The 41,370-nt window shown below is 71.9% G+C and carries 31 protein-coding genes, 1 tRNA gene and 1 pseudogene (1 of these 33 running past the window's edge); 20 read left to right on the top strand and 13 right to left on the bottom strand.

Translation table 11 applies throughout. From position 1 onward, the window contains the following. Positions 1–249 precede the first annotated feature (249 nt). Positions 250–3,816, bottom strand: coding sequence for a transcription-repair coupling factor (mfd, locus tag ACWC9R_RS11450; RefSeq protein ID WP_450730639.1), 3,567 nt, complete (start codon positions 3,814–3,816; stop codon positions 250–252). A 207-nt stretch (positions 3,817–4,023) separates the two neighbouring features. Here mfd and ACWC9R_RS11445 point away from each other — a divergent pair, with 207 nt between their 5' ends. Further along, positions 4,024–5,625 carry an MFS transporter gene (locus tag ACWC9R_RS11445; protein WP_450730637.1) on the top strand — a complete coding sequence of 534 codons (1,602 nt, stop codon included), beginning with the start codon at positions 4,024–4,026 and terminating at the stop codon, positions 5,623–5,625. A gap of 33 nt (positions 5,626–5,658) precedes the next feature. On the opposite strand, the gene ACWC9R_RS11440 is transcribed toward ACWC9R_RS11445, so the two are convergent. From ACWC9R_RS11440 to ACWC9R_RS11425, 4 genes are all read right to left on the bottom strand, one after another. Continuing rightward, positions 5,659–6,597, bottom strand: coding sequence for a cellulose-binding protein (locus tag ACWC9R_RS11440; RefSeq protein ID WP_450730635.1), 939 nt, complete (start codon positions 6,595–6,597; stop codon positions 5,659–5,661). Between the two features lie 230 nt (positions 6,598–6,827). Continuing rightward, positions 6,828–7,763, bottom strand: coding sequence for an LCP family protein (locus tag ACWC9R_RS11435; RefSeq protein WP_450730649.1), 936 nt, complete (start codon positions 7,761–7,763; stop codon positions 6,828–6,830). Positions 7,764–8,003: 240 nt separating this feature from the next. Beyond that, a complete protein-coding gene (locus ACWC9R_RS11430) occupies positions 8,004–10,739 on the bottom strand; it encodes an SUKH-4 family immunity protein (protein WP_450730633.1) in 2,736 nt (911 codons plus the stop codon). 5 nt (positions 10,740–10,744) lie between these two features. Next, entirely contained in the window at positions 10,745–11,752 is a 1,008-nt protein-coding gene (locus ACWC9R_RS11425) for an SMI1/KNR4 family protein (protein WP_450730631.1), read from the bottom strand. Between the two features lie 319 nt (positions 11,753–12,071). Here ACWC9R_RS11425 and ACWC9R_RS11420 point away from each other — a divergent pair, with 319 nt between their 5' ends. Both ACWC9R_RS11420 and ACWC9R_RS11415 read left to right on the top strand, forming a co-directional pair. After that, complete coding sequence (locus ACWC9R_RS11420; protein WP_450730629.1) at positions 12,072–12,590, top strand: YwqJ-related putative deaminase; 519 nt, start codon at positions 12,072–12,074, stop codon at positions 12,588–12,590. Positions 12,591–12,598: 8 nt separating this feature from the next. Then, a complete protein-coding gene (locus tag ACWC9R_RS11415) occupies positions 12,599–13,162 on the top strand; it encodes an SUKH-3 domain-containing protein (RefSeq protein ID WP_450730628.1) in 564 nt (187 codons plus the stop codon). A gap of 34 nt (positions 13,163–13,196) precedes the next feature. Here the strand turns inward: ACWC9R_RS11415 and ACWC9R_RS11410 are convergent, their stop codons facing one another. Further along, positions 13,197–14,633, bottom strand: a complete 1,437-nt coding sequence (locus ACWC9R_RS11410) for a sensor histidine kinase (protein ID WP_450730626.1) — start codon at positions 14,631–14,633, stop codon at positions 13,197–13,199. A gap of 164 nt (positions 14,634–14,797) precedes the next feature. Between ACWC9R_RS11410 and ACWC9R_RS11405 the strand changes: the two are divergent. The 7 genes and pseudogenes from ACWC9R_RS11405 to ACWC9R_RS11375 all read left to right on the top strand — a co-directional run bounded on the left by ACWC9R_RS11405 (position 14,798) and on the right by ACWC9R_RS11375 (position 20,288). Next, positions 14,798–15,420 (top strand): annotated as a pseudogene (locus ACWC9R_RS11405) (hypothetical protein). A gap of 27 nt (positions 15,421–15,447) precedes the next feature. Then, positions 15,448–15,518: transfer RNA gene (locus ACWC9R_RS11400), tRNA-Gln, on the top strand. Between the two features lie 132 nt (positions 15,519–15,650). Beyond that, on the top strand, positions 15,651–17,108 hold the full coding sequence (gene glmU / locus ACWC9R_RS11395; protein ID WP_450730624.1) for a bifunctional UDP-N-acetylglucosamine diphosphorylase/glucosamine-1-phosphate N-acetyltransferase GlmU: 1,458 nt from the start codon (positions 15,651–15,653) through the stop codon (positions 17,106–17,108). Positions 17,109–17,181: 73 nt separating this feature from the next. Beyond that, entirely contained in the window at positions 17,182–18,156 is a 975-nt protein-coding gene (locus ACWC9R_RS11390) for a ribose-phosphate diphosphokinase (protein ID WP_362613350.1), read from the top strand. Between the two features lie 205 nt (positions 18,157–18,361). After that, positions 18,362–18,955 carry a 50S ribosomal protein L25/general stress protein Ctc gene (locus tag ACWC9R_RS11385; RefSeq protein WP_450730622.1) on the top strand — a complete coding sequence of 198 codons (594 nt, stop codon included), beginning with the start codon at positions 18,362–18,364 and terminating at the stop codon, positions 18,953–18,955. Between the two features lie 143 nt (positions 18,956–19,098). Then, positions 19,099–19,686, top strand: coding sequence for an aminoacyl-tRNA hydrolase (gene pth, locus ACWC9R_RS11380; protein ID WP_450730620.1), 588 nt, complete (start codon positions 19,099–19,101; stop codon positions 19,684–19,686). Positions 19,687–19,766: 80 nt separating this feature from the next. Next, positions 19,767–20,288, top strand: coding sequence for a hypothetical protein (locus ACWC9R_RS11375; protein ID WP_450730619.1), 522 nt, complete (start codon positions 19,767–19,769; stop codon positions 20,286–20,288). Positions 20,289–20,358: 70 nt separating this feature from the next. On the opposite strand, the gene ppc is transcribed toward ACWC9R_RS11375, so the two are convergent. Then, complete coding sequence (gene ppc, locus ACWC9R_RS11370) at positions 20,359–23,121, bottom strand: phosphoenolpyruvate carboxylase (protein ID WP_450730617.1); 2,763 nt, start codon at positions 23,119–23,121, stop codon at positions 20,359–20,361. 302 nt (positions 23,122–23,423) lie between these two features. On the opposite strand from ppc, the gene ACWC9R_RS11365 reads away from it, so the two are divergent. Beyond that, positions 23,424–24,437, top strand: a complete 1,014-nt coding sequence (locus ACWC9R_RS11365) for an acyl-CoA desaturase (RefSeq protein ID WP_450730615.1) — start codon at positions 23,424–23,426, stop codon at positions 24,435–24,437. A 21-nt stretch (positions 24,438–24,458) separates the two neighbouring features. After that, complete coding sequence (locus ACWC9R_RS11360) at positions 24,459–25,142, top strand: TetR/AcrR family transcriptional regulator (RefSeq protein ID WP_362609667.1); 684 nt, start codon at positions 24,459–24,461, stop codon at positions 25,140–25,142. A 339-nt stretch (positions 25,143–25,481) separates the two neighbouring features. On the opposite strand, the gene ACWC9R_RS11355 is transcribed toward ACWC9R_RS11360, so the two are convergent. After that, entirely contained in the window at positions 25,482–26,306 is an 825-nt protein-coding gene (locus ACWC9R_RS11355) for a trans-aconitate 2-methyltransferase (protein ID WP_450730613.1), read from the bottom strand. A gap of 164 nt (positions 26,307–26,470) precedes the next feature. Between ACWC9R_RS11355 and ACWC9R_RS11350 the strand changes: the two genes are divergently transcribed. From ACWC9R_RS11350 to ACWC9R_RS11340, 3 genes are all read left to right on the top strand, one after another. Beyond that, complete coding sequence (locus tag ACWC9R_RS11350) at positions 26,471–26,968, top strand: MarR family winged helix-turn-helix transcriptional regulator (RefSeq protein WP_362609685.1); 498 nt, start codon at positions 26,471–26,473, stop codon at positions 26,966–26,968. Between the two features lie 183 nt (positions 26,969–27,151). Next, positions 27,152–27,946 (top strand): SDR family NAD(P)-dependent oxidoreductase, encoded by a 795-nt coding sequence (locus tag ACWC9R_RS11345; RefSeq protein ID WP_450730610.1) that lies wholly within the window; start codon positions 27,152–27,154, stop codon positions 27,944–27,946. A 62-nt stretch (positions 27,947–28,008) separates the two neighbouring features. Beyond that, positions 28,009–30,006, top strand: coding sequence for a beta-galactosidase (locus tag ACWC9R_RS11340; protein ID WP_450730608.1), 1,998 nt, complete (start codon positions 28,009–28,011; stop codon positions 30,004–30,006). Between the two features lie 64 nt (positions 30,007–30,070). Here ACWC9R_RS11340 and ACWC9R_RS11335 read toward each other — a convergent pair whose 3' ends face one another. From ACWC9R_RS11335 to galT, 4 genes are all read right to left on the bottom strand, one after another. Beyond that, positions 30,071–30,856 carry a LuxR C-terminal-related transcriptional regulator gene (locus ACWC9R_RS11335; RefSeq protein WP_450730606.1) on the bottom strand — a complete coding sequence of 262 codons (786 nt, stop codon included), beginning with the start codon at positions 30,854–30,856 and terminating at the stop codon, positions 30,071–30,073. 270 nt (positions 30,857–31,126) lie between these two features. Further along, the gene (gene galK, locus ACWC9R_RS11330; protein WP_450730604.1) at positions 31,127–32,317 is read right to left on the bottom strand and encodes a galactokinase; all 1,191 of its coding nucleotides are present in this window, start codon (positions 32,315–32,317) and stop codon (positions 31,127–31,129) included. Continuing rightward, positions 32,317–33,291 carry a UDP-glucose 4-epimerase GalE gene (gene galE / locus ACWC9R_RS11325; RefSeq protein ID WP_450730602.1) on the bottom strand — a complete coding sequence of 325 codons (975 nt, stop codon included), beginning with the start codon at positions 33,289–33,291 and terminating at the stop codon, positions 32,317–32,319. Before galE ends, galK begins: the two co-directional genes overlap by 1 nt. Then, positions 33,288–34,349 carry a galactose-1-phosphate uridylyltransferase gene (gene galT, locus ACWC9R_RS11320; RefSeq protein ID WP_450730600.1) on the bottom strand — a complete coding sequence of 354 codons (1,062 nt, stop codon included), beginning with the start codon at positions 34,347–34,349 and terminating at the stop codon, positions 33,288–33,290. Before galT ends, galE begins: the two co-directional genes overlap by 4 nt. A 224-nt stretch (positions 34,350–34,573) precedes the next feature. Between galT and ACWC9R_RS11315 the strand changes: the two genes are divergently transcribed. Next, positions 34,574–36,244: a sodium:solute symporter family protein gene (locus ACWC9R_RS11315; RefSeq protein ID WP_450730598.1), complete on the top strand. Its 1,671-nt coding sequence runs from the start codon at positions 34,574–34,576 to the stop codon at positions 36,242–36,244. A 29-nt stretch (positions 36,245–36,273) separates the two neighbouring features. Further along, positions 36,274–36,582, top strand: a complete 309-nt coding sequence (locus ACWC9R_RS11310) for a hypothetical protein (protein ID WP_450730596.1) — start codon at positions 36,274–36,276, stop codon at positions 36,580–36,582. Between the two features lie 137 nt (positions 36,583–36,719). Here ACWC9R_RS11310 and ACWC9R_RS11305 read toward each other — a convergent pair whose 3' ends face one another. Further along, positions 36,720–37,493 (bottom strand): LuxR C-terminal-related transcriptional regulator, encoded by a 774-nt coding sequence (locus tag ACWC9R_RS11305; protein WP_450730594.1) that lies wholly within the window; start codon positions 37,491–37,493, stop codon positions 36,720–36,722. A 473-nt stretch (positions 37,494–37,966) separates the two neighbouring features. Here ACWC9R_RS11305 and ACWC9R_RS11300 point away from each other — a divergent pair, with 473 nt between their 5' ends. The 3 genes in view from ACWC9R_RS11300 to ACWC9R_RS11290 are tightly spaced (each overlapping or abutting the next) and all read left to right on the top strand, a layout consistent with a single transcriptional unit that may run on beyond the window. Beyond that, the gene (locus ACWC9R_RS11300) at positions 37,967–38,383 is read left to right on the top strand and encodes an SseB family protein (protein ID WP_450730592.1); all 417 of its coding nucleotides are present in this window, start codon (positions 37,967–37,969) and stop codon (positions 38,381–38,383) included. Further along, entirely contained in the window at positions 38,384–39,007 is a 624-nt protein-coding gene (locus tag ACWC9R_RS11295) for a hypothetical protein (protein WP_450730590.1), read from the top strand. Continuing rightward, positions 39,004–41,370 carry the beginning of a putative T7SS-secreted protein gene (locus ACWC9R_RS11290; protein WP_450730588.1) on the top strand. Its footprint extends 2,490 nt past the window's final position, so the window shows 2,367 of its 4,857 coding nt (coding positions 1–2,367); its start codon is at positions 39,004–39,006; the stop codon falls past the right edge of the window. Before ACWC9R_RS11295 ends, ACWC9R_RS11290 begins: the two co-directional genes overlap by 4 nt.

The raw sequence follows: 41,370 nt of genomic DNA, 5'->3' as shown, positions 1-41,370 counted from the left end.
CGGTGTTTGCGATCCGTTTCCCTACGAAACCGGGCGGGGGCCGCCATCCGGACGGGAGGGGGCGGGCCGGAGGGGCCTGTGTTGTGGACGTAAAGCGAAGCAGTCCACAACACAGGCCCCGGAGGACCGAACCCGGCACCACAACGAACAACCGCGGCCCCCGCCCAAACACCACCCCCGCCGAAGGCGAAAAGCAGGCACGGCGGGCCACCCGACAACGTGGGAAGCGGGGCTACGAGCCCAAAACGGCTAAGAGCCCAACACCGTAGAGAGGAACTCTCCTGTCCACGCGAGCAGCTCGCGCCCAACCACCGGCTTGCCGCCGATTTTGCCCGTCGTCGGCCGCGGCACAAGGATCTGCTGGGTGGCCGGCTTGAGCACCGTACGGGGGTAGAGCCGCTTGAGGCGCAGCTCCTGGGACTCGCGCAACTCCACGGGGCCGAAACGGACGTTGGCGCCCTGGAGGGTGATGTCGGAGACCCCGCACGCGCGGGCCAGCATCCGCAGGCCGGCGACCAGGAGGAGGTTCTCGACGGGCTCGGGCAGCTTGCCGTAGCGGTCGGTGAGTTCCTCGCGGACGGCCGCGATGTCCTCCTCCGAGGAGGCGGAGGCGATGGCGCGGTAGGCCTGGAGGCGCAGCCGCTCGCCGGGCGCGTAGTCGTGCGGGACGTGGGCGTCCACCGGGAGTTCGATCTTGACTTCGAGCGGGGGCTCCTCCTCCGTGCCGCCTTCGAGGGAGGCGCGGTAGTCGGCGACCGCCTCGCCCACCATCCGTACGTAGAGGTCGAATCCGACGCCGGCGATGTGGCCGGACTGTTCGCCGCCGAGGAGGTTGCCCGCGCCGCGGATCTCCAGGTCCTTCATGGCGACGTACATGCCGGCGCCCATCTCGGTGTGCTGGGCGATGGTCGCCAGCCGCTCGTGGGCGGTCTCGGTGAGCGGCTTCTCCGGCGGGTAGAGGAAGTAGGCGTAGCCGCGTTCCCGGCCGCGGCCCACCCGGCCGCGCAGCTGGTGGAGCTGGGAGAGGCCGAAGTTGTCGCCGCGCTCGACGATCAGGGTGTTGGCGTTGGAGATGTCGATGCCCGACTCGACGATCGTCGTCGAGACCAGGACGTCGAACTTCTTCTCCCAGAAGTCGACGACGACCTGCTCCAGCTGCGACTCGCCCATCTGGCCGTGGGCGGTCTGGATACGGGCCTCGGGGACGATCTCGCGGAGCCGGGCGGCGGCCTTGTCGATGGACTCCACCCGGTTGTGGATGTAGAAGACCTGGCCCTCGCGCAGGAGTTCACGGCGGATGGCGGCGCCGATCTGCTTCTGCTCGTAGGGGCCGACGAAGGTCAGGACCGGGTGGCGTTCCTCGGGGGGCGTGGTGATCGTCGACATCTCGCGGATGCCGGTGACCGCCATCTCCAGGGTGCGGGGGATGGGGGTGGCGGACATGGTGAGGACGTCGACGTTGGCGCGGAGCTTCTTCAGCTGCTCCTTGTGCTCGACGCCGAAGCGCTGCTCCTCGTCGACGATGACCAGGCCCAGGTCCTTGAACTTGGTCTCGGAGGAGAACAGCCGGTGGGTGCCGATGACGAGGTCGACGGAGCCGTCCCGCAGCCCTTCGAGGACGGCCTTGGCCTCGGTGTCGGTCTGGAAGCGGGACAGCGCCCGGACGTTGACCGGGAACTGGCCGTAGCGCTCGGTGAAGGTGCCGAAGTGCTGCTGGACGAGGAGCGTCGTGGGGACGAGGACGGCGACCTGCTTGCCGTCCTGGACGGCCTTGAAGGCGGCGCGGACCGCGATCTCGGTCTTGCCGTAGCCGACGTCGCCGCAGATCAGCCGGTCCATCGGGACCGACTTCTCCATGTCCTCCTTGACCTCGGCGATGGTGGTGAGCTGGTCGGGCGTCTCCGCGTACGGGAAGGCGTCCTCCAGTTCGCGCTGCCAGGGGGTGTCCGCGCCGAAGGTGTGGCCGGGCGCCGCCATCCGCGCGGAGTACAGCTTGATCAGGTCGGCGGCGATCTCCTTGACCGCCTTCTTGGCGCGCGCCTTGGTCTTGGTCCAGTCGGCGCCGCCGAGGCGGTGCAGCGTCGGGGCCTCGCCACCGACGTACTTGGTGACCTGCTCCAGCTGGTCGGTGGGGATGTAGAGGCGGTCGCCGGGCTGGCCGCGCTTGGCGGGGGCGTACTCGACGAGGAGGTACTCGCGGGTGGCGCCCTGGACGGTGCGCTGCACCATCTCGATGTAGCGGCCGACACCGTGCTGCTCGTGGACGATGAAGTCGCCCACCTCCAGGGTGAGCGGGTCGATGGTCTTGCGGCGGCGGGCCGGCATCCGGGCGCCGTCCTTGCCGGCCGCCTTCTGGCCGGAGAGGTCGGTCTCGGTGAGGACGGCGAGCCGCAGCGACGGGTCGATGAAGCCGTTGTCGAGGGAGCTGCAGGAGACGTGGACGACGGACGGGGAGAGCTCGGGGAGGTCCGCGTCCAGGCGGGCGGCGATGCCCTCACCGGCGAGGACCTCGACCGTGCGGGCCGCGGGGCCGTGCGCCTCGGTGAGGAAGACCGTGCGCCAGCCGTCCGCGAGCCACTGCTTGGTGTCGGACAGCGCCCGCTGGGTGTCCCCGCGGTAGGTGTCGGGGGCGTGCATGCCCAGCTTGAGGGTGTCGCCGCCGGGCTCCAGGTCCTCGTCGGCCGCGAAGGGGCTGACCGACCACCACGGCATCCCCAGCTCACGCGCCCGGTCCCGGACGTCCGCGATGCCCCACAGGGAGGCCGCGCCCACATCGATCGGGGCCGCCTTCCCGTCGGCCACCGGCCCGTCCGACATCGCGGCGGCCGCCCAGGACGCCTGGAGGAACTCCTGGCTGGTCGCCACCAGATCGGCGGCCCGGGTACGCACCCGCTCCGGGTCGCACACCACGGCCATGGAGCCCTTCGGCAGCACGTCCAGCAGCAGCTCCATGTCGTCCACCAGGACCGGAGCCAGCGACTCCATGCCCTCGACGGCGATCCCCTCGGCGATCTTGCCGAGGAGTTCGCCCAGCTCGGGATGGTCCTCGGCGAGCGCCGCCGCCCGCTCCCGCACCTCGTCGGTCAGCAGCAGCTCCCGGCACGGCGGCGCCCACAGCCCGTGCTCGGCGACCTCCAGGGACCGCTGGTCGGCGACCTTGAAGTAGCGGATCTCCTCGACGTCGTCGCCCCAGAACTCGACCCGCAGGGGGTGCTCCTCGGTGGGCGGGAAGACGTCCAGGATGCCGCCGCGGACCGCGAACTCGCCGCGCTTCTCGACCAGCTCGACCCGGGAGTAGGCGGCCGCCGCCAGACCGTCGACGATCTCTTCGAGGTCGGCGGTCTCGCCGGTGCGCAGACTGACCGGCTCCAGGTCGCCCAGCCCCTTGACCTGCGGCTGCAGCACCGAGCGGATGGGGGCGACGACGACCGAGACCGGGCCGGCGGTGGGGTCGTCCGGGCGCGGGTGGGCGAGCCGGCGCAGCACCGCGAGGCGCCGGCCGACGGTGTCCGAGCGCGGCGAGAGCCGCTCGTGCGGCAGCGTCTCCCAGGACGGGAACTCCACGACGGAGTTGTCCTCACCGGCCGGCATCAGGCTGCGCACGGCGGCGGCGAGGTCCTCGGCCTCCCGGCCGGTGGCGGTCACCGCGAGCACCGGGCGGCCGGCCTGCCGGGCGAGCGCGGCGATCGCGAAGGGGCGGGCGGCCGGCGGGCCGACCAGATCCACCCGGGGGCGGTGGCCGTCGGTCGCGGCCTGCACCGCTTCGGCGAGCGCCGGGTCCCGTACCACGGCGTCGAGCAGACCAGTCAGGCTCATGAAAAGGTTCCGTCCCAGCGAGGCGAACAACGCAGCAGCCCGACACGTCGCACGGGCCGGGGCTGCCAAGCGTACGCCCGCCCGCTGACAGGCCGGGCCGGAAGCCCGGGACGGCGCCCTCCCGCCCCCGTGACCACGGCGGCCCGGTTCCGCAGCCCCCGCCTCCATGGAAGGGTGCACCGTACAAGAACCTCAGGAGGGGGCACGGTGAGCGGAAGCACGCCACGGACCGGGGACAGCGGCACACTGCGGGCGGCCGGCCCGCCACCCGCGGGTGGGCCGCCGCGTCCCGTCGTCGCCGCCCTGATGCTCGGGATGGCGCTGGCCGCGCTCGACTCGACGATCCTCGCCACCGCCATCCCGCAGATCGTCGGCGACCTCGGCGGCTTCGCGGTCTTCTCCTGGCTGTTCTCCGGCTATCTGCTGGCCGTCACCGTGACCCTGCCGGTCTACGGCAAGCTCTCCGACACCTTCGGCCGCAAGCCCGTCCTGCTGACCGGCATCGCGCTCTTCCTCGCCGGGTCGCTGGCCTGCGCCGGCGCCTGGGACATGGGCTCACTGATCGCCTTCCGGGTGGTGCAGGGCCTGGGCGGCGGCGCCCTCCAGGGCACCATCCAGACCATCGCCGCCGACCTCTACCCGATGAAGGAACGCCCCAAGATCCAGGCCAGGATCTCCACCGTCTGGGCCGCCTCGGCGGTCGCCGGGCCCGCCCTGGGCGGGCTGCTCGCCACCTACGCCGACTGGCGGTGGATCTTCCTGGTCAATGTGCCGGTGGGCGGGGTCGCCCTCTGGCTGATCGGGCGGCACTTCACCGAGCCGCAGCGGGACCGTACGGGGCCCGCCGCCCGCCCCCGGGTGGACTGGCCCGGCGCGCTGGCGATCTTCGCCACCGGCGGGCTGCTGCTGACCGCCCTGGTCCAGGGCGGGGTGGCCTGGTCCTGGCTCTCCGCCCCGTCCCTGCTGCTGTTCGCCGGCAGCGCGGGGTGCGCGGCGCTCACCGTCCTCATCGAACGGCGGGCCGCGGAGCCGATCATTCCGGGCTGGGTCTGGCGCCGCCGCACCATCTCCGCCGTCAACCTCGCGCTGGGCGCCCTGGGCCTGCTGATGGTCGCCCCGACGGTGTTCCTGCCCACGTACGCGCAGTCGGTGCTGGGACTGAGTCCGACCGCCGCCGGGTTCGTGCTGTCCGTGATGACCCTGAGCTGGCCGGTCTCGGCCGCCCTCAGCAGCCATGTCTACAACCGGGTCGGCATCCGGACCTGCTCGATGCTCGGCATGGGCGCGGCCTGCCTGGTGCTGCTCTCCTTCCTGCTGCTGCCCTACCCCGGCGCGGCCTGGCAGCCCGCCCTGCTCATGCTGGCGCTCGGCGCGGCCCTCGGCCTCTCCCAGCTCCCGCTGATCATCGGCGTCCAGTCCTCCGTCGGCTACCAGGAGCGCGGCACCGCCACCGCCTCCATACTCTTCTGCCGTCAGGTCGGCCAGTCCCTCGGCGCCGCGCTCTTCGGCGCCCTCGCCAACGCCACCCTCAACGACCGCCTCGCGCAGGCCCCTTCGGACATCCGCCCCGGCCTGCCCGGCGACCTCGACGCGGTCTCGCGCGCGCTGGAACACGCCGGCGGCCTGACCGCGCAGGCCACCGACTACCTCCGCCGGGCCGTCGACACCACCGTCGACCACGTCTACGCGGGCGCCGCCGCGGCCGCCGGACTCGCGCTGCTCGCCCTGCTGCTGGCGCCGCGCCGCTTCCCGGTGCACACGGAAGCCGGCGGCACGGGCACCGGCGAGAGCGGGCCGGGCGGGACCTGAGCGGGCGGGCAACGCCCGTCGGCGCCCGTACGGTCAGCCCTTGGCGCCGCCGCCCGCGCGGGGCAGCTGGGTCTCCAGGGTGTCCTCCTCGTCGGGGCCGGCCGCACCGCCGGATTCCGGTCCGCCGCTCCCCGGCTCCGCGGCGTCGTCCTCGTCCGCCACCGGTGCCTTCCCGGTGAGCGCGGCCAGGCTGTTGCGCACATGGGTCATATGGGTGCGGACCTCGTCGCGCTCCGCGTCGTGCTCCCGCAGGACCCGCGCCGTGGTGCGCTCGATGCGCTCCACCTCGGCGTGCCCCTGCGCCAGCAGACCGGCGGCACGGTCCTCGGCGTCCTCCTGGCGGTGCCGGGCGGCCTCCTCGGCCTCCGCGTACAGCCGCTCACTGTCGGCGCGGGCGGCCTTCGCGCGCGCGTCCAGCTCCGCGACCAGCCGGTCCGTCTGCGCCTCCCGCTCCGCGATGTCCCGCCCGGCCCCGTCCCACTCCTCGGTCTGCCGCTGCTCCTGGTCGCGCAGCAGCTGCGCGGTGCGCCGGCGCACCTCGGCCAGCTCCGCGGCCGCCTCCTCCCGCAGCTTCTTGTCGTCCTCGGCGGCCACGGCCGCCAGTTCGGCGGCCTCGCCCCGCGCCGCCTCCCCCGTGCGCCGGGCCAGCGTCTCCGCCTCCCCGCGCCGCGCGTACGCCTCCTTGTCGGCCGCCTCCCTGACCTCGTCCGCGTAGGCCGCGGCCGCCTCCCGGATCTCCTCGTCCGCCTGCTGCGCCTCGGCCCGCAGCCGCGCCGCCTCGGACTCCGCGGTCGTCAGGATCAGCCGGGCCTCGCTGCCGAGCGAGACATACGTCTGCGGCGGCAACTGCGCCACATGGGCCTGCAGTTCCGCCAGCTCGGCCGCCATCTCGTTGGACAGGACCGTGAGCCGCGCGGCGCGCTCCCAGCAGGAGTCGCGGTCGACCGAGATTCCCTCGACACGGCGGTCCACGTCCTCCGGACGGTAGCCGCGCCCTCGTACGGTCTCGAACCCGTGAGGCGAAACCGATGCACTCATCCCTCAAGCCCCTCTCCGCCGCGCACGGCCGCCGGGCGACCCGCAGCCCTCCGCGCCGTTCGCATGGTTGTGTGCAGCACTGTGGCGTTACGCGCGCTTCCCTGGGGATCGGTGCGGCATCGCACCGTCGCGGCACTTCACCCCATCCACCCCACCAGGATGCGTTATTTGGTGCCAGAAGTCGGAATCGGCTCGTCGTGGCGCAGCGCCCGGAACAACTCCCCCGCCCCGTTCTCGTCCCACGGAAGCACCGAGCCGACACCACTGACCATCACCCCGGGCCGTTGCACCGGAACCGTCGTCGCCGTGCCGCCGCCCCCGGCGATCTGCTTCATCGACCAGCCCATATCCAGCAGCCGCGCCACATCCGCGCCGTCGTCCACCAGCAGCGCCGCCAGCGAGGCGTCCCGCACCCGCGTCAGCCGGTCCGGATCGAGCAGCACCGACGGGGCGGCCATCTCGTCCGCCACCGCACCCAGCAGCTGCCGCTGGCGCTTCACCCGTCCGAGGTCACCCTCCGGGTCGGCGTACCGCGCCCGGACGAACGCCAGCGCCTCGGCCCCGTTCATCCGATGACAGCCGGCCGCGAAGTCCGCGCCCGACTTCTCGTCCTTGAGCGGGGCGTCCAGACACAGCCGCACCCCGTCCAGCGCGTCCACGACCTGCACGAACCCCAGGAAGTTCACCTCGGCGTAGCGGTCGATCCGCAGCCCGGTCGCCTGCTCCACCGTTCGGGTGAGCAGCTTCGGCCCGCCGTCCGCGTACGCCTCGTTGATCTTCCGGCTGCCGTGGCCCGGTATCGGGACGTAGCTGTCGCGCGGCAGGCTGACCAGCGTGGGGCCGTGCTCCCCGGAGTGCAGCACCATGATCGTGTCGGTGTTCTGCACCTCGTTGTTGCCGACGTGCAGCTCCGCGCGCTGCTGCGGGGTCAGCGCGGTACGGCTGTCGGTGCCGACCAGCAGCCAGTTCGTGCCCTTGCCCGCGGCCGGCCGGCCCGGGTAGTCGGCCAGCGCGTCCACATGCTGCAACTGCCGCCCCGTCGAGACGTACAGCCAGGCCCCGCCCGCACACACCAGGGCGACCAGCACCAGCAGCACCACCAGGGTCCAGGTGAACCACGCCCAGCGGCGCCGGCGCCGCGGCCGGCGCGGCGGCCCGCCCGTCCGCCCGCGGTGCCACCACCGCGGGCGCCCTGCCCGGTACAGCGTCGTCGACGACGCCTGCGACAACGGGGGTATCGGACGGCCCATATACGCATGGTCGGCGTGCCCGGCCCGTTCCGCAGGTCGAGCGCCCCGCACCGGCCCGGCGGGCACCGCCCCCGGGCCGGTGACGCACCGCTACAGCAGCCCGTCCCACATCTGTTCGAGCAGCACCGACCACCAGGTCTCCGGCGACCCCAGCGCGGGCGGGTCCAGCGCGACCAGCTGCGCCTGGAAGTCGACGGTCCACCGGCCCGCCTGCTCGGGCGTCAGCCCGTACCGCAGCCGCCACATCCGCCCCAGCATCGCCAGACAGCGCGTGAACTCCGGCAGCCCCGAGTTCACGAACTGCGGCGTCGCCGGCTGGCCGCCGGGACCGGCCTCCATCGGCACCGCCACGATGTGCGCGGTCCCGTACTGCACACACAGCTGACGGCCGAAGTCGTTGCCCATCACCAGATACGAACCGGCGTCCGCGGCCGGCTGCACCATCCGCTCCGCCGCCAGCTCCGCCAGCGTCGGCACCGGACGGTGCGGCTGCGCCTGCGCCCAGAAGAACGGCCCGAAGTCGACCGGCAGCCCGGCCCACACCAGCATCTGCGCCACCACGTCGGGCACCCCCTGCCGGGAGACCGCCCGCTGGTCGAACCGGAACAGGGCCTGCGGACCGAACGCCTGCTCCAGCTCCTGCCCGATCACCTGCGGGGGCGCCGGCGGCACCGGCTGCACCTGCGACGGGTGCGGCAACGGCACCCGCACCGGCGCCGGCCGCGCCGGACCGTCCGCGACCTGGTGCAACTCACCCTGGTGCTCGACCAGATGCCGGACGCCCTGCTGGCGCGAGGCGTGGTCGCGGCCGTACGCGGCGGTGTGGCTGATCCGCACCTGCGGCCAGTTGTCCCGGATCATCCGGGCGCAGTAGCCGCCCGGCAGATCACAGCACTCCAGCTCGGTGTGCAGCTCCAGCACCTGCTGCGGCGGGATGTTCATCGCCCGCAGCTCGTGCAGCAGCTGCCACTCCGGATGTGGCGTACCGGGCGCGGAACGGCGCACGATCTTCTGCTCGGACCCGTCCGGCGCGCGGTAGCTCAGCACCGCCATATAGCCCGGACCGACCGTCGGCAGGCCGCCGGGCGGCTGCGGATAGCCGTACGCGCCCGTGCCGCCGGGGCCCGGCGCACCGGGCGGCCCCTGCTGGGGACCGGGCGGCGGCGTGGGGCCGGCCGCCGGCGGCACGCCGGGAGCACCCGGACCGCCGGCCGCGCCGGGTCCACCGGCACCGCCGACGCCGGCCGCCTGCACGGACGCGCCGTCGGCCAGCATCGTCGCCGCGGCATGCACCCCGCCACCGGGGCCGCCCGTGGCGGGCGGGGCGGGCGGGGCAGGCGGCGGGGGCGGGGGCGGGGGCGGACCGCCCTGGCCGCCGGAGTTCCGGCCGTCCGCGGGTACCCCGGGCGGGCCGGGCGGCTTGGGCACGCCCGGCACACCGGGCGGCGCGGGCGGCGGCGGCACCCCGGGGCCACCGGCGGCACCGCCCGGCCCCCCGGCGTTCGCGAGCCCGGCCGCCTGCACGGCCGCACCGTCGGCCAGCATGGTCGCGGCCGCGTGCACCCCGCCGGCACCCGGACCACCGGAACCGGACGCACCGGCCCCGCCCGATGCCTCCGGCCCGTCCACCGCGCTGAGATCCACCTCCGCCGCGTCCAGTTGCGAGACCATCTGCGTCGGCACATACCCGCCGGCCGGCGCACCGGACGCCGCGGGCCCGCCGGCCTCCGCGGCCTGCTGCCCACCGTCCCCGCCCGTCGCCGGCGGACCGGGCACGGGGGGCGGCGGGGGCGGACCCCCGGCGGCGTTGCCGGGCAGCGCGGAGCCGTCGGCCAGCATGGTCGCCGCGGCATGCATCCCGTCGCCCACGGGCGGGGCGGGCGGCGCCCCGAGAGGCGGCACACCCGGCCCGGCCACGGCGGCACCCGGCGGGGGCGGCACCTCGGTGACCGGCGCACCGGACGGCGGCGGCAGATCCGGCAGCCCCGCGGCGGCCGGCGGCACGGGCGGCATCGGCGGCGGCAGCGCACCGGCGCCGGGCCGGGCCCCGTCCTCCGGCCCGTCCAGCGCGGGCGCGACCTGGGTGTGCGGCAACTGGCTGCCGCCCTGAAGAAGTTCGGTCTTGGCGTCCGGCCGGGCCCGCGGCGCGGGCGCCTCGTCCGCCTCGTCGAAACCGGCCAGCGGCGGCGCGAACACCGTCGCGGGCAGCCCCACCGAACGGTCCTCGCCCCCCGCACCGGAGGTCGTGTCCGCCCCGGCCCACGGCTCCGGCACCCCGGAGGCGCCCGCCCCCGGACCCACCTGCGCACCGCTCTGCGCGGCCCCGCCGTCCGTGCCGTTGACGCTCACCTCGGCCCAGGCGTCCGACACCGGCGCCTCCGCCGCCACGGGCCCGGGAACAGGCGGCGGCGCGGCCGGAGCCGCTGCCTCCGCGCCCCGCTGCTCCACCGCCCGCCGCGCGTCCGCCGCCTCCTGCAGCCACTCCGGCGGCGTCAGCAGGAACGACGTGGCCTCCAGATCGATCCGCTGCGGCGGCGCCTCGGCCGCACCGCGCCCGGCGTCCACGGAAGCGCCGTACTCCTCCTCGTAACGCCGGATCACCTCACCCACCGGCAGCCCCGGCCACAGCGTCGTCTCCCCGCTGTCCCGCGCGATCACCAGCCGGGCCCGGCCGCCATCGGTCGTCGGCCCGCCCTCCCGGTCCTCCGCCCAGGCCACGAAGCCCAGATCGAACTCCCGCACCCGCACCTCACGGTGGAGCGCCGGCGCCACCTCGCCGTTCACCCACAGCTCGGCGCGCTCCTGCGCCTGTGCGAACGTCACCACCGCGCTCAACCCCCCACCGCGACCGCGTACGCGAAGCCACCGTCGACCATCAGATCCGCCACCGTCTCCAGCTCCGGCGGATTGCCCGCCAGCCGCTGCAGGAAGTCATCGAAGTCCGCGCCGCACGGCAACAGCAGCCGCTCGACCCGCTCCTGCACCGTCCACCCGTCCTGGTCCCGGGCATCGTCGTACGGACAGAACCACACCGAACCGAGCGCCTCACCGCGCACCTTCACCGCGACCACCCCGCCCTGTACGAACGCCACACCCAGATAGTCCTTGGTGAAGTGGTCCCGCAGGCACTTGTTCACATAGAGCAGATCGTTGACCGCCGCGTCGTCGCGCACCGTGAAGAACGGCTGGTCGACCAGCAGCCCCAACTCCGCGTCCAGCGCGGCACCCACCGGGGCACAGCCGCCCGCCGCCTTCAGGAACGACCGGTAGGCGCCCGGCAGCCGGTAGCCCAGCGCCTCCTCGGCCTGGGCCAACTGCTCCTCACCCACCGACAGATCACGGTGCGGAAGCCCGAAGTGCGCCGGCCGGGTCTCCTGCAGCGGCCGGGTCCCCCGCTTGTCGTGCGCCACGGCGGCCGTCGCCAGCCCGCCGTGATGCCGCAGCAGCGCCTTCACCTCGACCGGGATCAGCTCCATCCGCCGGGTGTCGGCCACGTGGTGCCAGGTCCAGCCGTGCGGCGTCGCCACCGCCGGCACGTCTATCCACAGCTCGTGCCCCTGCGCGTGCAGGGCCGCGTTCGCCGACACATAGTCCGTCAGCCGCAGTTCGTCGACGCCGAAACCCTCCGGCGGCTCGGCGATCTCCGCCGCCGCGCGCGCATACGGCGAGAACTCCGGGAAACCCCGTTCGTCCATCCGCACCCCGGCGGGGTAGCGCGCCGCGCGCACCGGATCGGGAAAATGTACGACCTGCCCGGCATAGGCCGAATTCGGTGGCGCGGCATGCCCCGCCGCCTGGGGGCCGGGGAGTGCCCCCAGCCCTTGCCGACCTGTCGTCATCGCGCGTGCCCCCTGGCTGAAGCTGGCTTTGCAGCACAGCCTAAGCCGTACCGCCACGCCCTCCCCCCTCCCCCGTCCCCGCCCGTCAGCCCCGCGACACACCGGCGTCACCCACCGCCACACCACCCCCGAGCCCCCCGCGCACCACCCCGCCCACCAGCCCCGATACCCCGCGACCGACGCCCCGTCAGCCCGCCGTAAGATCACCGGCAGCCCCACCGACTACCGCAAGACCCAGCACATTTGGCAGGCTGACCCTCCCCCACCTACGGCGAGGGGCCCCCAGTACCACGGGGATTCGGGGAGGGAAAGCACCACCATGAGCACGACTGCACGCCACCACAACTCAAGCGCCGGCGACCCCCGCATCGGCTGGAGCGGCACCGCCGACACCCATCGCGCACCCGCCCTCCGCCAGCGCCGCGACGGCATCCTCCCCACCGTCGCCGCCGCCCTGTCAGTACGCGGACAAACCCTCACCTGTACCGCCGGCAAGGCCGAACAGCCCCCCGCCCTGCACCCCCTCGTCCAGGACTTCCTCGACACCCTCCCCACCGCACAGCGCGAACGTTTCACCGGACGCTGCCCCGAAGCCGTCCTGCTCTCCCGCCACCTCACCGCCGTCGAGTCCAACCGCGGCAAACGCGCCTCCCGCAAACCCCTCACCAACGGCGAAGCCCGCCGCTCCCTCAAACACTCCAAACTCACCACCCGCCACATCCGCGAGGACGGCGACCCCCAGCACGGCAGCTACGCCCCACCCTGCCGCTCCTGCGACGCCCTCCTCGCCCACTTCGGCGTCATGCCCATCAGCGGCACCACGCCCACAGGAAGCTGACCGCCACCATGCCGCCCACCACCCCCGGCCCCCGCACCCCCGCCCACGACCGGACCGACTCGACCCGCTTCCCCGCCGCCGTCGACGTCGCCCTCCAGGAAGCCGGCTGGCACCCCGGCCGCTGGGACATAAAGCAGGCCGAACACTGGGCCGACACCCTCCGCGCCCACACCTCCCCCGCCGGCCACCGCCACACCGTCTTCCCCGCCGCCGTCGAGGCCTGGGCCGAATTCGGCGCACTCCACATCACCGGCCCCGGCCCCGGCCGCCACATCGCCCCCACCCCCTTCACCCTCGACCCCCTCCACGGACTCCACCTCGCCCGCACCCTCGGCGACCTCGGCCGCGCCCTGGAAACCGACGTCGCCCCCCTCGGCCGCGAAGAACTCACCGACCACGACGGCGCCACCTTCACCCAGGCCACCCTCGCCATCGACACCGAAGGCCGGATCTACAGCCTCGACCACACCGGCGACTGGTACCTCGGACCCGACATCGACAGCGCACTGGGCACACTCGTCCTGGGAAACCGGCCACTACGACTGGGAGTGGCCGGGCCGGAGACAGACTGAACCGCCGCCCCGGCGCCCTTCCTGCCGGTGTACGTCAGGCGGCCTCGGCGGGAGCCGGGAGAACCGCCGAGACCCGGAAACCACCGGCATCCGTCGGCCCCGACACGAAGACACCCCCCAGAGCGGTCACCCGCTCCCGCATGCCCACCAGACCGTTGCCGCCACTCGGCAGCCCCGCATCCGCCGCCCCGCCCTCACACGGACCGTTCTCCACCTGCACCGCCAGCTCACCCTCCCGGTGCGCCAGCCGCACCCGCGCCCGCGCCCCCGGCGCGTGCTTGTGCACATTCGTCAGAGCCTCCTGCACCACCCGGTAGACGGTCCGCTCCACCGGAGGCGCATACCGCCGCCCGGCCGGCGCCCCCTCCGCCACCCCGTCCACTGACAGCTCCACGACCATCCCGGCCGCCCGCGACTGACCCACCAGATCCGCCAGCTCCGCCAGATGCGGCCCCTCGGAATCCCCCTCACCGGCAGCCGGCACCGGCTCCCCGGCCGCCTCCGACGACTCCACCACACCCTCACCGGCGAACGGCTCCGACGGCCGCGCCCGCACCGTCGCCCCCGCCCGCGACGCCACCGCCGCCAGCCGCTCCGGCGCACCCGACGCCCCGTCGCCCCGCGCCGCCGCCGCATCCGCCGTACGCAACACCCCGAGCATCTCCCGCAGCTCCGTCAGCGCCTGCCGCCCCATGTCGCCGACCAGCCCCGCGTTCTTCGACGCCTTCTCCGGGTCCTTCAGCGCCACCGCCTGCAACGCCGCCGCATGCACCACCATCAGACTCACCCGGTGCGCGACCACGTCATGCATCTCCCGCGCGATCCGCGTCCGCTCCTCGTTACGGGCCCACTCCGCCCGCTCCTCGGCCCGGTCCGCCAGCAACGACAGCTCCCGCTCCAGACCGTCCGCCCGCTCCCGCAGACTCTCCACGAGCCGCCGGCGAGCCCCCACATACAGCCCCCACAACACCGGCGGCGCCGTCAGCACCAGCCCCAGCGCCAACGACATCGCCGGGATCAGCCACCCCGGCGGCTGGAAGTCCTCCTGCGCCGCCACGTCCTGCCGCAGGCTGAGGAACGTCGTCACCAGCGTCCCCGCCGCCGTCATCGACGCCAGCAACGCCGTGATCCGGCGCGGCACATCCGACGCGGCGAGCGTGTACAGCCCCACCGTGCTCAGCAGCCCGCCCATCACCGCCGGAGTCACCGCGATCGAGACCAGCACCACCACCACCGGCCGACGCCGGCGCAACAACAGCACCGGCCCCACCAGCAGACCCAGCAGCACCCCGACCAGCTGCGGCAACTGCGCCCCGTCGGCGAACCGCGCCCCCTCGACGACACACTCCACCGTGGAAGCCGCCGCCAGACCCACGTCCAGCACGGCACTCCGCCGCCGGGCCCACCACCACGGCCCGCTCACCGGCGCACCCCGCGCGCCCACACCTTCGCTTGCCCCCGTTGCGGTCATACCGACCAGCCTACGGGCGCCCACCCCCCAAGCCCCGACCCCTAATGGGCCACAGACCAGACCCCTTACCAGCCCTTACCGCGGGTTTTCCCTCGAACTATTGAATCGCCCACACTTTCGACACCTCCGCACGCCCGCACGCCCGCACGCGACAACCTGCCCCCATGCCGCACACCCACCGGGAACACCCCGACTACGAGTCCTTACGCCCCCAGGCCGTCGCCCTGCGCCGGGCCGGCCTCAGCCGCCGCCAGATCCGCGACCGCCTCCACGTCCACAACAACGACCTCCTCAACCGCCTCCTCGACGGCACCCCCGCCCCCGACTGGACCCGCCGCCCCAACGCCAGGGACGACCTCCGCGCCCGCGCCCGCGAACTGCGCGGCCAGGGCCTGACCTACGACCAGATCCAGCTCGAACTGGGCTGCTCGAAGAGCTCGATCTCCCTGTGGGTACGGGACCTGCCGAAGCCGCCTCCACGTCGCACCCCGGCGGAGCAGGCGCGGATCGCCCGCGAAAAGCGCTGGGAACACGAGCTGGCGGTACGGGACAGGGAGCGCAGGGAAACGAAGAGCGCGGCCACCCGGGAGGTCGGCGCCCTGTCGGACCGGGAGCTCCTCCTCGCCGGGGCCACCCTCTACTGGGCAACCCCAAGACCACACGCAAGAACGTCAGAGAGGGCTACCGCGACCGTCTGGTGATCCGGGTGCTACAAAGTGCGGAGCTATACCGTCGCATCGAAGGCTGGTGGTACGGCATAGTGTTGGGTGCCAAGCAGCCGAGCTGACGAAAGCCGGATTGCTTGACAGTACCCTCCCCCATGGTGTAAGGGCAGCACAACGTCTTTTGGTGTCGTCGGTCGAGGTTCGAATCCTCGTGGGGGAGCACATGCACAACGGGCGAATATCCGGGTCCTGACCACCACGTCAGGACCCGCCCGCGTTTCGGCTGCTATACGCACCGGTATCCTTCGGGTGACCACCACCCGAAGTAGCCAAGAAGCCGAAGGGCATCCCCGTGAGCGCCAACCGCCCGGCAGCCGTCGTCGTTCTCGCAGCGGGTGAGGGAACCCGCATGAAGTCGGCCACCCCAAAGGTCCTGCACACCCTCTCCGGCCGGTCCCTCGTCGGCCATGTCGTCGCCGCCTCCCGTGAGCTGGACCCCGAGCATCTCGTCGTGGTCGTCGGCCACGCCCGTGAGCAGGTCCAGGCGCACCTCTCCGAGATCGACCCCGGTGTGCGCACCGCGGTGCAGCACGAGCAGAACGGCACCGGTCACGCGGTGCGTACGGCGCTGGAGGAGCTGAGCCAGAGCGGTGTGGCCGTGGACGGCACGGTGATCGTCGTCTGTGGTGACACTCCGCTGCTGACCGGGGAGACGCTGCGGCTGCTCGGGGACACGCATGCCGCGGACGGCAACGCGGTGACGGTGCTGTCGGCCGAGGTCCCGGATGCGACGGGTTACGGGCGGATCGTGCGGGACGAGAGCTCGGGCGCGGTGACCGCGATCGTCGAGCACAAGGACGCGAGTGTGGCGCAGCGGGCGATCCGGGAGATCAATTCCGGGGTGTTCGCTTTCGACGGGCGGCTGCTGGTCGATGCGCTGGGCAAGGTGCGTACGGACAACAGTCAGGGCGAGGAGTACCTGACGGATGTGCTGGGGATCGTGCGGGAGGCCGGGCACCGGGTCGGTGCGGCGGTGGCCGGTGATCACCGGGAGATTCTGGGGATCAACAACCGGGTGCAGCTGGCGGAGGCGCGGCGGCTGCTGAACGAGCGGTTGCTGGAGCGGGCGATGCTGGCCGGTGTGACGGTGGTGGACCCGGCGTCGACGTGGGTGGATGTGTCGGTGACGTTCGAGCCGGACGCGACGGTGCACCCGGGGACGCAGCTGCTGGGTGTGACGCATGTGGCGGCGGGTGCCGAGGTGGGTCCGCATTCGCGGGTGTCGGACACGTCGGTGGGTGCGGGCGCGGTGCTGTCGTTCACGGTGGCCGAGGGTGCGCGTGTCGGCGAGGGGGCGAATGTCGGGCCGTACGCGTATCTGCGTCCGGGGACCGATCTTGGTCCGAAGTCGAAGGCCGGCACGTATGTGGAGATGAAGAACGCGTCGATCGGTGCGGGCACGAAGGTGCCGCATCTGTCGTATGTGGGGGATGCGACGATTGGTGAGTTCACCAATATCGGCGCGGCGAGTGTCTTTGTGAACTACGACGGTGAGGCGAAGCACCACACGACGGTCGGGTCGCATTGCAAGACGGGGTCGGACAACATGTTTGTGGCTCCGGTCACTGTCGGGGACGGCGCTTATACGGCGGCGGGCTCGGTTATCACCAAGGATGTGCCCCCGGGTTCGCTGGCGGTCGCGCGTGGCCAGCAGCGGAATATCGAGGGTTGGGTCGCGCGTAAGCGGCCTGGAAGCGCCGCCGCGCAGGCGGCTTCGGCTGCTCGCCAGGATTCCGAGGGCGAGCGGTGATCGTGCAAGGGGTGCGCCGTGCGGGGCGTACCTTTGTTGAGCGCACGCAAACTGTGATTCGAGGAGATTTGCTGTGACCGGGATCAAGACGACCGGCGAGAAGAAGCTGATGCTCTTCTCCGGCCGCGCCCACCCCGAGCTGGCGGAGGAGGTCGCGCATCAGCTGGGTGTGGGCCTGGTCCCGACGAAGGCTTTTGACTTCGCCAACGGTGAGATCTATGTCCGCTATCAGGAGTCGGCGCGTGGCGCGGATTGCTTTTTGATTCAGAGCCACACGGCTCCGATCAATAAGTGGATCATGGAACAGCTGATCATGATTGATGCGCTGAAGCGGGCGTCGGCCCGGAGCATCACGGTCGTGGTGCCGTTCTACGGCTATGCGCGTCAGGACAAGAAGCACCGTGGCCGTGAGCCGATTTCGGCGCGGCTGATCGCGGACCTGATGAAGACGGCGGGTGCGGACCGTGTGGTGACGGTGGATCTGCACACGGACCAGATCATGGGCTTCTTCGACGGTCCGGTGGATCATCTTTTCGCGCTGCCGGTCCTGGCGGACTACGTGGGCGCGAAGGTGGACCGGGAGAAGCTGACGGTGGTGTCGCCGGACGCGGGCCGCGTGCGGGTGGCGGACCGTTGGTGTGACCGTCTGGGTGCGCCGCTGGCGATCGTGCACAAGCGGCGGGACAAGGACGTGGCGAACCAGGTCACGGTGCACGAGGTCGTCGGTGATGTGAAGGACCGGGTGTGTGTCCTGGTCGACGACATGATCGACACGGGTGGCACGATCTGTGCGGCGGCGGACGCGCTGTTCGCGAACGGTGCCTCGGATGTGATCGTGACGGCGACGCACGGTGTGCTGTCGGGTCCGGCCGCGGACCGGCTGAAGAACTCGAAGGTGAGTGAGTTCGTGTTCACGAACACGCTGCCGACGCCTTCGGAGCTGGAGCTGGACAAGATCACGGTGCTGTCGATGGCGCCGACGATCGCCCGGGCGATCCGTGAGGTGTTCGAGGACGGTTCGGTGACGAGCCTCTTCGAGGAGCAGTGAGTGCGGGCGCCGGGCGGGCCTGTGAGGTAGTCCGGCGCTGATCGACTTTGGGGCGGCCTTCCGGCCGGGTAGACTCGTGGAGTTGCTCGGCGAGGGAGGCCGCCCTTTTGTGGTGGCTGTCCGTTATCGACGCGCTCTTCGTAGCAGGTCTGTCGTGGGCCGGGTGACGCCCACCGGATGTTTCTGAGTTACGAGGAGTGCAGTCATGGCTGAGGTCAAGCTCACCGCCCAGGTCCGTACCGACTTCGGCAAGGGTGCCGCGCGTCGTGCGCGTCGCGCCGACCTGGTTCCCGCGGTCATCTACGGCCACGGCGAGGAGCCGCAGCACGTGGCGATCCACAACCACGCGCTGATGATGGCGCTGAAGACGCCGAACGCCCTGATCCGTCTGGACTTCGACGGCAAGAGCGAGCTGGTCATCCCCAAGGCCGTGCAGCGTGAGGCGATCCGCCAGTTCCTGGTGCACGTGGACTTCCTGGCCGTGAAGAAGGGCGAGAAGGTCTCCGTCGAGGTGCCGATCCACGTCGAGGGTGACCTGGCCCCGGGCCAGCACGTCCTGGAGCACGTGCTGAACGCGCTGCCGATCGAGGCCGAGGCCACCCACATCCCGGAGTCGGTCACGGTGTCCGTCGAGGGCCTGGAGGCGGGCGCTTCGGTGCTGGCCAAGGACATCGCCCTGCCGTCGGGTTCCGCGCTGTCCGTCGAGGACGACGCCGTGGTGCTGCAGGTTGTCGCGGCGCAGGCCGAGGCTCCGGCCGAGGAGGCCGCCGAGGGTGAGGGCGAAGGCGCCGAGGCCTGAGTCGCTTTTCGCTGAGGCGTTTTCTCAGCGAGTGGTCCAGCCGCTGCCGCGCGCCTTTGGGTGCGGGGTGGCGGTTGGGCTGTTTCATGGGCAGTTGCGGTCGGGGCCGGCGGGTGTGGCCGGCGGATGTGGGAGTTGCTGACATGGCGGACGCTGATCCGTGGCTGGTGGTGGGGCTGGGTAATCCGGGCCCGGAGTACGCGCGTAATCGCCACAATGTGGGATTCATGGTGGCGGATTTGCTGGCGGAGCGGATGGGGGGCCGCTTCAAGTCGCACAAGGCGCGGGCGCAGGTGGTGGAGGGGCGTTGTGGTCCGCCGGGTCCTTCGGGTCGTCGTGTGGTGGTGGCGAAGCCGATGACTTTCATGAATCTGTCGGGTGGGCCGACGACGGCGTTGCGGGATTTCTACAAGGTGCCGGTGGGCAACATCGTGGCGATTCACGATGAGTTGGATATTGATTACGGTGCGCTGCGACTGAAGCTGGGTGGTGGCGACAACGGGCACAACGGTCTGAAGTCGATCACGAAGTCGCTGGGTGCGGAGTATCACCGGGTGCGGTTCGGGATCGGGCGTCCGCCGGGTCGTATGCAGGTGGCGGATTTCGTGCTGAAGGATTTCTCGGGGGCGGAGCGGCGGGAGCTGGATTACTTCGTGGACCGTGCGGCGGATGCGGTGGAGACGTTGATCGTGGATGGTCTGGAAAGGGCGCAGACCACGTACAACTCCTGAATGGGGCAGCGGGGGTCAGGCTCTGACGAACCGTTTCCGGAGGTTGACCGGGTGATGGTGGATGGCCAAGGATCGCCGCCATGGCCAGAAGCAGTACGCGCACCCGTTCGGTCAGACGCAGTCGTACCCGGCGGGCCGGTGAGAGTGCCTTTGGGATGCTGCTGGTCGCCAGGGCCGGGTTGATGGGTCTGCTGGCGTTGCTGCTGCTGGTGGCGGGGGTGTGGACGTCGTGGCAGACGGCGCAGTACGCGATGCTCGTCAAGGCGCGGGGGCGCGGGGTGATGACGGTGTCGGCGTGTGCGGGTGAGCGGTGCACGGGTCCGTATGTGCCGTCGGCGGGTGAGGGCCGGCGGCTGGCGAAGGTGTCGGTCGCGCAGGGGTCGGTGGACCGGGGTGCGCGGGTCGAGGTGACGGTCAAGCCGGGGACGACGCATGCGGTGCGGACGGGGGCGGCCGGGATTCTGCATGCGTGGGTGCCGTTCGCGGGGTCGTTGTTGCTGGCGGCGCTGGTGGTGGCCGGGGGGATGCGGTTGCGGCGTACGGCGTGGGTGATGGGGTTGTTGGGGGCGGTGTTGCTGGGCGCGGCGTTCGCGGCGTTGTAGGGCTGATACGGCGGCGGCCCGTCCTCCTTGGTGGAGGGCGGGCCGCCGTCGTGTGTGGTGCCGGGGTGGGTCAGCCGGTGTTGCGGAGTCCGGCGGCGACGCCGTTGACGGTGAGCAGCAGGGCGCGGGCGAGGACCGGGTCGGCTTCCTCGCCGCGTTCGGCGGCGGTGCGCTGGCGGTGCAGCAGCGAGACCTGGAGGTAGGAGATCGGGTCCAGGTAGGCGTCGCGGATGTGGAAGGTCTGCTTGAGGACGTCGTTGGAGTCGAGGAGTTCCTTCTCCCCGGTGATCCGCAGGACCTCGGCGACGGTGAGTTCGTGTTCGGCCTTGATGTGGTCGAAGACGTGCTTGAGCTCGTCGGGGACGAGGGTGTCGACGTAGTGCTGGGCGATCCGCAGGTCGGTCTTGGCCAGCGTCATGGTGACGTTGGACAGGAAGTTGCGGAAGAAGTGCCAGTACTCGTGCATCTCGTCGAGGACGCTGTCGAGTCCCGCCTCGCGGGCGGCCTTGAGGCCGGTGCCGACGCCGAACCAGCCGGGGACGATCTGGCGGGACTGGGTCCAGCCGAAGACCCACGGGATGGCGCGCAGTCCGTCGAGGCCCGCGCCGGAGTCGGGGCGGCGCGAGGGCCGGGAGCCGAGGTGGAGTTCGGCGAGCTGGTCGACGGGGGTGGACGCGAAGAAGTAGGCGGGCAGGTCCGGGTCCTCGACGAGGCGGCGGTAGGCGCCGTGGGCCGCGTCGGAGACCTTCTCCATGGCCGCGTCCCAGCGGGCCAGCGCCTCGTCGGACTGCCGGGGCTCGGTGTGCAGGGCGGAGGCCTGGAGGGTGGCGGCGACCGTCAGCTCCAGGTTCTCCCGCGCCAGCGAAGGCACCAGGTACTTGTCGGAGATGACCTCGCCCTGCTCGGTGACCTTGATCTCGCCTTCGAGGGTGCCGTAGGGCTGGGCGAGGATCGCGTCGTGGGAGGGGCCGCCGCCGCGGCCGACGGTGCCGCCGCGGCCGTGGAAGAGGCGCAGCCGGACGCCGTGCCGGTGGGCGACGTCGCGCAGCAGGCGCTGGGCGCGGTGGATCTCCCACTGGGAGGTGGTGATGCCGCCGAACTTGGAGGAGTCGGAGTAGCCGAGCATGACCTCCTGGACGTCGCCGCGGAGGGCGACCAGGCGCCGGTAGGAGGGGTCGGCGAGCATCTCGTCGAGGAGCTGGTCGGCGATCTTCAGCTCGTCGGTGGTCTCCAGGAGCGGCACGATGCCGACCTTGGCCCAGCCGGCGTGCAGGTCGATGAGTCCGGCCTCGCGGGCGAGGACGGCGGCGGCGAAGACATCGTCGGAGCCGGCGCACATGGAGATGATGTAGGACTCGATGACCTCGGGGCCGAAGGTGTCCTTGGCCTTGAGGATGGTGCGGAAGACGCCGAGGGTCTTGGCGCCGGCCTCGTCGAGGGGGGCGGGGGTGGGGGCCAGCGGGCGGCGGGAGCGCAGTTCCTTGGCGAGGAGCTTGCGGCGGTAGTCGCGCGGCATGTCCACGTAGCGCCAGGATTCCTCGCCGAGGCGGTCGAAGAGCTGGCCGAGGGCGTGGTGGTGGGCGTCGGCGTGCTCGCGGACGTCCATGGTGGCCAGCTGCAGGCCGAAGGCGGCGATGGTGCGCAGGGTGCGCTCCAGGCGGCCGTCGGCGACCAGGCCGCCGCGGTGTTCGCGCAGCGAGTTCTGGATGAGGGCGAGGTCGTCGAGGAGCTCGGTGGTGCCGAGGTAGTCGCGGCCGGGGACGTGGGGGGTGTCGCCGGCGAGGCGCTCGCGGGTGTTGAGGAGCTTCTGCCGGATGCAGGTGGCCTTGAGGCGGTAGGGCTCCTCGCTGTTCAGCCGCTTGTAGCGGGGGCTGATCTCCGGGAGGAGGTCCAGGTCGTGCTGGAGGGAGGCGAGCAGTTCGTCGGTGGCGCCGCAGTTGCGGATGGAGTTGGACAGGGCGCCGCGCAGCTCGTCGACGTGCTCCAGGGCGTCGGTGATGCCGTGCTCGTGCTGGAGGAGCAGGACGTCCCAGGTGACCTGGGGGGTGACGTTGGGGTTGCCGTCGCGGTCGCCGCCGATCCAGGTGCCGAAGGTGAGCGGGCGGGTGCCGGCGGGCAGCTCGGTGCCGGCCCGCTCCAGCTCGGCGGCGAGGTCCTCCAGGACGTCGCCGACGGCGCCGCGGCCCAGCTCGTCGAGGTAGTAGATGGCGTTGCGGGCCTCGTCGGTGGGCTCGGGGCGGGCGACGCGCAGCTCGTCGGTCTGCCAGATGAGGTCGATGTTCTCGGCGAGCCGGAGGTCGGCGCGGCGGCGCTCGGCGTCGGGGCTGTCCAGCAGCTCGGCGACCTTGCGGAGCTTGGTGAGGACGGAGCGGCGGGCGGCCTCGGTGGGGTGCGCGGTGAAGACGGGGCGGACGCCGAGGTTGCGGGCGGTGGCGCGCAGGTGCTCGGGGTCGGCGTCCTTCAGCATGTCGGCGGTGCGGGCGAGGATGCTGCCCTCGGCGGCGCGCCGGGCGCCGAGCTCCCGGCCGCGGTGGACCTGCTCGGTGACGTTCGCGAGGTGGAAGTACGTGGAGAAGGCGCGCACCAGCTTGGCGGCGGTGGCCAGGTCGGTGTCGCCGAGGAGCCGGGCGGCGGCTTCGCCGTCGGAGCGGGTCAGGGCGCGTACCCGCTCGACGAGGTCGAGCAGCTCCTGACCTTCCTGGCGGACGAGGGTCTCGCCGAGGAGGTCACCGAGGCGGCGGATGTCGGCACGCAGGGCGACGTTGTCGCTCGGGCCGGCTTCGGGGCCTTCGATGGACACGATTTCGGCCGGGGTGTGGTCGGCGCTGCTCACAGGTGCGGCTCCTTGCGGCGATCAGGGACGTCGCACGCGACCCGTGGGAGGGGTCGGGGCGGGCGACGGGTTGGGCAGTTCTGATGCGGGCGGGTTGCGGACCGCGCTGTCCGACGTCCCCAGGATAGGTCTGCCCAGCTTCGGCAGATCACACCGTCCGCTGGGTGGGCACTGCGTCACAGCTGACGGGTGTGGCGCCTGTCACGGCCTTGCCCGTGGCGGTGGCACTGCCATACTTACGAGACCGTAGGTTACGGTCCCGTAGCCGTAGCCGTGCCCCCGAGCCCCCGACGAGGGACACCATGACTGCTGGTCCTGAAGCTGTAGAAGATCCACCGATTTCCGCCGATTCCGCCGCCGGTCCGGCCGCCGGTAGGCAGGCGCCGTCCGCGACGCTCGGCGGTGAGCAGCGCAGGTCGGTCGAGCAGATCTCGCTCCTGCTGTTCATCACCGTCCCGTTCGTGGCGCTGCTGGCCGCGGTGCCGCTGGCGTGGGGCTGGGGGGTGAGCTGGCTCGATCTGGCGCTGCTGGTGGTGATGTACTACATCGGCTGCCATGGCATCACGATCGGCTTCCACCGCTACTTCACGCATGGCTCGTTCAAGGCGAAGCGGCCGCTGCGGATCGCGCTCGCGGTCATGGGGTCGCTGGCCGTGGAGGGGCCGCTGGTGCGCTGGGTGGCGGATCACCGCAAGCACCACAAGTTCTCCGACGCCGAGGGCGACCCGCATTCGCCGTGGCGCTTCGGTGAGACGGTGCCCGCCCTGATGAAGGGCCTGTGGTGGGCGCACATCGGCTGGATGTTCGACGAGGAGCAGACCTCGCAGCAGAAGTACGCGCCGGACCTGGTCAAGGACCCGGCGATCCGCCGGATCTCCCGCCAGTTCGTACTGTGGACGGCGGTGTCGCTGCTGATCCCGCCGCTGGTGGGCGGCCTGGTGACCTGGTCGTGGCAGGGTGCGCTGACCGCGTTCTTCTGGGGTTCCCTGGTCCGGGTCGCGCTGCTGCATCACGTGACGTGGTCGATCAACTCCATCTGCCACGCCGTCGGCAAGCGCCCCTTCAAGTCCCGTGACCGCTCGGGGAACGTCTGGTGGCTGGCCGTCCTCTCGTGCGGCGAGTCCTGGCACAACCTGCACCACGCGGACCCGACCTGCGCGCGGCACGGGGTGATGAAGGGGCAGCTGGATTCCAGCGCCCGTCTGATCCGCTGGGCCGAGAAGGCGGGCTGGGCGTACGACGTCCGGTGGCCGGACGCGTCCCGGCTGGACGCGCGACGCGCGGAGAAGGCCGCCGGGGGTGCCGCCCGGCGCTAGCGGGGAAGGCATCATTGACGGGTGGCGATCGACGACAGCAGTACCAGCGGCAGCAAGAGCAAGTCCTCCTCCGCGGGGACGCGGCGGGCCCGCAGGGTCCGGATGACCGGTGCGGAGCGCCGGGAGCAGCTGCTGGACATCGGTCGCACGCTCTTCGCCGAGCGGGGTTACGAAGGCACGTCGGTGGAGGAGATCGCGGCGAAGGCCGGGGTGTCCAAGCCGGTGGTCTACGAGCACTTCGGCGGCAAGGAGGGCCTGTACGCGGTGGTCGTGGACCGCGAGATGCGGCAGCTGCTGGACATGGTGACGGGCGCACTGACCGCCGGCCACCCGCGCGAGCTCCTGGAACAGGCCGCCTTCGCGCTTCTCGACTACATCGAGACCTTCACCGACGGTTTCCGCATCCTGGTCCGCGACTCCCCCGTGGCCCAGTCGACGGGCTCGTTCGCCTCGCTCATCAGCGATATCGCCACCCAGGTCGAGGACATCCTGGGCCTGGAGTTCAAGGCCCGCGGCTTCGACCCGAAGCTCGCCCCGCTCTACGCACAGGCCCTGGTCGGCATGGTGGCCCTGACCGGCCAGTGGTGGGTCGACACCCGCAAGCCGAAGAAGGCGGAGGTGGCGGCCCATCTGGTCAACCTGGCCTGGCACGGCCTGGGCAACCTGGAGGCTAGGCCTCGGTTGATAGGGCATCGGAAGAATTGAGGGGGGCGGGACCCCGGGCGTGATCGGCCCGCCGCCCGGCCTCCCGCACCCCGTAGTAGGCCCGCAGGGCGTCCTCGGTGCCGGGGGGTGCGGCGAGCTGGATGGTCGAGGCCGGTGATCATGGCGTGGGTCACCTCGGAGGGGAAGAGTCGGGGCGCGGCCGCGGGGCGGCGGCCGGCGGTGGGCAGGAACGTCAGCCGGCGGTGGGCTCGCGGGCCGGAGCGTCGGCCGGTCGTCGGCTTCCCGGCGGGAGCGTCGGCCGGTGCTCGGGTTCCGGACGGGAGCGTCGGCGGTCGTCGGCTTCCGCCCCGGCCGGTGGTGCGCGTCCCGGCGGGGGCGTCAGCCGGTCGTCGGTTTACGGGCTACGGCGAAGATGCGGCGGAACGGGAAGACCGTGCCGTGCGGGCCGGTGGGGTAGGCCTTGCGGAGGGCGTCGCGGTATTCGGCGAGGAAGGCGTCGCGGGTGTCCGGGTCGTTCTCCAGGGCGGTGAGGACGGGGCGCAGGGCGGTGCCCTTGACCCAGTCGAGGACCGGGTCGTCGCCCTCCAGGAGCTGGACGTAGGTGGTTTCCCAGACGTCGGCGGCGCAGCCGAGGTCGATGAGGCGCTCCAGGTAGTCGGCCGGTTCGAGGATGTGGACGAAGCGGCGGCCGTGGGTGGTGAGCCGCTCGCGCCACTGGGGTGCGTCGCACAGTTCGCCGAGGAGGGCGTGGCTGGGTGAGGTGAAGTTGCCGGGGACCTGGAAGGCGAAGGTGCCGCCGGGGGCGAGGGCCTCGATCCAGCGGGCGAAGGAGTCCGGGTGGTTGGGGACCCACTGGAGGGCCGCGTTGGAGACGATCAGGTCGTAGGTCTCCTCGGGCGTCCAGTCGGCGGCGTCGGCGGGGGCGAAGTCGAGGTGGCCGCCGCCCGGGGTGGGGCCGGCGTAGGTCTCGGCCTCCTTGAGCATCTCCGGGGAGTTGTCGAATCCGGTGATGTGCGCGTCGGGCCAGCGGGTGGCGAGGTGGGCGGTGACGTTGCCGGGACCGCAGCCGAGGTCGGCGATGCGGGCGGGGCGGTCCTGCCGGGGCAGGTCGGGTATCCGGGTGAGCAGGTCGTGGAACGGACGGGTACGGTGCCCGGAGTGGCGGAGGTATTGCTGCGCATCCCAGGTTGGTGCGTCGTGCATGTTCGAAACCCCTTTGCCGATGCAGGGCTGACACAAGGCGGGCACGGTCTGGTTCGGGCCGTCTCGGCCGGAAACCGAGCCCCCGCCGACGATGCCCATAGTCCAGCGAAATATATCTCGACGTCAAGAGACTTCATGTCGACAGACCCTTTACACTGATCGTCATGGAGGACGAGGTCGACCGACTGGTCGCAGCATGGCGCCGTGAACGCCCGGACCTCGACGTGGAGCCGCTTGAGGTCCTCAGCCGCGTCTCCAGGCTGGCCAGACACCTCGACCGGGCCCGCCGTATCGCGTTCTCCGAGGTGGGCCTGGAGCCCTGGGAGTTCGACGTGCTCACCGCGCTGCGGCGCGCCGGGGCGCCGTACCAGCTCTCCCCCGGGGCGCTGCTGACACAGACTCTGGTCACCTCGGGGACGATGACCAACCGCATCGACCGGCTGGCCAAGAAGAACCTCGTCGAGCGGCTGCCGGACCCCAGTGACCGGCGCGGAGTGCTGGTCAGACTGACCGCCGAGGGCCGCGACCGGGCCGACCAGTCGCTGGCCGGACTGCTGGTGCAGGAGCGCGCCATTCTGGCCGAGCTCTCCCCCCAGCAGCGCCGCGAACTGGCCGGACTGCTGCGGCAGTTGACCGGGCCGTTCGACAACACCCCGGGCTAGCCGGCCCGGCGCCGGGGCCGCCCCGGAGCGCGTCCGAGAAGTCCGTGGCGCCGGCGTACGACTGGTTGGCGCACCGCATTTGATGGCGCGCGCGAAGGATGCGCGCGCCCCCTGAAGTGCTCGCGCGCCCCTCTGGGCCCCGTGCCCTTGCCCGCCGCTCGCCCCGTGGGCTTGGATCGCGCCATGAGCCAGCAGCGCGCACCCCGCCCGGCGAACGGCCCGTACGGCAGGCGGTTCGAGGGCCGTACGGTTCTGGTCACCGGGGCCGCCGCCGGGATCGGGGCGGCCACCGCCGACCGGCTGGCGGCCGAGGGCGCCGGGGTCCTGCTGCTGGACATCGACGACGCGCGCGGCGAACACACCGCGCGGCGCATCCGGGCGGCCGGCGGCCGGGCCTCGTACGAGCACTGCGACGTGGCGGGCGAGGACGGCTGGCGGCGGGCCGTCGAGGCGGCGCGGCGGCGCTACGGCCCGGTGGACGGGCTGGTCAGCAACGCCTTCCTGCCGTATGTGGCGGCCGCCGACCGCACCCCGCTCGCGGACTGGGACCGGCAGCTCGCGGTCAACCTCACCGGTTCGTTCCTGGGGGTGCGCGCCGCGCTGGCGGATCTGCGGGCGCGCGGCGGCGCGGTGGTGCTGACCTCGTCCGTGCACGCCCTGGTCGGGCTGCCGGGGCGGCCCGCCTACGCCGCGGCGAAGGCCGGACTGACCGGTCTGGGCCGTCAGCTCGCCGTCGAGTACGGGCCGGAGGTGCGGGTCAACTGCGTACTGCCGGGCCCCGTGCTCACCGCGGCCTGGGACGGGGTCGGCGAGGAGGAGCGGCAGGCCAGCGCCGCGGAGACGGCGGCGCGGCGGCTGGGGCGGCCCGAGGAGGTCGCGGCGGCCATCGCCTTCCTGCTCTCCCCCGAGGCGTCCTTCGTCACCGGCGCCGGCCTGGTCGTCGACGGGGGCTGGAGCGTGTACAAGAACTCATCGTGAGCCGTGCCCGCTGACGGCGGGGCCGCGGCGCCCCGCGCGGGCCTCGATCCGTAGGGGAGTCCATGGGCATCCATTTCGGCGGCGACTACAACCCGGAGCAGTGGCCCGAGGAGGTGTGGGCCGAGGATCTGGAGCTGATGAGGGCGGCCGGTGTCACCATGGTCACCGCCGGGATCTTCTCCTGGGCCAAGGTCGAACCCCAACCCGGTGCCTGGGAGTTCGGCTGGTTCGACCGTGTCATGGACGGGCTGGCGGGCGCCGGGATCGCCGTGTGCCTGGCGACCATGACCGCCTCCCCGCCCCCGTGGCTCTCCCGCGCGCACCCCGAGATCCTGCCCGAGGACGCCGACGGCCGCCGCCGCTGGCCCGGCGGCCGGCAGCACTACTGCCCCTCCAGCCCCGTCTACCGCGCCCACGCCGTACGCCTCGTCGAACAGCTCGCCACCCGCTACGCCGGCCACCCCGCGCTCGCCCTGTGGCACATCGGCAACGAGTACGGCTGCCACACCCGCCACTGCTACTGCGAGGTGTCGGCCGGGGACTTCCGGCGCTGGCTGCGGGAGCGGTACGGGAGCGTCGACGCGCTCAACGACGCCTGGTCGACGGCCTTCTGGTCGCAGGCGTACGGCGACTTCGAGGAGGTGCTGCCGCCCCGTACCGCGCCCACCTTCCCCAACCCCGCACAGCAGCTGGACTATCTGCGCTTCGGCGACGAGGCGCTGCGCGCCTGCTATCTGGCCGAAAAGGAGGTGCTGGAACGCCTCACCCCGGGTATTCCGGCCACCACCAATCTGATGCCGCAGCACAAGCCGGTCGACGCCTTCGCCTGGGCGCCCCATATGGACGCGATGGCGCTGGACTTCTACCAGGACCCCTATGTGCCCGACGACCACATCCGGGCCGGGTACGTCTTCGACCTGATGCGCTCGGCGCGCGCCGGGCAGCCCTGGATGCTGCTGGAACAGGCGCCGGGCGCGGTCAACTGGCGGCCCCGCAACGGCCCCAAGCCGCCCGGCGCGATGCGGCTGTGGAGCTGGCAGGCCGTCGCCCAGGGCGCGGACGCGGTGCTGTTCTTCCAGTGGCGGCAGTCGCTGGGCGGCGCGGAGAAGTTCCACTCGGCGATGCTGCCGCACGGCGGGACCGACGCCCGGGTCTTCCGTGAAGTGTGCGAGCTGGGGCGGGAGTTGGCATCACTGCCGGGGATCGAGGGGGCCCGGTCGCGGGCCGAGGTGGCGCTGCTCGCGGACTGGCAGAGCTGGTGGGCCCTGGAGCTGGACTCCAAGCCGTCGACCGCGCTGGAGCACTCCCGGATCGCTCTGGACCACTACCGGCCGCTGTTCGAGGCGGGCGTGGCCTGCGACGTGCTGCCGCCGCGCCGCGAGCTGTCCGGTTACCGGCTGGTCGTGGCGCCCAACCTCTACCTGCTCACCGCGCCGGACGCCGAGCGGCTGGCCGCCTATGTACGCGACGGCGGGCAGCTGCTGGTGTCGTTCTTCTCCGGGATCGTCGACGAGAACGACCGGGTGCACCCCGGCGGCTACCCGGCGCCGCTGCGGGCGCTGCTGGGGCTGCGGGTGGCGGAGTTCTGGCCGCTGGACGCGGGCCGGACGGTGGCGGTCGGGGGCGGGGACCACGCGGGCCGGGCGGATCTGTGGTCGGAGGCCCTCGACCTCGAAGGGGCCGAGGCGCTCGCCCACTTCACGGACGGGCCGCTCGCCGGCCGCCCCGCGGTGACCCGGCACTCCTACGGGCGGGGCACGGTCTGGTACGTCGGCACCCGGCTCGAACCGGCGCTGATGCGGGCGCTGCTGGACGACGTCCGCGCCGCGGCCGGTGTCCGCCCCGTACTGCCGGGGCTGCCGCCGGGCGTCCAGGCCACCGTCCGCGAGGGCACCGGCGGACGCCATGTCTTCCTGCTCAACCACGGGACGGAGCCCGCCGAGGTCGCGCTGCCGGCACCGATGCGGAACGCGCTCGCGGCAGACGGGACGCCCGGTGCCGGGACCGTCGGCCGGATCACGCTGGGGGCACGGGGCGTGGCCGTACTGACGGAGCCCTAGGACGCGTCCGCAAAGTCCCGCCCCCACGGCCGTGCGGGCCCGGCCCACCGGCCGTGCGGCCCCCTCAGGGCACCGGTACCGACGCCGCCGCGGCCGCCGTCTCCAGCTCGACCGGGCCGACCCCGGCCCGGCGGGCCAGCGCCACCGCCGCGAGGGTGGAGTGCACCCCGAGCTTGCCGAGGACGTTCTGCATATGGGTACGGACCGTGTGCGGGGAGAGGAACAGCCGCTCGGCGACCGCCTTGCGGCCCAGGCCCGCCACCATGCAGCGCAGCACCTCCCGCTCGCGCGGGGTCAGCGACTCCACCAGCCGCTCGCTCTCCGAGCGGTGCTTGCGGGCGGCCGTCAACTCCCGCAGCACGCCGGTCAGCAGGGCGGGCGGCAGATGCGTCTCGTCGCGCAGCACCCCGCGGATGACGGCGAGCAGCCGGGACAGCGAGCAGTCCTTGGCGACCCAGCCGGAGGCCCCGGCCTGCAGGGCGGCGGCCGCGCGGCGCGGGTCGTCGCGGTCGGCGAGGACGACCGTGCGCAGATACGGATGGCTGGTGCGCAGCCCGGAGACCAGCGCGATGCCGTCCCGCGGCACGGCGCGCGGCACGGTCTCCCGCGGGACGGCGTCGCGGGCCGCCCCCTGCGCGGGGACCGCGAGCAGCGGCGCGGCGAGGTCGGCGTCGGCGAGCAGCACGTCGAAGCGGCGGCCGTCGGTGGCCGCCCGGTCGAGAGTGCGCAGGGCAGCGGGGGCGCTGCCCGCGGCCGCGACGTCCACGTCCTGTTCCGCGGCGAGCGCGGCCGCCAGGGATTCGGCGAAGATGCGGTGGTCGTCGACCACCAGAACCCGGATGCGTTGCACAGAGACCCCCTGTCTCGGTGAACGGACCATAGCGGGCACGACGCCCGGATTGAAGATCGCCTCAGCCGCACGGCCGCCGCCGTGCCGACATGGCCACCCCACCCCGGGCGCCGTACCCGAACGGTCTCGCCCCCTGATCGGCACCGGCCCCCACCGGTGCGGGTTCCCAGCGTACGGACGGGGTGCGGCGAGGGAAGGTGATTGACGAAACTGCTTCCCCGGCGGGGCCGACCGGCCCCGGTCCGGTGGCTTCACGCCGTCCGGCGCGCCCTATGCGACGCGGTGCGCCCCCGCGCTCGCGACGGCCTCGAAGATCCGCGGGGCGGCGTGGCCGGCCGCCGCGAACGCCTCGGTGACGGCCGCGCCGACGGCCGGGGCGTCCGCCTCCTCGACGAGCACGATCGCCGAGCCGCCGAAGCCGCCGCCGGTCATGCGGGCCCCGAGGGCGCCCGCCGCGTTGGCGGTGTCGACGGCGAGGTCGAGCTCCCGGCAGGAGATCCCGAAGTCGTCGCGGAGCGAGGCGTGGCCGGCGGTCAGCAGCGGGCCGATGGCGCGGGTGCGGCCCGCGTCGAGGTGGGCGATGACCTCTTCGACGCGGTGGTTCTCGGTGACGATGTGCCGGACGAGGGGCCGGACCCCGGGGTCGCCGGCCAGCCGGTCCAGCGCCTCCGGGAGATGCGCGGGGGACACGTCGCGCAGGGCCCGCACCCCGAGCGCCCGCGCGCCGCGTTCACAGCCCGCGCGCCGCTCGGCGTACGCGCCGTCCCCCAGCTCGTGCTTGACCCGGGTGTCGACGACGAGCAGCCGCAGTCCCTCCCCCGCGAGGTCGAACGGGACCTGGCGCCGGGTGAGGTCGCGGGTGTCCAGGAACAGGGCGTGGCCCTCGGTGCAGCAGGCCGCCGCGGTCTGGTCCATGATCCCGCAGGGCACCCCGACGAAGGCGTTCTCGGCCCGCTGGGCGAGCTGCGCCAGCCGCTGCGGCTCCTGGCCGAGCGCGTACAGGTCGTTGAGGGCGAGCGCGGTGACGACCTCCAGGGCGGCGGAGGAGGAGAGTCCGGCGCCGGTGGGCACCGTGCTCTCGTAGTGCAGATCGGCGCCGCCCACGGGCAGTCCGGCCTCCCGCATCGCCCAGACGACCCCGGCCGGATAGGCGGCCCAGCCTCCCTGGGGGGCGGGCCGCAGCGCGTCGAGGCGGAGTTCGACGACGCCGCCGTCGGCACCGCCGGAGTGCAGCCGCAGCACGCCGTCGGTGCGGGGTGAGGCGGCGGCGAGGGTGGTGTGCGGGAGGGCCAGGGGCATCACGAAACCGTCGTTGTAGTCGGTGTGTTCACCGATCAGGTTGACCCGGCCGGGCGCCGCCCAGGTGCCCGTGGGGGCGGCGCCGTACACCGCGGCGAACTGCTCGGCGGTGTGCCGGGCGCGGCGCCCGGTGGCCGGAGCGGCGGCTCCGTGTGCGGTCATCAGGACTCCTTGGTCCGGTCGAGGTTCTGCGCGAACTGCCAGGCGTCGGCGACGATGCCGGCGAGGTCGGCGCGGGCGGGCCGCCAGCCGAGGCGGTCGACGGCGGTCTGCGCGGAGGCCACCAGCACGGCGGGGTCGCCGCCGCGGCGCGGGGCGACGACCTCCGGGATGGGGTGGCCGGTGACCTCGCGGACGGTCTCGATGACCTCGCGGACGGAGAAGCCGTTGCCGTTGCCGAGGTTGCAGATCAGGTGCTCACCGGCGGTGGCGGCGTCGAGGGCGAGGAGGTGGGCCTCGGCGAGGTCGGCGACGTGGATGTAGTCGCGGACGCAGGTGCCGTCGGGGGTGGGGTAGTCCTCGCCGAAGACGGAGATCGCCTCGCGCTTGCCCTGGGCGACCTGGAGGACGAGCGGGATCAGGTGCGACTCGGGGTCGTGGCGCTCGCCGCAGCTGCCGTAGGCGCCGGCGACGTTGAAGTAGCGCAGCGAGACGGCGGCCAGCCCGTGGGCGGCGGCCTCGCCGCTGATCATGTGGTCGACGGCGAGCTTGCTGGCGCCGTACGGGCTGGTGGGCGCGGTCTCGGCGGACTCGGTGATCGGGGTGGACTTCGGCTCGCCGTAGGTGGCGGCGGTGGAGGAGAAGACGAGGGTGCGGACCCCGGCGTCGCGCATCGCGGCGAGCAGGTCCATGGTGCCGCCGACGTTGTTGCGCCAGTACTTCTCGGGGTTGGCGACGGACTCGCCGACCTGCGAGAACGCGGCGAAGTGCAGGACCGCGTCGTAGGAGGGGTCGATCCACTTCGCCGCGTCCTGGATGCGGCCCTCGATGAAGTGGGCCCCGGCGGGGATGCCCTCACGGTGGCCGGTGGACAGGTCGTCCAGCACGGTCACCTCGTGTCCGGCCTGCAGCAGATGTGCCGCGACGACGCTGCCGACGTATCCCGCACCACCGGTGACCAGGTACTTCTTGCTCACTCGCTCGCTACCTCTCGCAGTCGCTCGGCCGCGGCCTCCGGCGGCACGTCATTGATGAACACGTTCATGCCGGATTCGGAACCCGCGAGAAACTTCAGCTTGCCGGAAGTACGGCGGATGGTGAAAAGCTCAAGGTGGAGCGCGAAGTCCTCGCGGCGCCCGGCCCGCAGCGGCGCCTGGTGCCAGGCGGCGATGTACGGCGTGCGGGCGGTGCGCTTCCCCTGGCCGTCCCCTTCGTCGAAGATCCGGTCGAAGCGCCGCAAGACTTCCAGGTAGATCTGTGGGAACTCTGTGCGCGCGGCGTCGTCGAGGGCGAGCAGGTCGGGGACCCGGCGCCGGGGGTAGAGGTGCACCTCGTAGGGCCAGTGGGCGGCGTACGGGACGAAGGCCACCCAGTGCTCGCCCGCCAGGACGATCCGGCGGCCGTCGGCCAGCTCGTCGGCGACCGTGTCGTCGAAGAGGTTGCGGCCGGTGGCCTCGCGGTGGGCGGCGAGCGAGCCGAGCATGCGCTCCGTGCGCGGGGTGACGAAGGGGTACGCGTAGATCTGGCCGTGCGGGTGGCCGAGGGTGACGCCGATCTCCTCGCCGCGGTTCTCGAAGCAGAAGACCTGTTCCACGCCCGGGAGTTGGGAGAGTTCGGCGGTGCGGTCGGTCCAGGCGTCCAGGACCAGGCCGGCCTGCTCCTCGGTGAGGTCGGCGAAGGAGGCGTCGTGGTCGGGGGTGAAGCAGACGACCTCACAGCGGCCGTGGTCGCCGGCGAGGGACGGGAAGCGGTTCTCGAAGACGGCGACGTCGTAGTCGGAGGCGGGGATCTCGGACCGCCGGCCGTGGCGGGAGGGGCACAGCGGACATTCGTCGGCCGGGGGGTGGTAGGTGCGGGCCTGGCGGTGGGAGGCGATGGCGACCGAGTCGCCGAGGAGCCGGTCGTGGCGGATCTCGGAGGTGGTGGCGACGGGGTCGAGGGGGCGGGGGTCACGCTCGTCACGGACCACGTCGTCGCGCAGGTCGTAGTAGATGAGCTCCCGGCCGTCCGCCAGCCGGGTCGTCGTCTTCTTCAACGGAGCTCCTCACGCGCCGACCAAACACAAACAAACACAATGAAGCACAACTAAACAGCGGCGTCAATGCGGGGCGCAGCGCGGGACGGGGCGGAGACATTCGGGACATATAGACAAGCCCGATCACAGATCAACAACTCAACCAAACAAAAGTATTCAGTTTCTGAGGGGCCGCGCGTAGCTTTCTGTGCGTTCCGATCGCGCAAAGAAGCGGGTGCCCACCTATGACCACCTTGGCCGAGGGGCTACGGCTCCCCACCAACGGGCTGGACTACACGATCCTGGCCCTCTACTTCGTCGTCGTCCTCGGCATCGGATTCGCGGCCAGACGCAGCGTGAAGACGAGCCTGGACTTCTTCCTCTCCGGGCGGTCCCTGCCCGCCTGGGTCACCGGTCTCGCCTTCGTCGCCGCCAACCTCGGCGCCACCGAGATCCTCGGTATGGCCGCCAACGGCGCGCAGTACGGGGCCTACACCGTCCACTGGTACTGGATCGGCGCCATCCCGGCGATGGTCTTCCTCGGCCTGGTGATGATGCCGTTCTACTACGGCTCCAAGGTCCGCTCGGTGCCCGAGTTCCTGCTGCACCGCTTCGGCCCGTCCTCGCACCTGCTCAGCTCGGTCATCTTCGCCGTCTCGTCCGTACTGATCGCGGGCGTGAACCTCTACGCCATGGCGATCGTGCTGCAGGCGCTGCTCGGCTGGCCGCAGTGGGTCGCGATCGTCGTCGCCGGCTTCTTCGTCCTCGCGTACATCACCATCGGCGGACTGTCCTCGGCGATCTACAACGAGGTGCTGCAGTTCTTCGTCATCCTGGCCGCGCTGATCCCGCTGACCATCGTCGGCCTCAAGCGCGTCGGGGGCTGGGACGGCCTGACCAGCTCGCTCGACGCCTCGCACGGAGACGCGTTCCTGACCGCCTGGAAGGGCACCGGCATCGGTGAGGCCAACCCGCTCGGCGCGAACTGGCTGACCATCGTCCTCGGCCTCGGCTTCGTGATGAGCTTCGGCTACTGGACCACCAACTTCGCCGAGGTGCAGCGTGCGCTGTCCGCGAAGAACCTCTCCGCCGCCAAGCGCACCCCGCTGATCGCCGCCTTCCCCAAGATCTTCATCCCGCTGGTGGTGGTCATCCCCGGCCTGATCGCGCTGGTCATGGAGCCGACGCTGGGCAAGTCCAAGGACGGGCTCCAGTACAACGACGCGATACCCGTGCTCATGCGCGACCTGCTGCCCAACGGTGTGCTGGGCATCGCCGTCACCGGTCTGCTCGCCGCCTTCATGGCCGGAATGGCCGCCAACGTCTCGTCGTTCAACACCGTCTTCACCAACGACATCTGGGCCGCGTACCTGAAGAAGGGCCGCGATGACGCGCACTACCTGAAGACGGGCCGGGTCGTCACCGCGGTCGGTGTGCTGACCGGCATGGGCACGGCCTTCATCGCCTCGTCCTTCAGCAACATCATGAACTACCTCCAGACGCTGTTCTCCTTCTTCAACGTCCCGCTGTTCGTGGTCTTCATCATCGGCATGTTCTGGAAGCGGACCAGCGCCGCGGCCGGCTTCTGGGGGCTGCTCTCCGGCACCGTGGCCGCGATGGTCAACTACTTCTGGCTCTACAAGCAGGGCATCATCGCGATCCCCTCCGACCAGGGCGCCAACTTCGTCTCCTCGATCGTCGCCTTCGTCGTCGGCGCGCTGGTGATGGTCGTGGTGACCCTGTTCACCGAGCCCAAGTCCGCCGAGTCGCTGGCCGGACTGGTCTACGGCACGCGGTCGCCCGGCATGGCGGAGCTGCCGGCCGAGGGCGACGACGCCTGGTACCGCAAGCCGGCGCTGCTGGGCTGGGGCGCGCTCGTCCTGGCCGCCGTCTGCTACCTCCCGTTCTCCCTCTGACCTGTCTGAACCAGCGGAGTTGACACACCATGAGTGACCACCAGCACGAGGTCGAGGAGCTGGAGCGCGAGTCGGCGACCGCCGCGCGGCTCTTCGACGTACGGCGCATCATCGGCGGCCTGTTCGTCGTCTACGGCGTGATCGTCACCATCGCCGGGCTGACGGCCTCGGACGCGGACCTGAGGAAGGCCCAGGACATCAACATCAACCTGTGGACGGGCCTGGGCATGCTCGCCCTCGGCCTGTTCTTCCTGATCTGGCTGAAGCTGCGCCCTGCCGTCCCGCCTACGGCGGCGGAGCTGGCGGACGGGGGCGATGGGGGTGACGGTCCCTCGTAGGGCTGCGTGGACTGCGGGTCGATACCGGGGGGCGGCTCCGCGGAGGGCTGAGGGCTGTTACCGGGGGGGGGACGGCTCCGCGGGGGGGGGCTGAGGGCTATCACCGGGGCGGCGGCCCCTCGTGGGGCTGAGGGACGCTACCTCCGTGGCGCGGTCGGTGCGCCCAGCCCCGCCGCTGAATCCCGTGCGTCCGGTGCGTCCGCTGCGTCCGGTACGTGCGGTCCCGTCGCCGTGCCGCGCCCGCCCCGGCCGCCCGCCCGGTCCAGCAGCCCCGTACGTGCCGCCAGCGCGGCGGCCTCCAGCCGGGACCCGACCTCCAGCTTCATCAGCACCCGCTGCACATGCGTCCGCGCCGTACTGGGCGCGATGTCCATCCCCGCCGCGATCAGCCGGGTGTCCTCACCGTCCGCCACCCGCACCAGCACCTCGACCTCACGCGGGGTGAGCAGCTCCAGCAGCCGCGCCCCCTCGTCGTCCGGCTGCGCCGCGGGGTGCAGCAGCTCCTCGAAAGCCTGCTGCAACAACTGCGGCGAGACCGCCGACTCCCCCGCCCGCGCCTTCATCATGGCGCGCTCGACACCCTCGATCCGCTCGTCGTTACGGACGTAACCGGAGGCACCCGCGGCAAAGGCGGCAGCGATCCCGCGCGGGCTGGGAACCGGCCCCAGCACCACCACCGCGACCTGCGGCCGCTCCTTCTTGATCCGTACGACCGGGTCGAAGGCCCCCGGCCGGGCCGGCGCGGCGGTGCCCAGCAGACACACCTCGGGCGCCCGGCTCACCACCAGCTCGGCGGCCCCGGCACTCGGCGCGGCGGCCGCCAGCACCCGGTGCCCCCGCAGTTTCAGCGCCGAGGCGAGCGCCTCCGCGAGCAGACGATGATCGTCGACCACCATGAGCCGCACGCCCATCGAGCAACCTCCCCCGCTCCGGCGGGCCCCGGCGCAGCCCCCGGCCGGGCCGCTTGTCCCCGGGAAGCTACACGCTCGGCCGCAAGAGCGCTCCCCCTACCGGGAAGAAGCCCCCCGGAATGCTGGAATCCCGGCCAATCGGGGCTGGTTGGGGTCTTTCGATGGGGGGCGGCGCCGCCGCAGGCTCGGCCTGCCGACCCCCGATGCGCCTCCGAGATAACGGGACGACTCAACCAGGGAGTTGAGCGACGGCACGTACCACCGCGCTGTTCCGGTGGCGCGCAAATACGGACATGGGCAGGACACCCCCTCCCCTGGGCCGAACCGAACTATGCACTCCACCAACTTCGTTGAATTCAAAAAGAAACCCTCGGCCGGTTTTCGCTGCGAGTGTCGCCAGCAGCGTTGTCAGTGCCGTATGCGAAAGTGGGTTCGATAGATGATCACAGCATCGGGGGAGGGGTCCGGCCCTTATGTCATTGGTCGACGAGGTGGCGGCGGTTCATGCAGGGCGGCCAGATCCAGCCGCTTTGGTGGGGGAATTCCGCCGCACGCATGTCTTGATCCCAACGGTCAACGACAGGCTCATGTCGGCGGAGTTGGACGGCATCCGCTGGCTGTACGCCTTCACCGACGAAGACGCCCTGTCCCGCTTCGCCCTCTCGCGCGGCAGCACCCCCGGGACGGAGTGGCGGTATGTGACCGCGTCCGGCGCCCGGGTCCTTGACGTGCTGATTCCCGCCTGCGAGGGCCCTGCGGGGGTGGCTCTGGACGCAGGCAGCGAACAGGGGGCGCTCTTCCCGCCGGTGTCCGGAATCGTTCCGGACAGAGCAGCGGTGGACATATCAACGGGCGGCATTCCGGACGTAGCGCGCAAGGGGGAAGAATAGATGGGCCTGGTCGGTGGAAACGGTTACCAGCTCGAGCCCGAGGCGTTTGAGCGGCTCACCAAGGGAATCAAGGCCGCGACGGCCGAACTCAAAGAGCTGGGCTTTGACGTGGAGGCCCAACTGGGTCGCGGCTTCGACCGCTTGTCCCTGGACAGCATGGAATGCGGCGACGACGGCCTGGCCACCGTGCTCGACTCCTTCTGTGACCGCTGGGGCTGGGGCGTGCGCACATTGATGCAGGACGCCAACGAATTCTCCAAGAAGCTCGGAATTACCGCCGGCATGTACTACGAGCAGGAGCAGTACGCCTCGGACGCCCTGAAGCAGACGGTGAACGCCGCGATGGGCGACCCGTCCAAGACCGCCGAGCAGCTGCACAACACCTCATGGGACAAGATCGGCGGCGACAACCCCTTCTCCCAGGTCGCGAACGCGGACTTCGATCCGACATCGAAGGCGTCGATGGAGGCGCAGGACGAGATGCTGCAGACGGCTGACCAAGTCGCCTCGGACTTCCAATCGATCCCTGACCGGGCCAAGCACCCGTTCGAGGAGCGTGGCGAGGTCACGACAGAGTTCCACGAGCCGAAGGGTGCGCAGGGCCAGGGGGGTAACAGCAAGTGAGCTGGGTCGGGGATGCCTTCAACGCCGTAGGCGAAGGCGCGAGCAAATTTACGGGGGCAGTCGAGCGAGGTGCCGGTGAGCTGATCGAGCATGGCTCCGACCTGACTGGTGATGCCCTGGAGGCGGCCGGTCTCGAGGACGCCGGACACGCGGTCCGCTCCGCCGGCGCCGACGCGGCCGGTGCTCTGGGCGCCCACGTCGACGAACGCCAGCTGGGCGAGACCGAAGATCCCAAGGAACTCATCCATGGCGACGTGGAGAAGATCAACGAGACGGCGTCCCACCTCAAGGACTTCTCGGCGGCCTTCGACCGGGTCGCCGACGGGATGCGCAAGATCGGCTCGGGCCAGCACTGGAGCGGCAAGGCGGCAGACGCGTTCCGTGAGGCGTTCGATATGCATCCCAAGCAGTGGATGTACGCCGCCGATGCCTGCGACGACGCCTCGAAGGCCCTGAAGTCCTACGCGGAGACGGTGTCCTGGGCGCAGGGCAAGGCCGGCGACGCGATCGACAAGTACCGCAAGGCACTGGAGGCCACCCGGCAGTCCATCGAGGCCTACAAGACCAAGGTCGATACCTTCAACTCACAGGTCGACTCGTACAACGCCGCCGTCGACCGGGGCCAGGACCCGGGCGCCCAGCCGCAGAAGCCGGTCGCGTTCAAAGACCCCGGTGCCGAGGGCCGCGAGGCGGCCCAGGACATGCTCAAGAGCGCTCGCACCCAGCGCAACGAAGCGGCGGGGCGGGCCCGTAACGCCGTCAAGGGCGCGCTGGCCCACGCCCCTGACAAGCCCGCGTTGACGCAGTTGACAGGCGCGGCGCTCAAGGACGGCGGAGAAGCGTTCGTCCTGTCGAACGTGCATATGGCCGGCGGTGCCCTCAAGGCAGCAGCCGGGACCCTCAAGCTGGCCCGAACGGTCAACCCCCTGGACCCCTACAACATCACCCACCCCTGGCAGTACCTCTCGCACGCCTCCACCACCCTTATGGGCCTTGCCCAGGCCCCACTCCACCCCATCGACACCGCGAAGGGCATGCTCGGCTCCGGCTGGGGCAGCGACCCGTTCGACGCGGGCGCGGCGATGGTCGTCAACTTGATCGGCGGCAAGGGCGCGGGCGGCCTGGCCAAGGGCGCTGCGAAGGCGGGAGCGAAGAACGCGGCCAAGGGCGCAGCGCGGACGGCAGCCAGGGAGGGCGGAAAGCGCACCGTCATGGACCGGCTGCGCACCGCCTGGTGCAAGACCTTCGGCAGCGACCCCATCGACATGGCCACCGGCCGCATGATCCTGCCGCAGACCGACATCTCCCTACCCGGCAGCCTCCCCCTCTCCTTCACCCGCACCTTCGAGTCGTCCTACCGCCAGGGCCGCTGGTTCGGCCCGACCTGGATGTCCACCGTCGACCAGCGTCTGGAGATCGACGCGGAAGGCGTCATCCTCATCGGCGAAGAGGGCAACTTCCTGCTCTACCCCCACCCCGCCGTCGGCGTCCCGACCCTGCCCGCCGAGGGCGACGGTTCCCCGCTCGAACTCACCCCGGACGGCGACTACCTCCTCACCGACCCGGTCACCGGCGTCCGCCGCTACTTCACCACCTACACCGAGAACCTCGCCGTCCTCGACGAGATATCCGATCGGCGCGGCAACCACCACACCTTCGACTACACCGAAGACGGCACCCCCACCGCCATCACCCACAGCGCCGGTTACCGCCTCCTGCTGACGAGCGACGAGGGCCGCATCACCGCGCTCCACCTCGCCGGCGCCGCCCCCGACGGCAGCGACCAACTCCTGGTCACCTACGGATACGACGAGCTGGGCAACCTCACCAGCACCACCAACTCCTCCGGCCTGCCCCTGCGCTTCGGCTACGACGACCACGGCCGGATCACGTCCTGGACCGACACCAACAACAGCAGCTATATCTACCTCTACGACGACCAAGACCGCTGCACCTCACAGGGCGGCATCGAAGGCCACCTCCGGGGCCACTTCTCCTGGGGCGACCCCGACCCCGTCACCGGTCTGCGCACCAACCTCCACTACAACTCCCTGGGCCAGCTCACGACCTACCAGGTCAACGACCGCCACCAGATCGTCGCGACCACCGACCCCACCGGCGCCACCACCCGCACCGTCCGCGACGCCAAACACCGCGTCCTGTCGACAACCGATCCCCTGGGCCGCACCACCCATATCGACTACGACGACGAGGGCCACCCGGTGAGCGTCGTCCTCCCCGACGGCAGCCGGTCCACCACGGCCTACGACACCCACGGCAACCCGCTGGCCATCACCGGACCGGACGGCACCACCTGGACCCACACCTACGACGCCCACGGCACCCGCACCTCCACCACGGAC

The organism is Streptomyces sp. NPDC001219 (assembly GCF_053597915.1).
Note: the sequence above shows the minus strand (reverse complement) of the source record. Positions and strands in the feature narration are given on the sequence as shown.

Coding starts and splice junctions, on each gene's coding strand:
- pth (WP_450730620.1), top strand. CDS start 19,099: ATGGCGGACGCTGATCCGTGGCTGGTGGTGGGGCTGGGTAATCCGGGC.
- ACWC9R_RS11295 (WP_450730590.1), top strand. CDS start 38,384: ATGGGCCTGGTCGGTGGAAACGGTTACCAGCTCGAGCCCGAGGCGTTT.
- ACWC9R_RS11345 (WP_450730610.1), top strand. CDS start 27,152: ATGAGCCAGCAGCGCGCACCCCGCCCGGCGAACGGCCCGTACGGCAGG.
- ACWC9R_RS11365 (WP_450730615.1), top strand. CDS start 23,424: ATGACTGCTGGTCCTGAAGCTGTAGAAGATCCACCGATTTCCGCCGAT.
- ACWC9R_RS11355 (WP_450730613.1), bottom strand. CDS start 26,306: ATGCACGACGCACCAACCTGGGATGCGCAGCAATACCTCCGCCACTCC.
- ACWC9R_RS11305 (WP_450730594.1), bottom strand. CDS start 37,493: ATGGGCGTGCGGCTCATGGTGGTCGACGATCATCGTCTGCTCGCGGAG.
- ACWC9R_RS11385 (WP_450730622.1), top strand. CDS start 18,362: ATGGCTGAGGTCAAGCTCACCGCCCAGGTCCGTACCGACTTCGGCAAG.
- galK (WP_450730604.1), bottom strand. CDS start 32,317: ATGACCGCACACGGAGCCGCCGCTCCGGCCACCGGGCGCCGCGCCCGG.
- ACWC9R_RS11315 (WP_450730598.1), top strand. CDS start 34,574: ATGACCACCTTGGCCGAGGGGCTACGGCTCCCCACCAACGGGCTGGAC.
- ACWC9R_RS11340 (WP_450730608.1), top strand. CDS start 28,009: ATGGGCATCCATTTCGGCGGCGACTACAACCCGGAGCAGTGGCCCGAG.
- ACWC9R_RS11420 (WP_450730629.1), top strand. CDS start 12,072: ATGAGCACGACTGCACGCCACCACAACTCAAGCGCCGGCGACCCCCGC.
- ACWC9R_RS11415 (WP_450730628.1), top strand. CDS start 12,599: ATGCCGCCCACCACCCCCGGCCCCCGCACCCCCGCCCACGACCGGACC.
- ACWC9R_RS11310 (WP_450730596.1), top strand. CDS start 36,274: ATGAGTGACCACCAGCACGAGGTCGAGGAGCTGGAGCGCGAGTCGGCG.
- ACWC9R_RS11425 (WP_450730631.1), bottom strand. CDS start 11,752: ATGACGACAGGTCGGCAAGGGCTGGGGGCACTCCCCGGCCCCCAGGCG.
- mfd (WP_450730639.1), bottom strand. CDS start 3,816: ATGAGCCTGACTGGTCTGCTCGACGCCGTGGTACGGGACCCGGCGCTC.
- ACWC9R_RS11350 (WP_362609685.1), top strand. CDS start 26,471: ATGGAGGACGAGGTCGACCGACTGGTCGCAGCATGGCGCCGTGAACGC.
- ACWC9R_RS11375 (WP_450730619.1), top strand. CDS start 19,767: ATGGCCAGAAGCAGTACGCGCACCCGTTCGGTCAGACGCAGTCGTACC.
- ACWC9R_RS11410 (WP_450730626.1), bottom strand. CDS start 14,633: ATGACCGCAACGGGGGCAAGCGAAGGTGTGGGCGCGCGGGGTGCGCCG.
- ACWC9R_RS11300 (WP_450730592.1), top strand. CDS start 37,967: ATGTCATTGGTCGACGAGGTGGCGGCGGTTCATGCAGGGCGGCCAGAT.